The sequence below is a fragment of the Streptomyces sp. NPDC025784 genome, assembly GCF_055558435.1.
On record NZ_JBVHMN010000015.1, the window covers coordinates 56774 to 113466 of the forward strand.

A 56693-nucleotide genomic window follows, 5' to 3' on the forward strand; every position below is an offset into this window, starting at 1 on the left:
GTGAGCGGGAGGCCGATGTAGCGCGAGAGGTTCTCGTACCACTGGACGCCGAGACGGGCCGCGCTCTGCACCGGCAGGAGCGCGCACCTGCACTCCTGCTCGTAGGGGGCGAGGGCGGACTCCAGCACGGGACGCTCGCACAGCGCACGGGCGAGGCTGATGGCGTCCTCCAGGGCGAGGGTGGTCCCGGCGCCGATCGAGTAGCGGGTGGTGTGGGCGGCGTCGCCGATCAGGACGAGGTTGCCGTGGTGCCAGGTCCGGTTGACCGGGGTGCGGAAGGTGAGCCACTGGGCGGTGCCGTCGGCGAACTCGACGCGCACACCGAGGGTCCGGGCCCGTTCGGCGAGCAGGTCGAGGAGCCGACGTCGGCCGATACCGAAGCCTTCGTCGCCGTGGTGCACCGCCGTGCCGCCCCCCACGTGGGCGACCCCGTCGCTCCAGCGGACCGATGCCTCGGCGACGGCGCGCGCCGACTCGGGGGCGCCCTCGCGGAGTTGGTCCAGCGAGGAGGACCAGTAGGTCACCCCCCAGCCCTACGTGGATCCGGCCGGGTTCCGCTCGTGGACGGTGATGTCGTGGGACGGTTCCTGGCGCTTCGTCAGAATCGAGAAGGACAGGCCGGCGGGTCCGCCGCCGACGCGCGCGAGCTCCACGCGCACCCCCCTTTTGTTGCGCAGAGCGGTCGATCGACCACGAAGAGCAGCAGAAGGTGACATTCCGCGAATCGCGGCGGAACGCGGGCGCGGATCACGTCAGTCTGCGCGCGTGAGCCGCACCACTCGCACGGGATCGGCGCCGCAAGATCATCGACAGCGGGCCCGCACACGGGAGGAATTCCTCCTTCCGGCGATCCCCGGACACCCCGCACAACAAGATCATCTTCGTTCAATCCTGCACGGCATGTGCGTGATTGTCCTGATCGCAGCCAACCGACATTCGGCGATTTCTCCCGCTCTTTGACGACCCGATAGGCATAACGGGTCATCCACTGAGCCGATCAACGGAGGAATCCGCATGCCGGAACTCACTCGTCGCCGCGCCCTCGGTGCCGCGGCGGCTCTCACCGCCGTGGCCGGTGCCGCCGCGGTCACCACGACCCCGGCGACCGCAGCACCGGCGCCGGTCCACCAGCACGGCGGACAGCCCGAGTCCTTCGACGAGGTGTACCGGGGCCGCCGCATACAGGGCCGCCCCGCGAGCGGCGGCGGTCACCACCACGGCGCCGGATACGCCGTGTTCATCGACGGCGTGGAACTGCACGTGATGCAGAACGCCGACGGCAGCTGGATCAGCGTCGTCAGCCACTACGACCCGGTCGCCACCCCGCGCGCCGCCGCACGCGCCGCGGTCGTCGAGCTCCAAGGCGCTCCGCTGGTCCCCTTCAACGGCAACTGAACCACCCGCAAGCAGATCGTGGAGTCCCGCACATGACCGTACGCAAGAACCAGGCGAACCTGACCGCCGACGAGAAGCGGCGCTTCGTCGACGCGCTGGTGCAGCTCAAGCGCAGTGGCCGCTACGACGCCTTCGTGACGACGCACAACGCCTTCATCCTCGGTGACACCGACAACGGCGAACGGACGGGCCACCGTTCGCCGTCGTTCCTGCCCTGGCATCGCAGATTCCTCATCGAGTTCGAACGCGCGCTGCAGTCCGTGGACGCCTCCGTCGCGCTGCCGTACTGGGACTGGAGCACCGACCGCACGACGCGCTCCTCGCTGTGGGCGCCCGACTTCCTCGGCGGCACCGGGCGCAGCCTCGACGGGCGGGTGACGGACGGCGCGTTCGCGGCCTCCTCGGGCAACTGGCCGATCAACGTGCGTGTCGACAGCCGCACCTATCTGCGCCGCTCGCTCGGCGCCGGTGTGCGGGAACTGCCCACGCGCGCCGAGGTGGAGTCGGTGCTCGCCATGACGACGTACGACATGGCGCCCTGGAACAGCTCCTCGGACGGCTTCCGCAACCACCTCGAAGGCTGGCGCGGCGTCAACCTCCACAACCGGGTGCATGTGTGGGTGGGCGGCCAGATGGCCACCGGGGTCTCCCCCAACGACCCGGTCTTCTGGCTCCACCACGCCTACATAGACAAGCTGTGGGCGGAGTGGCAGCGCCGGCACCCGGACTCCGGCTATCTGCCGCTCGCCGGCACCCCGAACGTAGTGGACATCGGGGAGACGATGAAGCCGTGGAACGACGTGCGGCCGTCGGACCTGCTGGACCACACCGAGTTCTACACGTTCGACACGGCCTGACCGGGCCCGCTCGGGCCCGGTGGGCCACTCCTGCGCTCGCGCGGGACACGCGGCCCCGGCCGGCACCGTCGCGACGGCCGGTCCGTACTGCCGGGCCTCAGGCCGCGCCCGTCCGGCACTCCGGGTGCCCCCAGCCCTCCGCGTTCTTGGCGATGGACTCGCCCGCCGCGTAGGAACGGCCGCAGACACAGCGGCCGGGGAACTTGGCCTTGATGGTGCGGGTCGACGTGCCCTGCCGGGCGGGCCTGGCGGAGGCGCGGCGCCGGGCCGCCGGGGCGGGGGCGTCCGGGGAGGGCGGCGGCTCCGGGGACCCCAGGTCGCTGCCCGCGGCCTGCTGCACCACCGCGGCCTGGCTCGCGGCCCGGTCGGCGAAGTCGTTGAGCCGGTCGCCGTCCACCTGGTGCGCCGGGACGTAGCGGAACTCCACGGTGCGGCCGTCGAGGAGCTCGTCGATACGGGCGACGAGCTCCTGATTGGCGACGGGCTTCCCGGCGGCCGTCTTCCAGCCCTTGCGCTTCCAGCCCGGCAGCCAGGTGGTGACGGCCTTCATCGCGTACTGGGAGTCCATCCGGATCTCCAGCGGAACGTCGGGCGCGACGGCCGTCAACAGGCGCTCCAGCGCGGTCAGTTCGGCGACATTGTTGGTCGCCGTGCCCAGCGGGCCGGCCTCCCAGCGGGTGGGGCTCTCGTCTCCGTCGGCGACGACCCAGGCCCATCCGGCAGGTCCCGGGTTTCCCTTCGAGGCCCCGTCACAGGCGGCCACAACACGTTCAGGCATGGCCTCGATCATGCCACGCGCCGACCGGTGCCGGGGCCGGGGCGGGAGTCCCGTGCCGGGGCGGGAGCCGCGTGCCGATGGCGGTGCCGGGGCCGGAGCCCGGTGCCCGTGCGGGAGCCCGGTGCCCGTGCCCGCGCCGGTGCCGGTGCCGATGCCAGGGGCAAGCGCCGGGGCGAGGGCTCACCCGGCTCCGGAGGAGCTTCCGGTGCCCAGCAGCCGCAGTCCCAGGAGGGTGGCCGTGTGCAGGACGTACTTGCCGTCGCGGTGGCTCGCCAGGAGACCGCCGTCGCGCAGGACGCCGATCTGGTAGCTGGCGCTGGGCAGCGCGATCCCCACCGCCCGCGCCACCTCCGACGTGGAGCGCGGGCCACCGTCCGCGACCTCGGCGAGTACGGCGGTGCGGGTGCGGCCCAGCAGGCGTTCCAGCCCGTCGTCCGTGTTCCTGGCGACGGTGAGCGGGGCCTTCGCCACCGGGTAGACGAGCACCGGGTCCAGGCCCGGATCGGCCAGCGCGGTCGGCCGGCGCCAGCAGAAGTACGAAGGGACGAGCAGCAGGCCACGCCCCTCCAGGTGCAGATCGCGCTCGGTGGGATAGTCCACCTCGAGCACCGGGGCCCGCCAGCGCGCCAGCGGCCCCATGCCGGCGAGAAGGGCCTGCGTACCGCCGTCGAGCAGGGCCCGGGAGCGCACGTCGACATCGTTGCCGACGGCCGTGCGGATGTGCGGCCAGTACGGCTCCAGCAGGGTCCGGAAGTAGGTGCCGAGAGCGACGGTCAGGGACCTGAGCCCGTCGCCGCCGGGCCCGCCCAGCGAGGTCGTCCACGCGGGCAGCGGACGCGCCTCGGCCAGTCGCGTCAGCTCACGGGTCAGCCGCGTACGAGGCGTGCCCCGTAACTCCTCCAGGCCCGCGGCGAGGCCACCACCGGTGACCGGCGGCGTGAGGAAGTCCGGGATGTAGCCGGCCGCCGGGATCAGCGCGCGCAGCGGGCCCAGCGCGCGGCCCGCGGCGGCGTCCTGGGAGAGACGTTCACGGGCCGCGCGCCGCCAGTGGCCGAAGTCCAGGGGACCCTGCCCCGTCTCCAACCGGCAGACGCTGCAGACCAGTTCCCACAGCGGATCGGGTTGCCGGGCCACGCGGATGTTCTGAAGATCGGTCGACGTGAAGTGAATGCGGAGCATGCGGTCTCTTCCACTCGCCCTTCCTCGTGCCGGCTCGGCCCCTGAGCGCCGTCGCCACAAGGAGGGACGAATACCGCATCCGCGCGGTTGCCCTCGTGAGGCGGCGCCTCAGGACACCTCGTTCATCGCCGGCATCTCCCCTTGCGTGGTGCTCACGTCGATGACGGAGAAGGACGCGCCCTGCGGGTCGCTGAGCGCCGCGAACCGGCCGAACGGGCTGTCCATGGGCCCGAACCGCAGGACGGCGCCGCGCTCGGTCGCCTTCGTCACGGCCGCGTCGCAGTCCTCGACGGTGAAGTACACGTTGACGTACGGCGGCACCTCGGGCGGGAACTCGTCCGTCATCTTCATCCGGCCCAGAACGGGGTTCTCCCCCACGCTGAAGATCCGGTAGTCGGTGGTGTCGTCCTCCATCTGCCGCGCGCCGAGCGGGAAGACGGCCGGGAAGAAGGCGTCGGACTTCTCCGGTTCGCGGGTGAACAGCTCGGCCCACGCGTACGCGCCCGGTTCGGCAACCGCCTCGAAGCCCTCGTGGGTGCCGCCCTGCCACACGCCGAACACGGCGCCGCTCGGGTCGCGGGCCAGCGCCATCGTGCCGAACTCGCCGACCTGCATCGGCTCCATCAGCACCTCGCCGCCGTTGTCCCTGATCTTGGTGGCGGTGGCGGCGGCGTCGGGTGAGGAGAAGTACAGGCACCAGGCCGACTGGCCCTCCTGCCCGGGCATCGGCGGCACGACCGCGGCCACCGCCTTGCCGTTCGCGTACGCCTGCGTGTAGTTGCCGTACTCCGACGACGACTCTCCGAACGTCCAGCCCAGCACGTCACCGTAGAAGCTCTTCGCTCCCTCGACATCGCTGAACATCGCGTCCGCCCAACAGGGCGTTCCTTCGGGCTGTACGGCCATGACGTCGACCTTCTCGTGCTCGGTGAACGGGTGTGCGCCTTTCACGCTAGCCAGGCTCCGCGCGGGCCGCGCGCCGAGCGGCAGCGACCGCAGGACACTGGTGAACGGGCACAGTGTCGTCGACGGAACGAGGCACGTGATGATGCACGCGTGGGAGGTGGCCCGGCCCGGGCCCATCGAACAGGGGCCGCTGCGCTTCGTCGAGAAGCCGGTTCCGTCACCGGAGCCCGACGAGATCCTGGTGCATGTCCGCGCCTGCGGCGTGTGCCGCACGGACCTGCACGTCAGCGAGGGCGATCTGCCCGTACGCAGGCCGGGGGTGACTCCGGGGCACGAGGTGGTCGGCGTGGTCGCGGGCACGGGCGACGCGGTCGACGGCTTCGCCCTCGGCGACCGGGTCGGCGTCGCGTGGCTGCGCCGTACCGACGGCACCTGTGCCTACTGCGCGCGGGGCGCGGAGAACCTCTGCCCGGCATCCGAGTACACCGGCTGGGACGCCGACGGCGGCTACGCCGAGTACACGACCGTCCCGGCGGCCTTCGCGTACCGGCTGCCCGCGGACCTGGACGACGTCGCCGCGGCGCCCCTGCTGTGCGCGGGCATCATCGGCTATCGCGCGCTACTGCGGGCCGGGCTGACACCCGGCGGGCGGCTCGGGCTGTACGGCTTCGGGGGCAGCGCCCACCTGTGCGCGCAGCTGGCGCTCGCGCAGGGCGCCACCGTGCACGTCCTGACCCGCGACGCGGCCTCGCGACGGCTGGCGCTCGACCTGGGGGCCGCGTCCGCCCGGGGGGCGTACGACGAGCCGCCCGAGCCGCTCGACAGCGCGATCCTGTTCGCGCCGGTCGGCGACCTGGTCCCGGTCGCCCTGCGCGCACTCGACCGGGGCGGGATCCTGGCGGTCGCGGGGATCCATCTGAGCGACGTCCCCGTGCTGCACTACCAGCGAGAGCTGTTCTACGAGAAGGAGCTGCGCAGCGTCACCTCGAACACGCGACGGGACGGGCGTGACTTCCTGGCCCTCGCGGCCCGGCACGGTGTCCGGGCGACGACGCACCCCTACCCCCTGTCGCGGGCGCAGGACGCCCTGCGGGACCTCAAGGCGGGCCGGTTCGACGGAGCGGCGGTACTGGTGAACGATCTTCCGCCGTCGGCCTGACCGTGCGGGTCCGCCGCGCCCGTGCGTGGATGGTGCCAGAGGCCTGGTGCGGAGGGAGGAGGCATGACGGACCGGGGCGGTGACTCCACCGCGGGCACGGGGGCGCCGGCCGACGCGCCGGACTCCACCGCGAGTGCGTGGCCGCCGCCCGACGCACCGGGCACCTCCGGGCCGGCGGGGGCGTCGTCCGAAGCTCCGGACGACGCCGCGAGTACGGGGCCCTCTCCCGACGCACCGGGCACCTCCGGGCCGGCGGGGACCTCGTCCGAAGCTCCGGACACCACCCCGAGTACGGGGCCATCTCCCGCCCCTCCGGGCACCACCCCGAATACGGGGCCATCCCCCGCCCCGCCGGACACCACCCCGAATACGGGGCCGCCGCCCGACCCGCTCGTCGACGCCGTCGAGTCGATCGGGACCACGCTGCAGGAGCCGGCCACCTGCGCCGAGCTCGTCGCGTTCGTGTGCCGTCACTTCTGCGACGCGGCAGCCGTCGATCTGCTGCCGGCGGACATCCCGGCCGCCCCGAGCCCGTCCGACCCGAGCCCGTCCGCCCCGGGCCTGTCGCGCGTCGCCACGGCGGGCCGCGTCGAGCTGCTCCCCCCGGCACACGGACCCCGCCCGCTGTCCGTCCGGGCGCTGGAGGAAGGGCACCCGATCGCCGCCTCGCTCGATCTGTCGGGACGCGTTCCCCGGCAGGTCATGACCGTGCCCCTGCTCGCCCGCGGCCGGCGGTACGGGGTGCTCGTCGCCGTCCGCCGGGGGCCCGCCTTCAGCGACGCGGAGGCGTCGCGCACGCACGACGCGACCCGTCTCGCGGCCGTCCACCTGGGCCATGCGCGACGGCACGGCGCCATGCGCAGTACGGTCCTGTCGCTCCAGCGGGCGCTGCTCGCCGAGCCCGGCCGCCCGCATCCGAACCTGGAGCTGGCCACGCGCTATCTGCCGGCCGGGGGCAGCACCCTGGTGGGCGGGGACTGGTTCGAGACCGTGCGGCTGCACTTCGGGCGCACCCTGCTGGTCGTGGGCGACGTCATGGGGCACGGACTGGACGCGGCGGTGGACATGAACGCGTACCGCTCGATGCTGCGCTACGTCGCGGCCACGGACCTGCCGCCGCACCGGGTGCTGCGCCGGCTCGACGCGGCCGTAGCCGAGGACGGCACCCGACGGCCCGCCACCAGTCTGCTCGTGCGGGTGGACCCCGCGCGCGGCGTGGCTTCGCTCGCGAGCGCCGGGCACCTGCCCCCGGTGGTGTTCTGCGGCGACGGCACCGGCGAGCTGGTGGACCTGCCCGTCGGCCCTCCGCTCGGCACGGGCGTCGGCGGCTACGAACAGGCCCGCCGCAGGCTGGCGCCCGACGACACCCTGGTGATGTTCACCGACGGTCTCGTGGAGCACCGCGGGGAGGACATCGACGAGTCGCTCGCCCGCCTGGCCGGACTGCGTCTGCCGCGGGGGGCGAACGTCGACGACCTGCTCGACGGGATCCTCGCCGAGCTCGACACGCGGCACGCGGAGGACGACGTGGCGGTACTCGCGGCCCGCATCCGCCACCGGCCGACGACGTGACACCGCCCCGGCCCACTGCGCCGGGGTCGCGACGGGCACGGGGTTCTCATCGACGTGCGGCGAGCGTGGACTCCTCGACGGCCCGCGGCGGGCCCGGCCGCGGCATGGTGGACGGGGCCGCGCACGGGCGACCCTCCTGCCGACCGTGCGGCAGCGGGACACCGGTCACGGCCTCGGCCCCGCGTGACACCCGCCGGCCGCCCGACGGACACGGACGGTGCGCCGGCCACCATGCCGTGCGCCGCGCGGGATACATCGGGCGGGCCCGCGCACTCGCACGGTGCCCGTCACGCGGTCATGCCAGGACGTGGGCGTGCGCCGGCGCGGGTTCGTGCGGCGGTGCTTCGCTCCCCGCACCGCACGAGCCCGCGCCGAACTCCCCCCGATTGGTTCCCCCTTGAACCGTGGGCGGTTCCTGTTCTACCTTCACCACATGGTCGGGGCATCAACGCCCGCTCACCCGTGCAACAACACGGGGCGGGCGGCAGCTGGACCGGGGGTGGGATGCGACCTCGCCTCGCGTTGATCGAGGACGACACCGACTTCGCACTGATGTGCACCTCCTATCTGGAGCGTGCGGGATTCACGGTCCGCTGGGCGGGCGACGCGCGCGCCGGGAAGGCCGCCATGTACGACGGTGGCATCGACCTGGTCGTCCTCGATCTCGGGCTGCCCGACGGCAGTGGGCTGGAGCTGCTGCGTGCCCTGCGTTCCACCAGCCGTCTCCCGGTGATCGTCGTCTCCGGGCGCGGTGAGGAGGCGGACCGGGTGGCGGGGCTGGAGATCGGCGCCGACGACTACCTGGTCAAGCCCTTCTCGCAGCGTGAACTCGTCGCCAGGATCCGTGCGGTGCTGCGCCGTTCCGAGCCGCCCGACGTGCCGGTCGTCCTGGAGGCCGGGGCACTGCGCGTGGACACGGCGGCCCACCGGGCGACCGTCGCGGGCGTCCCGCTGGCGCTACGTCCCAAGGAGTACGCCCTGTTGGAGCTGCTGGCCCGCTCCCCCGGCCGGGTCTTCTCGGCGGAACAGCTGCTGGAGCAGGTCTGGGGCGGGTCCTGGCAACCCTCGGCGACCGTCGTCGAGCACGTCTACCGGCTGCGCGGCAAGCTCGCCGGAGTCTCCACGTCCGCACCGCGGATCACCACGGTGCGCGGCTTCGGTTACCGACTCGATCCCTGAGGGCCGCCATGTCCGCGAACACCCCTTATCCCGTGCCCGACTTCAGGAACCTGTTCGACACGACGCTCTCGCCCCTCCTCGTCCTGGCGCCCGACTTCACGATCGTGGAGGTCAACCGGGCCTACCTGAACGCCACCCGCACCGAGCGGAGCATCGTCGGGCGTCCCATTTTCGAGGTGTTCCCCGACAATCCGGACGACCCGTCGGCGGACGGCGTCGCCAATCTGCGCCGCTCGCTGCGGTCCGTGCTGGAAACACGCCGGACGGACACGATGGCCCTCCAGCGCTACGACATCCCGACGGGTGAGGCGGGCGGGTTCGCCGAGCGGTACTGGAGCCCGGTCAACACGCCGGTGATCGACGCGGACGGCACGGTCACCCACATCATCCACCGTGTCGAGGACGTCACCGAGTTCGTCCGGCTGCGCCGGGCCGGGCAGGAACGGGAGCGCGCCGAGGCGGCGGCACGGACACGCGCCGAGGACATGGAGATCGATCTCTTCGTGCGGGCCAGGGAGATCCGTGAGGTCAACGAGCAGCTAAGTCGCGCCAATGCCGAACTCGACGCGGCGGGGCGGACATTGCGGGAGGAGCAGCAGGCCAAGGACCGGTTCATCGCCACCCTCTCGCACGAACTGCGCAATCCGCTCGCCGCCGCCACCGCGGCCACCGAACTGCTCGCCCTGGACCTGCCCGAGGGCCATCCGGCGCTGTCCGTCCTGGAACGCCAGCTCGGCACGCTGGTGCGGATGAGCAACGACCTCCTCGACGGGACGCGGGCGGTGACCGGGCGGCTGGAGCTGGTGCGGGGGCGGACGGACCTGCGCCCCGTGGTCGCGGGCGCCTGCGCGGACATCCGCGGCCTGTTCGACCACGACGGCCGCACGCTCGACGTCGACCTGCCCGCCGAGCCGGTACTCGTGGACGGGGACCGGCTGAGGCTGGCTCAAGTGCTGACGAATCTGCTGTCCAACGCGCTCAAGTACACACCCGCGGGAGGGAGTACGCGGGTGAGCCTGTCGGTGGCGCAGGACCGGGCACGTCTGAGCGTCGTGGACGACGGGATCGGCTTCGCGCCCGGACAGGCCGAGGAACTGTTCGGCGTCTTCATGCGCGCCGCCCCGGCGGGACCGAGCACACCCGAGGGACTCGGCCTGGGTCTCTCGGTGGCCCGCACGATCGTCGAACTCCACGGCGGCCGGATCTCCGCGCACAGCGAAGGCCCGGGTACCGGTGCCACGTTCACGGCGGTGCTCCCGCTCGCGACCGCGACGGTGCCGGAACCGCGCCGCGCGCCGCGGTCCCGTATCGTGCCGAAGCAGCTGGCCGTCCTGATCGTCGAGGACAACACCGACCTCGCCACGACCTATCGCACCCTGCTGGAGCGGCAGGGCCACCATGTCACCGCCGTGCACACCGGCGAGGACGCGATCACGGCCACCCGGGCCCACCTGTTCGACGTCGTCCTGTGCGACCTGGGCCTGCCGGACATCGACGGTTACGCGGTCGCGCGAGCGGTGCGGTCGCGGCCGCACGGCGGGAAGGTCCGGCTGATCGCGATCTCCGGGTTCAGCCGGGGTTCCGACCAGGGCGAGTCACGGAGCGCCGGTTTCGACGCCCATCTGGCCAAGCCGCTTCCGCTGGTGGACCTGCTGGAACTGCTGGGCGGCACGCTCCCCGAGCGGTGACGTACGCCGTCGCCGCCCCCGGCAGCCCGCCCTCTCTGCGGACTCCGCCCCGGTGCCTGCTGCCAACCGTGCCCGTCCCGGGCGCGTCGCATGGCCGAGGTGTGTCTTCCGCCTTGCACCCGCCTGTGCTTGCCTGGGGAACCCTTTCGGTGGACGGGGCGGGAGTTGCCGTATGCGGAAACCGTGGATCGTGGGGGTGCTGTTGGCCGGGCTGCTGCTCGGCGCGTGCGGCGACCCCGCGTCGAGCCCGGAGGCGGCCCCGCCCGTTCCCGCCGTGCCCGAGGGCACGGGGCCCTCGGCCCGGACCACCCATCAGGGTGCGGCGGCGTCCCCGGGGGCGGGCACCCCCGCGGAGGCACCGAAGGTGCTGTACCTCGGTGACTCGCTCGCCATGGAGAACCAGAAGGTCCTCGGCGGGCTGCTCCGGGACCGGCTGCACGCGCGCTACACGAGTGCCCCGCGCTCGGGCACCACCTTGTGCGACTACCTGGAAGGCACCGGCGCGAAGTCGCTCGTGCCGGCCGGCGACAAGGCGGCCGCCCTGGTGCGCTCGCTGCGGCCGGACTTCGTCGTGCTGCAGTTCTGGGGCAACTCCTGGGGCTACACCCCTTGCATGGACGGCATCACCTACGACAAGCAGCGCGGCCCGTACTTCCAGCGGTACGAGGCGGACATGAAGCGGCTGACGGACCAGATAGCCGGGGCGGCGGACGGCGCCTCACGCCCCCGGATCGTGTGGGTGCTCCAGGGGCCCGACCCGATCACCCCCACCCGGGTCCAGAAGGTGAACGAGCTGTACGAGGCCCGGGCCCGCGCCTCCGGCGATCTCGTGGCGGACGCAGGCAGGACGGTGAGCGCGACATCGGCCCGCTACACCTGGACGCAGTACCTGCCCTGCACGTCGTACGAGCGCACCCATCCGAGGTACTGCACCCAGCCGGGCAGTGACCGCACGGCCCTCCACCGCGACGACGACTACCTGCACTTCTGCCTGGCCCCCACGACGACCACCCCGAAGCCCTGCCCGGTCGGCTCCCCCGGGATCCAGCGCATCACACGGGAGATCACCCGCGTGGTCGCCGATCACACCGGCTGATCCGGTCCGGGCCGGCAGGGTTCACCGGCCGGCGAGGCCGTCCGGTGGCCGGCTCAGGCCCCCTGCGCCGTGCCGTCCCCGGATGCGGACGTGGCCCCCTGGGCCGGATCCGCCGAGGCCGGCGGGGGCGCGACCTGGCGGGCGAGGAAGGCGTCGATCAGGGCCTGTTGGCCGTCCGAGGAGACCCCCCGGAGTTCGAGACGGTCCTCGCCCATCGTGATGCTGGCGGTGCGGACGGGCCGGTTGCCGAGCCATGACGCCACCGCCTGCACCACGCTCCGCAGCACGACCGGCGCGGCGATCACCGCGAGCGCTCCGACGACGATCACCTCGCCCGGCTTGGCACGATCGGGAACCGCGCCCGATCGGTTCAACTCGGCTCGCTCGATCTCGAGTTCGAGCAGCCGTTCCCGCAACTGCCGGGTGAGCGCGTCCAGTTCCTCCTGGTCACTGTCCGCGTCGCCCTCCAGCAGGAGGTCCATCCGACGCGTCGGGTCGTCGCCCACCGTGTCCCCCGATTCCCCCGGTGCGGCCGAATCCGGAGCAGTCTAGCCGCCGGCGCACGTCGGCGGCCGGTCGCGCAGGAAGAGCGTCCCTGCCGGACGTCCAGGTCCACCCTCCGGGATGTCGGGGTCGTCCGTGGTGCCCGCGGGGTGTACGCGCCCGCCGTTCGGGCAGTAAGCGCTTGCCCTCTACTCGGCCACTGGGGAGGACCATCGCCGATGGCGTCGTCCGAGAGACCGCTCGACCACCGTTACCGGGGCGAGCACCCGATCCGCACCCTCGCCTACCTGTTCCGCGCCGACCGCCGCCGACTGGCCGGCGCCTTCGTGCTCTTCACCGTGAAACACAGTCCGGTGTGGCTCCTGCCGCTGATCACCGCGGCCATCATCGACACCGTCGTCCAGCACCGGCCGATCGGCCGGATGTGGCTGAGCGCCGGGATCATCCTGTTCATCCTGCTGGTCAACATCCCGCTGCACCTGCTGTACGTACGTCTGCTGTACGGCAGCGTGCGCCGCATGGGCACCGACCTGCGGTCGGCGCTGTGCACCCGCATGCAGCAGCTGTCCATCGGCTACCACTCGCGGGTCAGCGCCGGCGTGCTCCAGGCGAAGGTCGTCCGTGACGTGGAGACGGTCGAGCAGATGGTGCAGCAGACCGCCGAGACCGGACTCGGCGCGCTCACCGTGCTCACCGGCGGCCTCGTCGTGATCGCCGTCCGCACACCCGAGTTCGTGCCCGTGTTCGTGTGCGTCGTGCCGGTCGCGGCGCTGCTCGTCGCCCGGCTGCGGACCCGGCTGCGCTCGCAGAACGAGCACTTCCGCCACGAGGTCGAGCATCTGTCGTCGCGGGTCACGGAGATGACCCGGCTCATCCCGGTGACGCGGGCGCACGGGCTGGAGGGCAAGGCGCTGCGCCGTATGGACGGCACGCTGCGGCAGGTGCTCCACTCCGGGCTCCGCCTCGACCTGCTCAACGGCCGGTTCGCCTCGCTGGCCTGGGTGTTCCTCAATGTCGTCGGCGTGGTCTTCCTCACCTGCGCGGCACTGGTGTCCTACTACGGCGTGTGGGGTGTCACGCCGGGCGACGTCGTGATGCTCAGCGCCTTCCTGACCACCCTCACCAACTCCACGACGACGCTCGCGGGACTGGCTCCGGTCATCACCAAGGGTCTGGAGTCGGTGCGTTCGGTCGGCGAGGTCCTCCAGGCACCCGAACTGGAGGACAACGAGGGCAAGTCGGAGGTGACGTCCGTGCGAGGCGCCGTCGCCTTCGAGGGCGTCGGGCACGCCTACGAGGAAGGCAGGCCCGCCGTACGGGACTTCACCCTCTCCGTCGCGCCGGGCGAGACCGTGGCCCTGGTGGGCGCCTCGGGGGCGGGCAAGTCCACGGTGCTGAACCTCGTCATCGGTTTCATCCGCCCCGGTTCGGGCCGCCTGCTGCTCGACGGCACCGACATGAGCACCCTGGACCTGCGCACGTACCGGCGGTTCGTCTCGGTCGTCCCTCAGGAGTCGATCCTCTTCGACGGCACCGTCCGGGAGAACGTGGCGTACGGCATGGACGACGCCGGGGACACGGTGGTGCGGCAGGCCCTGCGCGACGCGAACGCGCTGGAGTTCGTCGACCGGCTGTCCCAGGGCCTCGACACCGTGGTGGGCGAGCACGGGGCGCGGCTGTCCGGCGGGCAGCGCCAGCGGCTGGCCATCGCGCGGGCGCTGATCCGCGACCCCCGGGTCCTCATCCTCGACGAGGCCACCTCGGCGCTGGACACGCATTCCGAGGCCCTCGTCCAGCAGGCGCTGGCCCGGCTGCTGCGCGGCCGCACCACGTTCGTCGTGGCGCACCGGCTGTCGACCGTCCGGGGCGCCGACCGCATCGTCGTGATGGGGGACGGCGTCATCCGGGAGATCGGCTCGCACGAGGAACTGCTGCGGCGCGGCGGCGCCTACGCGGCTCTGTACAGCGGTCAGCCCGCCTGAGGGCGCCCGGCCCGCCCGGACGCCGGAACGCTTCGGGCTCGGGCGGGCCGCAGGGACCGCGCGGCTGCGGGCGTGCGGCCCGTCGGGGCCGGGCCGGCCGGCTACTCGCCCGCGTACACCTTCTCCAGGGCCGCGATGTCCAGCTTGGACATCTGATACATCGCCTGGACCGTGCGGGTCGCCTTCTGCGGGTCCGGGTCACTGATCAGGTCGATGAGCCGGCTGGGCACGACCTGCCAGGACAGGCCGTACTTGTCCTTGATCCAGCCGCACGGGCCCGCTTCGCCGCCGTCCTCGACGAACTTGTTCCAGTAGTGATCCACTTCTTCCTGGTCCGCGCAGTGGATCTGGAACGAGATGGCCTCGTCGAACGTGAACTCCGGGCCGCCGTTGATCGCGACGAACTTCTGTCCGTTGGCCACGAACTCGGCGGCCAGGACGGATCCGGCAGGGCCGGGCCCCGCCTCGGTGTAGCGGCCGATCCTGCCGAGCTTGGAGTTCTTGAAGATCGAGACGTAGTAGTGGGCGGCCTCCTCGGCCTGGCCGTCGAACCACAGGCACGTGGTGAATCCGTCGGCGGGCATGTGTACCTCCTCGGGCGGGAAAACATCCTTACCCGTATCGACCGGTCGTCGCCCGCAAACTCATCGGTGGCCCGCGGACCGTTCGGGTGACGATCGCCCGGCGCCACGCCCGGCGGCGGTGCGCCGGTCACCGTCTGCCGCCCGGCCCGGACGTCGGGGCCGGTTCTGCCTCATGGCCGCGGCGCAGCAGATCGGCGGGCCGGCCGGGTCGTGCCGGCCTCTGCCCGTGGCAGATCTGCCGCGGGCAGAGAAATCGGACACGGCCGCGAGGCCGGGCGGAGAGTGGAGGGCGCGGCCACCCACGTAGGCCGCCTCACCACAAGGAGGACCGATGTCTTCACTCGTCACGGGCCGCCACCCGGCCCACACGCCGCGGGCCGAGGAGGGCGACACCCCGCCGTCCCGCTTCGACGACCACCTGGCCGCGCAACTGCTCGGACAGCGGATCGTCTTCCTCGGCACACAGGTCGACGAGGTCTCCGCGAACCGGGTCTGCGCCCAGTTGCTCCTGCTGTCCGCGGAGGACCCGCGCACCGACATCAGTCTGTACGTCAACAGCCCCGGCGGTTCCGTGACCGCCGGCCTGGCGATCTACGACACGATGCGGCTGATCCCCAACGACGTGTCCACGCTCGTCATGGGCTTCGCGGCGAGCATGGGGCAGTTCCTGCTCACCGTCGGCACGCGCGGCAAGCGCTACGCGCTGCCGAACGCGCGGATCATGATGCACCAGCCGTCGGCCGGCATCGGCGGCACCACGGCCGACATCGAGATCCAGGCGCAGAACCTGGAGTTCACGAAGAAGGCGATCGAGCGGATCACCGCCGAGCACACCGGGCAGAGCGAGGAGACCATCTCCCGGGACGGCGACCGCGACCGCTGGTTCACGGCCGAACAGGCACGGGAGTACGGCATGGTGGACCGGGTCGTGGAGTCGCTCGACGACGTCCGCCCGGCCGCCGCACGGCGAAGGATGGGGCTCTGACATGGGTACGTACACGATCCCGAACGTCGTCGAGCGCACCCCGCAGGGCGAGCGGTCGTACGACGTCTTCAGCCGTCTGCTGTCCGAGCGGATCATCTTCCTCGGCACGGAGATCGACGACGGGGTCGCGAACGTCGTCATCGCGCAGCTCCTCCATCTGGAGTCGTCGAGCCCGGAGAGCGAGATCGCGATCTACATCAACTCGCCCGGGGGTTCGTTCACTTCGCTCATGGCCATCTACGACACGATGACCTTCGTCCAGGCCCCCATCTCCACCTTCTGCGTCGGGCAGGCAGCCTCGACGGCGGCGGTGCTCCTGGCCGGGGGCGACCCGGGCCGACGGTTCGTGCTGGAGCACGCCCGCGTCCTGCTCGGTCAGCCGGCCAGCGGCGGACGCCAGGGCACGGTCTCGGACCTGAGCCTGCAGGCCAAGGAGATGATCCGCATCCGCTCGCAGGTCGAGGAGGTCCTCGCCCGGCACACCCACCACGACATCACGACCCTGCGCGCGGACATGGACCGGGACAAGATCTTCACCGCGGACGAGGCGGTCGCCTACGGACTCGCGGACGAGGTGCTGAGCCGACGGCTCGCGGTGCACTGACGGCGCGGTTTCGCGGTGCTCCTACGGCGCGGCTCGCGGTGCTCCGACCGTGCCGGCCGCGTCAGGCGGCCAGACACATGCCGTCGTACCCGGACGTCGAAGGCCTCGCGCCCGGCGTCACCGAGGTGCCGCGGCCGCGGCCCGGCACGAGTCCGGCGAGCCGGTCCAGCCGGACGAGTTCGTCCTGGGCCAGCGACAGCAGGTCGGTGAGACCGAGGCCGAGGGCGCGCGCGGCCGCCGCGAGCACTTCGGAGGATGCCTCCTTGCGCCCGCGCTCCAGCTCCGACAGGTACGGCATGGAGATCCGGGCCTCTTCGGCCACATCCTTCAGCGTGCGCTCCTGGGCGAGCCGTTCGCGCCGCAGAACGTCGCCCACGAGGTCGCGCCACAGGGGCTCCTTGCCCCCCAACGGCTCGCGTCCCGGGGGCTCCTGGGGCACCGCGCGCGGTGCGAGGACCGGTCGGGATCGTCGCGGTGCCGTGGCGGGGGCGACGGGCACCGCCCGGGCCGGACCGGACCCGGCCGCCGGGCGCAGGGGAATGACTCGGGCTTCGTCGGTCGCGTCGTTGCTCACCCCTTCAGCCTAGAAGGGGTGAGCCGGACGGGAAGGGATCGGCGTTCCGCTCTCGGTGAATCCGAGAACCCGTGAATCCGCAGGGCCATGGGTCCGGGTCGCGGGCGGCGTGGGTGGCCAGCGAGGGGGGGCCACTCAGGCCCCGCCACCCGTTTCGGCGGGCTCCTGCTCGGTCTCGGCCGGCTCCTGCGCGGTTTCACCGGGCTCCTCGCCGGTCCGACCCGGCTCCTGGGCCGTCTGGGCGGGCTCCGACGGGGCCGGTTCCTGCGAGAAGGGAGCGGACGTGACGGGCCCGGAGGAGAGCGTCGGCGTCTCGGCGGCCGGGGCCGACTGCGTGGCGGTCGGAGCAGGCTGCGTGGCGGTCGGAGCGGGTGCCGACGACTTCGGCTCGGAAGGCGACTCGGCCTTCGAGGACTCGGGCTTCGGCGACTCGGACTTCGACGGAGAGGGCGACTCCGACTTCGAGGACTCGGGCTTCGAGGACTCGGATTCGGGCGATTCCGACTTCGACGGCTCGGACTTCGAGGACTCGGGCTTCGACGGAGAGGGCGACTCGGACTTGGACGGCTCCGACTTCGACGACGAGGGCGACTCCGACTTCGAGGACTCGGGCTTGGAGGACTCGGACTTGGACGGCTCCGACTTCGACGACGAGGGCGACTCCGACTTCGAGGACTCGGGCTTCGAGGACTCGGACTTGGAGGGTTCGGACTTCGACGGCGAGGCCGAGGACTCGGAGGGGGAGGTCGACGAGCCGGACTTGGAGGGCCCGGACGACGACGAGGAGGGCGAGGACGGCGTCGACGACGTGGGGGTCGGGGCGCACCCACCGCCGGTCAGGGTGGCGCACGGCGTCGGTGGCGGCGTCGTCGGCGTGGGGGTCACGACCACCGTCGGGAAGGGCCGTGGCGGACGGTGCGTCCGACGGTCGCGGTGCGTGTTGTCACCCCGGTACCTGGCTATCCACTTGTCGTCGTGCGAGTCGACGATGACGAACACGTTGATGATCGTCACGGAGGGCGCTATCACCACGACGTTCTGCGGCTGGAAGGACGCCCAGCGTTGGCCCGTCTGCTTGGGTGTGGTCTTCTGCTGGACGGGCTCCTTCAGCGGGTTGCCGCATCCGCAGCGCGTACGGGGCACTCCGTGGGAGTCGACGAGGACCGAGGTGCCCGACTGGAGGATCGCCTGGTAGCTGGTGGGGCCGCCGGAACGGTAGCCGTGGTTGGTCACACGCGTGTCGGCGCTCAGTTGCACCGGCGTGAGCGACCGCAGGTACGAGGGAATCTGCCCCGCCGTGATGCCCTCCACCGAGGCGAAGGCCTTGGCTTTGGACGGGTCCGCCTGCAGCGCCTTGATCTGCTTCTCCACATTGCACGGGGAGACGTTCTTCTGACCCGCGTACAGCCCCGGCGCCGAACCCACCACGCCACGCGTCACGTTGCCGGGCACCTCGGTGGTGCCCCCGCCCTGCGTACGTGTCTCGACCGGCGCACCGGTGGTCTTCGGCGTCGTGCCTCCCGGCTCCGTCGTCCTCGGCGGCGTGGTCTTCGGCGTCGTGCCCCCCGGCTCCGTCGTCTTCGGTGCCGTCGTCCCGGGCTTCGTGGTCTTCGGCGCCGGTGTCCCGGGCTCCGTGGTCTTCGGCGCCGAGGTGCCGGTCGTCGAAGTCCCCGGCGCGGTGGCAGTGTCGATCGCCGTCGACTCCGTGAAGGGGTCGGGCCCGGCCGCGGCCGCCGGCTGGAGGAACACCTCACCGGCGGTGTTCTTGCCACCGCCGGAGTTGTTGCTGAACAGGAGACCGACGACCACGGCCAGCGCCACGACGCCGGTCAGCAGCGCGACTCGGGGTGCCGACCTCCACCAGGGATGCTCGGGCCCCTGCCCCGGACCACCGCGCCCGGACGGCCCGCCCCCGCCGCCTCCGCGGCCCCCTGGACCGGACCCGCCCGGCGGTGGCTCCGAGGGAACACGGCTGTCGGGCTGAGTGGGAGTGGGACTTGGACCGGGCTGGCTCGGCTGTGACGGACGCGCCAGCGGGCCGGAGGGCGGTCCTGTGGGTTGGCCGCCTGTGGGTTGGCCGGAAGTCGGCGGGTCGACGCTCACGAGCTACTCCCGTTGTAGGGATTCCGCGGCACCTGATGCATCTCGTGCCGCTTTCTTCCACAACTGAACCATTGTGTGCTCCGGCCCCGTGCCCCCCGCAAGCCGACGCGGTCGGCCCCCTCCGAGGGGCGGCCCGCGCCGGCCCTGCCTAACGTGGCAGCGTGAGTCCCGAAACCCCGTCCGACCAGGCAAGAGCCCTCCGCGGTGAGCGGACGGCAGCTCACCACGGCTGGGGTCAGGCCGTAATGGCCGTACTGGCGGGAACGGTCACGATGATGGTCGTCGCGGCGCTGGGACTGTGGGCGGCGGGAGCGGCGGACCTCCCCGACGGCGCGTTCGCGCGTGTCGTGGCGGCGACCGTGGTGACGGCGGTCGGCGGCACCGTCGAATTCGCGGGCGGCGCAGGCGTCGTCGCCGACACCGAGGCCGGCCTGACGGTGATTCCCCTGTCGGTGACGCTCGCCGGAACCCTGGTCGTCGCGGCCGGCTTCCTGCGGCCGCTGCGCCACCGGGCCGTCACCGGTGCCCGTGAACTGGCCGGGTGGGCGGCCCGGATCGCCGTCGTATGGCTCGTGGTCCTCATCGCGCTCGCGCTGCCGGCCCGCCACACGTTCACGATCCCCGTCGGCGACGACACCATCGGCGACATCGGCGACCTGTTCGGCATCACGCCCGAGGTGGGGTTCGAGGCGAACGTGCCGCAGACCCTGGGCTTCGGGATGCTGTGGCTGCTCGGTGTGTTCGTGCTCGCCCTGCTGGTGTCGCCCGGGGCACCGCTGCCCGCCCGGCTGCTGCGCTTCCAGGAGTCGGTCCGTCCGGCCGCGTTCGCCATGGTGGCCCTGCTGCTCGCGTACGTGGCCCTCGGTGTGGTCGTCGGGCTGGTCGTGGCGGCGACCCGCGGTCATGCGGCAGACACGTTCGCGGCGATCCTGCTCGGCCTCCCGAACCTCGTATGGCTCGCCTTCACCATCGGGCTGGGCGCCACCTGGCACGGGCGCGTGGACGGGCCCTTCGGGCTGCCCATGCCGCCCTTGCTCGAAGAGGTGCTCCGCACACCGGACGTCTCCACCCTCGACCTCGGCTCCCTCGCCGCCCACGACGGCCGGGTGTGGTGGCTGCCGGTCGTCGACGCGGTGCTGCTGCTCGCCGCCGCGTTCCTGATGGCGGCCCGGTCACCGGCTCGGATGCGGAGCCGGCAGCACGCGGTGCACATGGCGGTGGCACTCGTGCTCACCGTGCTCATGATCTGTCTCGTCGGCCGTGTCTCGGCACACCTCGGTCTGTCGGTCCTCGGCATCGGCGACCTCGGTGGCGGCCTGGGGGGCGAGCTGCTGCTGCGGCCCGACGTGTGGTCCGCGCTCGGCTGGGCAGCGCTGTGGGGCCTCGTCACCGGCTTCGTGGGCGGTCTGCCGGCGAGGCGTGTCCACCGCGGAGGCCAGGCAGAGGTGGCGCCCGGCCCCTCCGGCAGCGCACCGTCCGCCTGACGCCGCGCAGCCGCGGGTCCGCCGCGATCCGGCCCATCAGGTCTCTCCCAGCTCGTCCCCGTCGTAGGACACCAGGCGCGTGGGTTCCCGGTCGTCCCGGGCCGGTGCCTGGACGACCTCGGTCTGCTCCCGCGGGTACGGGTCCGCGGGGGGCTCCGGTGCCGCGGCCGACGGATCGTGCTCGGCCGCGAAGGTGCTCAGCCGTGTCCCGTCGCAGTACACCCACCGTTCGTGCTCACCGTCGTAGATCCAGACCGATTCGCCGTCCACGATCACCCCGATCCGCTGGCCCCTCGTGCGATCGCGGAAGCTCTCCCCGTCGATACGTCCGGTCGCGAGTTCCTCGGCGGCTCTCCGGTAGCGGATGAGCGCGTCCTCCACACGCGTCAGCAGCGGGCGCGGGTCCGCGGTGCGGGCGAGCGGACTGCCCGCCTCGGGGGGCGCCTGCGGCACCGGTACCAGGAGGCGGCCGTCGACCCAGGCCGACCAGCCGTTGGAGCAGACGACGCGGCCCCAGTCGCCGAGCCGGTCGACCAACTGCACGGGCAGCAGCGGGTCGAGCGGCACGGTCGGCCGGGACGGGTCCGGTTCCTCCCAGGCCGGAAGACCGTCCTGCGGCACGACATGCGTGGGGTGGAAGCCGGGAGTCGTCATCGGCACCTACTTCCGCAGGACGGCGGGCTCGTGCCGCTGGAGCAGCCGGTCGACCAGCCGCCCGAAGACGACGCAGAGCACCACGAGCATCCCCATGTTGAACAGCCAGACGTCCACCGAGTGCCGGAACAGCGGATCGGCGGTCAGGTCCCAGGGGACGATCCGCGCCAGCCCGATGGTCCCTGCCATCGCGCCCAGGGCCCAGCGCGCGGGCACCAGCCAGGACAGCTGCTCGATGCCGGGCACGCCGTTCAGTTTCAACAGTGCTCCGCAGAAGACCACTTGGACGATGGCGAGCAGCACCAGCAGGGGCATGGTGACCTCCTCCTTGGTCACCAGGGCGGAGACGAGGAGGCCGAGCATCATCGCGGTGAAGGCGAGCAGGGCCACGGCCACCGTGAGCTCCACGAGAGGCGGCATGAGGACGCCCTTGCCGCCGGGAGCGTCGAGGTCGACGCCGAGGAGGGCGACGAGGGTGAGAACGACGGCCTGGAGCACGGTGATGGTGCCGAGGACGACGATCTTCGACATCAGATACGCCGATCTGGACAGGCCGACGGCGCGTTCGCGCTGGTAGATCACCCGTTCCTTGACCAGTTCGCGCACGGCGTTGGCCGCGCCGGTCAGGACTCCGCCGACGCAGAGGATGAGCAGCGCGTTCATCGCCGTCTCCTGGGTCAGCCGGCTGCCTGCCAGGGCGCGGGCCATCACGCCCATGACGAACGGCAGCACGATCATGACGGCGAGGAAGGTGCGGTCGCTGCTGAGGGCCCGGGCGTAGCGGCGGACGAGTGTGACGAGCTGGACGATCCAGCTCTGCGGCTTGTGGGGCGGCGCGACGGGACCCGTCGCACCGCGTGCCAGATGGGGCTGTCTGCTGGCGTTCTCGATGTACTGGCGGTGGAAGGGCGACTCCCGGTACTCCTCCGCCCAGTTCCGGCCGTGGTCCCGTTCGAAGGCCTCGAAGGCCTCCGGCCACTGCCGGTAGCCGAAGAAGGCGAGGGTGTCCTCCGGCGGCCCGTAGTAGGCGACCCTGCCGCCGGGGGCGAGCACGAGCAGCCGGTCGCAGACGTCGAGGCTGAGCACACTGTGGGTGACCACGATGACCGTGTGGCCGTCGTCGGCGAGGCCCCGCAGCATGTGCATCACCGAGCGGTCCATGCCGGGGTCGAGGCCCGACGTCGGCTCGTCGAGGAAGAGCAGGGACGGCTTGGTCAGTAGTTCCAGGGCCACGCTGACCCGTTTGCGCTGGCCGCCCGACAGGCTGTGGATGGACTGGTCGACGCGCTGTTCGAGGCCCAGCTCGCGGATCACCTCGTCGACCCGCGCCCGGCGCTCGGCCTTCGCGGTGTCCTGCGGGAAGCGCAGCTGGGCGGCGTAGCCGAGGGCCCTGCGCACGGTCAGCTGGGTGTGCAGGATGTCGTCCTGCGGGACCAGTCCGATGCGCTGGCGCAGCTCGGCGTAGTCGCGGTAGAGGTCGCGGCCGTCGTACAGGACGGTGCCTTCGTCGGCGGGGCGCTGCCCGGTCAGGGCGTTGAGGAGAGTGGACTTCCCCGAGCCGCTCGGGCCGACGACGGCCAGCAGGCTTTTCGCGCCGACGGGGAAGGACACCTCGTCCAGGAGCCGCTTGCGTCCGCGGTCGGTGTCGACGGTGAGGTCCTGGACGTCGAGCGAGATCTCGCCGGTGTCGACGTACTCCTGGAGCTCGTCGCCCACCAGACAGTAGGCGGCGTGGCCGATGCCGACGATGTCACCCGGTGTGACCGCGGCACGGTCCACGGGCCGGCCGTTGAGGAACGTGCCGTTGTGGCTGTCGAGGTCGACGATCTCGTACGTGCCGTCCGCGTGGGCCCGCAGCTCCGCGTGCTCCCGGGAGACGATCAGGTCCTCGATGACCAGGTCGTTGGACGCGTCGCGGCCTATGCGGACGGTGCGGGTGGGCAGCGGCCGGACGGCGCTCGGCCGCCGGAACGTGCCGGTGGCGCCCGGCGCGGAGACGCCCGAGGGGCGCTCGGAGGCGGGGGGCGGGCGGTCCACGAGAACCACGCGGGGGCCGTCCGCGGGGTTGCCGAAGCGGATGACACTGCCGGGGCCGACGCCCCACTCGTGGATGCGTCGGCCGTCGGCGTACGTGCCGTTCGTGCTGTGCTCGTCCTCCAGCGTCCAGTGGTCGGCCTCCGGGCGGATCACCGCGTGGTGCCACGAGACCCGCTCGTCCTCGAGGACGACATCGCTCAGGGGGTCGCGCCCCACGCGGTAGTCGCGGCTCGGGCTCATCACCGTGGAGCCGGTCTCGGTCTCGAGGACGAGTTCCGGCGCAGTGGGCATGACCGGCCGCTCTCGCATGCCAAAATTCTAACGATTCGCCCACATGTGCGCCTGATCGGCAGGGTCTCTCGGCCCGCCGGACGCGGGCGCCGTCGCACCGCGGGGGCGGGGCGCTCAGGCGGCGGAGATTCCCAGCACCGCGGCGGTCCGCTGCATCCGCAGCGCGTCGACGGACTCCGCGAGCAGCTCGTACTCGGTGGTGTCGTCACTGGTGGCGACCCGGACGAGCTTTCCCGCGGCCAATTCCTGCGCGACCAGCTCCTGTTGGGCGGTGTCCCCGCACCAGGCGCGCAGCATGCTCGGCACGTCCGGAACGGTGTCCGGCACCGGCGCGATCGAGTTCGGCGGGAATGCGGGGTCCTCGGGCTGCGGGTCGAGCCGCTCCGCCATCCACGCGGCGCGGTCGCGCATCCACCACAGGGCCAGTGCCAGAGTCGGCGCGCGATAGGCCCCGAGGGGTACGCCGACACGCCGACCACCGCATATTCCGTACGCGGTGACGTGGCACAGGAATTCGTCGTGCACGATCGTTCCCCCATTGGCGTCGCTCGCTGCCGGCCGGGCCTCTCTTTCCCCGCGGCTCGTCTGCTGTGCACGATGGTGCTGATCGGGCGGTGGTGCTCACAGAGCGTGGCTGAATTGCCCTGGTATCGAGTATCGCCACTCCTGACCCTCTGTCACCATGCCATTCCAGCCAGTCTCTTGGCATATTCACTGCCGCGGTTGGCCGAAATCTCCACACGGGGCCGGGCAGCGCGCCCTTCGGCCGTCCCGCCCGTCCGTGCGGGCGGTGAATTCCCGTGGCGGCACGGCGGAGCCCGGGCATTACCCGAGGGGTAATCGACGCCCGCGGGCCGCGCCCGGCATGGTGGTCGTACCGCATCCCAACGGGGCGCGACAGCCCGGGATTCGGACTCTGACCAGCAGTGACGACCTCGATGGAGGCTGATTCACCATGTCCGCGAACACCGACCGCTACGAGACCGCCGTCGCCCGCTACTTCGAGGCCTGGAACGCGAGCGGGCAGGACGCGCTGACGAAGTCGGTCGCCGCCGCCTGGGCCGCCGACGGCACTTACACCGACCCGCTGGCCGACGTGCGCGGCCACGATCAGATCGCTTCGGTGATCGCCGCGGCGCACGAGCAGTTCCCCGGGTTCTCCTTCCGGCTGCTGGGCGGTGTCGACGGCCATCACGACACCGCGCGTTTCGGCTGGGAACTGGTCGACGAGTCGGACGGCTCGGCGCCCGTCGCCGGGTCCGACGTCATCATCCTGGACGGCGAGGACCGTATCCGGAGCGTGTACGGGTTCCTGGACCGCGTCCCGGGCTAGCCCGGGACCTGGGGCGTGCGCGGAGCCGCGGGCAGGGCCACGGGGGTGAGCTCGGCCGGCGTCCACCGCCGGCCGAGCTCCCGGTCCTGTCTCACTCCTGAGGCTGCGGCTCCACCTCCGACGGCGTTGCGGCTTCCCCCGCGCCCTCCCCGGCGGCCCGCTCCTTCAGGCTCAGCGACAGCTTGTCGTCCTTGACGTCGGCGAGCACCGTGTCGCCCGGGTCGAGCGTGCCGTCGAGCAGCATGGTGGACAGCCGGTTGTCGAGTTCGGTCTGAATGGTGCGACGCAGCGGCCGGGCGCCGAACTCCGGTTGGTAGCCCCGGTCGGCCAGCCATTCCTTCGCGGCCTCGGTGACCTCCAGGTCGATCTTCTGGGCCCGCAGCCGACGCCGGCTGTGCTCCAGCAGGAGGTCGACGATCCGCACCAGGTCGGAGCGGGTCAGGGCATGGAAGACGATGATCTCGTCGATCCGGTTGAGGAACTCCGGGCGGAAGTGCGCCTGGAGTTCGGCCATCAGATCGTCCTTGATCTCGTCGAGGTCGCCCTGGTGGTCGAGGATGTGCTTCGAGGCGATGTTGCTGGTCATGATGACGACGGTGTTGCGGAAGTCGACCGTGCGTCCTTGCGCGTCGGTCAGGCGTCCGTCGTCGAGGACCTGGAGGAGCAGGTTGAAGACGTCGCGGTGCGCCTTCTCGACCTCGTCGAAGAGCACCACGCTGTACGGCTTGCGGCGCACCGCCTCGGTGAGCTGTCCGGCCTCCTCGTACCCGACGTATCCGGGCGGGGAGCCGACGAGCCGGGAGACCGTGTGCTTCTCCTGGAACTCGCTCATGTCGAAGCGGATCATGCGCTCGGGGTCGCCGAAGAGGAGTTCCGCGAGCGCCTTGGCGAGTTCGGTCTTGCCGACGCCGGTAGGGCCGAGGAAGAGGAAGCTGCCGGTCGGCCGGTTCGGGTCCCCCATGCCGGCCCGGCCGCGGCGCACCGCCTGGGCGACGGCGGTGACCGCCTGGTCCTGGCCGATGATCCGCTCGTGCAGGACGTCCTCGAGTTTCATCAGCCGGTCGCGCTCGGTCTCGGTCAACTGCGAGACCGGGATGCCGGTGCGCACGGAGAGCACTTCGGCGATGTCGTCCGCGGTGACGCTGGGCGCGGGGGTCCGGCCCTCGCCCACACCGGCGAGCTCTTCCTCCAACTCGCTGATCTGCACCTTGAGTTCGCCGGCACGCTCGAAGTCCTCGGTGCTGACGGCCTCGTCCTTCTCGCGGCGCAGCCGGGTGAGCCGGGCCTCCATGTCGACGGTCTCGGTGGAGTCGTCGACGCTGCGCAGACTCACCCGCGCGCCCGCCTGGTCCATCAGGTCGATGGCCTTGTCGGGCAGGAAGCGGTCGCTGATGTAGCGGTCGGAGAGCGCCGCGGCGGCGTCCAGCGCCTCGTCCGTGAAGCGGACCTGGTGATGTGCCTCGTAGGAGTCGCGCAGCCCGCGCAGGATCTCGATGGTCTCCTCGACGCTGGGCTCGGGGACCATGACCGGCTGGAACCGGCGTTCGAGTGCGGCGTCCTTCTCGATGTACCTGCGGTACTCGTCGATCGTGGTGGCACCGACGACACTCAGTTCTCCGCGGGCCAGTGCGGGCTTGAGGATGTTGCCTGCGTCCATGGCGCCCTCGCCGCCGGCTCCCGCGCCGACGACCGTGTGGAGTTCGTCGATGAACAGGATGACGTTCTTCTCGGCGTCGGTGACCTCGTCGATCACCTTCTTCAGCCGTTCCTCGAACTCGCCCCGGTACTTGGCCCCGGCGACGAGCCCGGAGAGGTCGAGTCCGACCACCCGGCGGTCGCGCAGCGCCTTGGGCACCTCACCGGCGACGATGCGCTGGGCGAGGCCCTCGACGATGGCGGTCTTCCCGACGCCCGGATCGCCGATCAGGACGGGATTGTTCTTGGTCCTGCGGGAGAGGACCTCGACGGTCTGCTCGATCTCCTCGGAGCGCCCGACGACGGGGTCGAGCTTGCCGCCGCGCGCCTCCTCGGTGAGATCCCGCCCGTATTCGTCGAGGGTGGGTGTGTCTCCGTGCCCTCCGGCCGACGCCGCGCGGCCCCCGCCGGGCGCGGCCCCCTCGGCCCGCATCGCCTGGCCCGCGCCGGAACCCGGTTCGGACAGGAGTGCGGCAAGGATGTGTTCCGGGCCTATGTAGGAGGCTCCGGCCGCCTGGGACCGCGCGTGCGCCGCGAGCAGGGCGCGCTTCGCCGCCGGCGTGAGCGCGGGCTCACCGGTGCCCGGGCCGGAGGGCAGCGTGTCCCGCAGGTCCCGCTCCAGCTGGTCGATGTCCACGCCGGCCTGTTCCAGTGCCTGGCGCGCGGCGGGCACCTGGGTGGCGGCCCACAGCAGGTGCACGGTGTCGAGGTCCGAGCCGTCCTCGGCCGCGCGGGCGCCTGCCGCGGCCAACAGCTCGTGCGCGGAGTCGCTGAGCAGGCGCCCGATGGGGACGCGCTGCATCGCCGGCGGGGACGTCGCCGGGCTCATGCCGAAGAAGCGGTTGAAGAGATCGGAGAACGGGTCGTTCGACCCGAAGGGCGAGATCGTCACGGGGGGCCACCTGTCCGGCGACGGCACCTCGGCCGTGTGCCGCCCGCCATCTGTGTCGATTTCCGATGCTCATCCAGTGTTGGCCCGCTGCTCCGGTCGCACAAATGCACTCGCGTCCCACATGCCGCACTCTGCGGTCGCAGGAGCCGTCGCCCCTCGGGGCACGGCGATGAGGTTCCCGGCCGGGCACCGGGGCGCCCGGCCGGTCCGTGTCACGGCTCGATGATCGCGTCGATGCGGGCGAGCTCGTCCGCGTCGAAGTCGAGGTTCCCGATGGCCGCGACGCTGTCCTCGAGCTGCTGCGGGCTGCTCGCGCCGATCAGCGCGGACGTCACGCGACCGCCGCGCAGCACCCACGCCAGCGCGGTCTGGGCGAGGGACTGACCGCGCTGCTTGGCGATCTCGTCGAGGGCCCGCAGCTTGCGTACCAGGTCCTCGGTGACCGTCTCGGCGCTCAGGAACGGGCTGTCGCTCGCGGCGCGGGACCCCTCCGGGATGCCGTCGAGGTAGCGGCCGGTGAGCAGACCCTGCTCCAGCGGCGAGTAGGCGATGGAACCGACCTGGAGCTCGTCCAGCGTGTCCAGGAGCCCCTCCGCCTCCGGGCGGCGGTCGAGCATGGAGTAGCGGGGCTGGTGGATGAGCAGCGGGGTGCCCAGCTCGCCCAGGATGCGGGCGGCCTCACGGGTCTGCTCCGCCGAGTAGTTGGAGACGCCGACGTACAGCGCCTTGCCCTGCTGCACGGCGGAGTGCAGGGCGCCCATCGTCTCCTCCAGCGGAGTCTCCGGGTCGAAGCGGTGCGAGTAGAAGATGTCGACGTGGTCGAGGCCCATCCGGACCAGGCTCTGGTCCAGTGACGACAGCAGGTACTTGCGGGAGCCCCATTCGCCGTAGGGTCCGGGCCACATCAGATACCCGGCCTTGGTCGAGACGACCAGCTCGTCGCGGTAGGGCGCGAAGTCGGCCTTCAGCGCGTCGCCGAGGGCCGACTCGGCCGCGCCGGGCGGCGGCCCGTAGTTGTTCGCGAGGTCGAAATGGGTGACACCGAGGTCGAAGGCGCGGCGGAGGATCGCCCGCTGCGTCTCCACGGGCCGGTCGGGGCCGAAGTTGTGCCACAGGCCGAGCGACAGCGCGGGGAGCTTCAGGCCGCTGCGTCCGGTGCGCCGGTAGGGCATGTCCGCGTAACGGTCGGGGTGTGCGGTGTACAACGCGTACTCCTGGAAGGCCGGGAAGTCAGGTCTCCACTCTCGCCCGCGCCCGCGGCAGCGGTCCAACGGGAGAATCGGATGGCATTGAGCGACGAGGGCTCTCAATCGGCGGCTAGGCTTCCACGTCATGGAACTGCGCCACCTTCAGCATTTCGTCGCCGTCGCCGAGGACCAGCACTTCACCCGGGCCGCCGAACGGCTCATGGTGTCGCAGTCGGGGCTGTCGTCGTCGATCCGCGCCCTGGAGCGGGAGCTTCAGGCCGCGCTGTTCGTGCGCACCACCCGCCGCGTGACGCTCACCGAGGCCGGCCGGGCCCTGCTGGGCGAGGCGGAGCGGATCCTCGCGCAGGTCCGGTCGGCCCAGGACGCGGTGGCCGCCGTGCAGGGCGTGCTGCGCGGCACTCTCTCGCTCGGCACCGAACAGTGCATCGCCGGGGTCCAGGTGGCCCGGCTGCTCGCCCGGTTCCGCAGGCGTCACCCCGACGTGGAGATCCGGCTGCGGCAGGCTGGCGCGGAAGCACTGGCCGAGGAGGTCGCGGCGGGTGGGCTCGACCTGGCCTTCGGGGTGCGGACCCGGGCGGACACCGACCAGCTGCGTTCGGTCCCGCTGACCGGTGAGCCGATGACCGTGCTCTGCCATCCGGCACACCGCCTCGCGGGTGCCGCGGTGGTCACGCCCGAGGAGCTGGGCGGGGAGGCGTTCGTCGACTTCCACCACGACTGGGGACCGCGTCGCACCACGGACGCGGCCTTCGCCGCGGCGGACGTACGGCGGACCGTGGCGCTGGAGGTCAACGACGTGCACAGCCTGCTGGAGCTGGTCCACGAAGGTCTCGGCATCGCCGTCGTGCCGCGGCACTTCGGCCTGAAGCGCGAGGCGGGCGATCTCGTCTCCCTCCCGTTCAAGGGGGCACGTGAGACGTCGTACGAGACCGTCGCCATGCTTCCGCCGCCGGAGGCGACCAGTCCGGCGGCGCGCGCGTTGATGGCGCTCCTGGAGACCGCCGAAGAGGGGGTCTGACACCACCCCGAGAGGGGTTCTGGCACTCCTGGCATCGCCGCTCCACCGCCGCAGACTCGTGGACGTCCGCACGGGAACACGAGTCGGGAGCACGCGCGTGAGGGATCACACACGACGCACGGTGCTGCGGGGGGCGGCCGTCACGGCGGCGGCCGGACTGGCCGGCACGGCGGGCGGCCTCCGGACGACGGCGGCCACCACGCCTCCCCCGCCTGCCGGGACGCGGGAGGCACGCCGCTTTCCTTTCCTGGAGGGGGCGTTCAAGCCCGTCACCGAGGAACTGACCGCCTTCGACCTGCCGGTCACGGGGCGGATCCCCCGCGAACTGAACGGCCGCTTCCTGCGCAACGGGCCCAACGTGCTGGGACTCGAGGACCCGAGGGCCCATCACTGGATGCTCGGCGAGGGCATGGTCCACGGCGTACGGCTGCGGGACGGCCGCGCCGAGTGGTACCGCAACCGGTGGATCCGGTCGTCCACCGTGGCACGCAAGCTCGGCGAGTCCTACCCGGGCCCCGTGCCCCCGGACGACTTTCCGTGCAACACCCATGTGATCGGGCACAGGGGACGCGTCCTGGCGCTCCAGGAGAGCGGACCGCTGCCGTACGAACTCGACCACGAGCTCGGCACTGTGGGCACGTACGACTTCCGCGGCACCCTGAAGGGAGCCTTCGCCGCGCACACCAAGTTCGACGCGACGGCCGGGGAACTGCACGCGATCGCCTACTACCCGGCCTGGGACCACGTCCGCCACCAGGTGGTCGACCACACCGGCCGCGTCGTCCGCACCACGCGGATCCCGGTGGCCGGCGCGCCGATGATGCACGACTTCGCCCTCACCGAGAAGTACGTCGTGGTCTTCGACCTGCCCATCACCTTCGACCCCGCGGGCGCGGAACGCGGCGACCCGGTGCCGTACGTCTGGAACACGGGGCATCCGATGCGCGTCGGACTGCTGCCGCGCGCGGGCGGGCCGGGGGTCCGCTGGTTCGAGGTGGATCCGGTGTACTTCTCGCACACGGTGAACGCCTACGACGAGGGTTCCACCGTGGTGGTCGACATGACGACCTATCCCGCGCCCTTCCAGGTGGCGGGCCGCGGGTCGGGCGGCCCCTACGGGGCGGGCACCTCGTCGGTCGAACGCTGGACGGTGGACCTGGCCCGCGGGCGTGTGCGCACGAGGACGCTCGACGACCGCCCGCAGGAGTTCCCGCGCGTCAACGAGGCCCTGGTGTCACGGCGGCACCGGTACGCGTACACGGCCGCGGCCGCCGACCTGACGCTCGCGTACCTCACCGCCGACGGCGATCCGCCCGATCGCGCCTTCGGCGACGCTCTCATCAAGCACGACCTGTTCCGCGGCACCACCCAGGTCCATCGTCTGCCGCGAGGCGCCGCCGCCGGGGAGGCGGTGTTCGTCCCCGGGCAGGGGGCGAGGGCCGAGGACGACGGATACGCGCTCGCCTACGTGCACAACCCCGACCGCGGCGCCGCGGACCTGGTCGTCCTCGCCGCCCAGGACTTCACCGGCGAGCCGCTCGCCCGCATCCACCTGCCGGGACGGGTGCCGCTCGGCTTCCACGGGAGCTGGATTGCGGACGCGTGAGCAGCGGTGATGCGCGATGGTGGACGCATGCATGCAAAGGACGTCCTCATCGACGCGTTCAGCCGCATCCAGGAAGAAGTCCATGCCGCCGTCGGGGGGCTCTCCCCCGAGGATCTCGGCGCCCGTCCCTCCGCCGACGCGAACTCCGTCGCGTGGCTGGTCTGGCACCTCACCCGCGTCCAGGACGACCACGTCGCCGACGCGGCCGGCCTCGAGCAGGTGTGGCTCGCGCAGGACTGGGAGAAGCGCTTCGGGCTCGGACTGCCCCGCCACGACACGGGGTACGGGCACAGCTCGCAGCAGGTGGCCAAGGTCCGCGTGGATTCGGGCGACCTGCTGACGGGGTACTACGACGCCGTCCACGAGCAGACCCTCGGAGTCCTGCGCGAGGTGACCGCCAAGGACCTGGAGCGCGTCGTGGACGAGCGCTGGACCCCGGCGGTCACCTTCGGCGTCCGGCTGGTGAGCGTCCTGGCCGACGATCTGCAGCACGTCGGCCAGGCCGCCTACGTACGGGGGCTGCTCGGCGCCGGCTAGGGGGCTTGGCGGCGGAGCACGGCCCCGGGGTTCCTCAGAGCGCGGCCGCGTAGCCGGGCAGCACCACGTCGTGCAGGAGGGCGTTGCGCTCGTCGAACGGGATGAACGCGCTCTTGACCGCGTTGACCGTCACGGTGCGCAGGTCCTCCACGGTCCAGCCCGCCTCCTCGACCAGCAGCGACATCTCGCGGGTCATCGTCGTGCCGGAGACGAGGCGGTTGTCGGTGTTGAGGGTGACCCGGAAGCCGAGGTCGCGCAGTGCGGTGATGGGGTGCTCGGCGATCGAGGTGGCCGCACCCGTCTGGAGGTTGGACGTGGGGCACATCTCCAGGGCGATGCGACGGTCGCGCACCCAGCCGGCGAGCCGGCCGAGCTTGCCGTCCACGATGTCCTCGGTGATCCGCACGCCGTGCCCGATGCGCTGGGCGCCGCACACCTGGAGGGCCTGGTGGATGCTCGGCAGACCGTGGGCCTCACCGGCGTGGATGGTGAACGGGACGCTCTCGCCGCGCAGGTGCTCGAAGGCGGCCAGGTGGTCGGCGGGCGGGAAGCCGTCCTCGGCGCCGGCGATGTCGAAGCCGACGACGCCGGCGTCACGGAAGGCGACCGCGAGATCGGCGATCTCGCGGGTGCGGTCGAACATCCGCATGCCGCAGAGCAGGGTGCCGACGCGCACGGGGGTACCCGCGGCGGCGGCCTTGGCCATGCCGGCGGCCAGGCCCTCCTGCACGGTCTCGACGACCTCGGGCAGGGTCAGCCCGCCGTTCACCATCAGCTCGGGCGCGTAGCGGACCTCGCCGTAGACGACGCCGTCCTCGGCCAGGTCGAGGACGTACTCCTCGGCGGTGCGCAGCAGTCCCTCGCGGCTCTGCATGACGGCGAGCGTGTGCTCGAAGGTCGCTATGTAGCGCACCAGGTCACCGGAGTTGGCGGCCTCGTAGTACCAGTCGGCCAGTGCCTGCGGGTCGGTGGTCGGCAGGGTGTGGCCGACCGTCCCGGCGAGCTCCACCAGGGTGGCGGGGCGCAGACCGCCGTCGAGGTGGTCGTGCAGCACGGCCTTGGGGAGGCGGCGGATGGCGTCGATGTCGATGCGGGGCGCGGTCATGCGTGTCTTTCCTCGGGGTTCTCGGCAGGCTCGGCGGAGCTCCGGTGACACTCGGGGCTCGGCGGGTGGGACGTCGGGGGCGGGCCGGGCGGGTGCGCCGCCGGGCCGCGCGGAGGGGGTGGCGGGCCGCTCAGGGGGCGGGGGCCGGCTGGAGCAGGTCCCAGCGGTTTCCGTACAGGTCCTGGAAGACCACGACCGAGCCGTACGGCTCGTGCCGCGGCTCCTCCAGGAAGATCACGCCGGCCGCCCGCATCCGCTCGTGGTCGCGGGCGAAGTCGTCGGTGTGCAGGAAGAAGCCCACGCGCCCGCCGGTCTGGTCGCCGACCCGGCCGCGCTGCGCGTCGTCCTTGGCCCTGGCCAGCAGCAGCCCGCTGCCGTCACGCCCGGCGCCCGGTACGACGACGACCCAGCGTGAGCCGTCGGGCCGCGGCGTGTCCTCGGCCAACCGGAAGCCGAGGGCTTGGGTGTAGTGGCGGATCGCCTCGTCGTAGTCGTCGACGACGAGGGTGACCAGGGCGATGCGTCTCATCGGAGCCCCTCCAGGGTTATACGTAACACGTAGAGTACGGCATCCTGCTGGACGGTCGGGCGACCAGCGGAGGCGGCGTGCGTCACGGAGATCCGCGAGCCGCGGAGCCGCCGGATTCGAGCGGTCGCGTACGTGGCGGAACCGAGCGGGTCCGCACAGACGGCGGAATCTGCCGGGCCGCCCCGGGAACGCACGCGTCGCGCCGATCGTCTACCGTTCTGTAGACCGTCTACAGAATTGTAGTCATCGGGTGCGCGGTGTCCCGCGCACCCGTGGTGGAAGCGTGGTGGAAGGGGTCCCGATGTCCGCAGCGGCCCGGTGCGTGGCGTCGTCAGCAGCCCGGTGCGCGCCGTCGTCACGCGCCGCCGGCAGTCTCCGGTCGCTGTCGTGAAGCGCGAGGACACCACGGAGCTCGCCGGTTCGACGGCGCTGGGCAGCGCGGTCGCGTTCGTGTTGCTGACACTGGTCGTCGCCGGCCGCGGCGGGACCGCGCTGTTCGGCGACGAGGACCTGACCGCGTGGTCGGTGGGGCACCGTCCGGACGTGGCGCTCACCCTGGCACGCGGCGTCACGGACACGGGCACCGGAGTCGTTCCCTACGTCCTGGCCGCCCTGGCGGGCCTCGTGGTGGCCCGGACGGCACGGCAGCGGCTCACCGCCGTCACCGCCTGCCTCTTCTGCCTGGCCGCCGCGCAGGCGGTCCGGTACGGGGTGATGTCGCTCGTCGCCCGCCCCCGCCCCGCGGCCGCCGACTGGGCCACCCACGCCTCGGGCTGGTCCTTCCCCTCGGGCCACACCACCACGTCGGCCGTCGCCGCCGGACTGCTCGCGCTCGCCGTGCTCGCCAGGGCTCCGCGCGGCCGTCTGCCGATCGCCCTGGCCATCGGCTGCTGGGCCGTTCTGGTCGGGCTGTCCCGGGTCTATCTGGGCGTCCACTGGTTCTCGGACGTCCTGGGCGGCTGGCTGTTCGCCACCTGCTGGCTCGGCCTCTGCACCTATGGCCTCGCACGGTTCGCACCCCGTGCCCACTCCGCGATCTCGGCGCCCTCTCCTCGCCCCGGCCCGGCGACGGGAGAGCGCCGCCGTGCATCGCGCACCGAGCGGGAAGTCCGCCCCCCATCTGCTCCGTAGCCACCTCGGCCGGGCCGTGGGCGCGGACGCGGCTGTCGGCGCCTCCGTCACTCTGGCCCGCGGCATGACCAACAGCGGTGCCGGCGCCGTGCCGGTCGCGACGGCACTGCCGGACCGGCCGCACGTCCTGCTCCCGGTCCTCGCGTACGGCCTGCTCCAGAAGGTGGCGGCGGACCGGGTGGTGCGAGGCGGGCGAGGATGCCGGGCGCGCACATGGCATGGTGGAGATCGATCGCGAAGATCGCCAAGGGCCCGCCTCCCCCAGCGGGTCCCCGTTCCGACTCTGCCCCACAGGAGTGGACGATGTCCGAGCTGCCGAAGTCGACGGGCGCCCCGGCCCGTCAGAACGTGACCTTCCCGAGCGCCGGAGGCACCGCGCACGGCTATCTCGCGCTGCCCCCGTCGGGATCGGGCCCGGGAGTGATCGTCATCCAGGAGTGGTGGGGCCTGACCGATCACATCGCGAACGTCGCCGACCGGCTCGCGGCGGAGGGCTTCGTGGCCCTCGCCCCGGACCTGTACGGCGGCAACGTCGCCCACGACAGCGGCGAGGCCCTGCGGATGATGCGTGAACTGCCCGTGGCGCGCGGCGTCGAGCTGCTCTCCGGCGCCGTCGGCCATCTGCTGGCACTGCCCGAGGTCACCTCGGAGTCGGTGGCCTCGGTCGGCTTCTGCATGGGCGGCGGCTTCGTCATCGAGCAGGCCGCGGCAGACCCTCGCGTCGCCGCCGCGGTGCCCTTCTACGGAGTGGTCCAGGGCGAGCTGCCCGACTTCTCCCGTCTGAAGGCCCAGATCCTGGGGCACTACGGCGAACAGGACACGAGCATCACGAAGGAGAGCCGCGAGCGGCTGGTCGAGGCGATCGAGCGGCAGTCGGGCATCACACCGGAGATCCGCCTCTACCCCGCCGGCCACGCCTTCTTCAACGACGGACGCCCGGAGGCGTACGACCCCGCGTCCGCGGCGTCCGCGTGGCAGAGCACGCTGGCCTTCCTCCGGGAGCAGCTGGGCTGAACGCGGCACCAGCGCGCCCGCCAGGGACGGCACTTGGCGTCGCACGGGAGGCACTCGGCCTCGTAGGGAGGCACTTCTCGTCGCACGGGAGGTACTTCTTGCGGACATCATTTTCCCGCACGGTAGTTACCTGACGGTAATTCCCGGTGATTTGATGTGCGGCGCCACTCAACCCCCCTCACCCACAGGGAGATCCAGTGCCGCTCTCCTCAGCGCGCCGCACCCGGGGCGCAGCCGCCCTCGCCCTGGCGCTCACCGCCGCGGGCCTCGCCGGAACCGCGCCCGCGTCGGCCTCCGCCCCCTCGGCCGACGCCGCGCCGACACCCGCGATGCGGGTTCTGACGTACAACGTCTTCCTCATGAGCAAGTCCCTGTACCCGAACTGGGGCCAGGACCACCGCGCCGCGGAGATCCCGAAGACCTCGTTCTTCCGCGGCAACGACGTCGTCGTGCTGCAGGAGGCGTTCGACAACGGCGCCTCCGACGCGCTCAAGAGCGCCGCGGCGGGCGGTTACCCGTACCAGACGCCGGTCGTCGGGCGGAGCAGGAGCGGCTGGGACGCGACGGGCGGGGCGTACTCGTCGATCACCCCGGAGGACGGCGGGGTGACCGTACTGAGCAAGTGGCCGATCGTGCACAAGGAGCAGTACGTCTACAAGGACGCCTGCGGCGCGGACTGGTGGTCCAACAAGGGCTTCGCCTATGTGGTGCTGAACGTGAACGGCGCGAAGGTGCACGTCGTCGGAACCCATGCGCAGTCGACGGACCCGGGCTGCGGCGCGGGTGAGGCCGCGGCCACGCGCAGCCGCCAGTTCAAGGCGATCGACACGTTCCTGGACGCCAAGAACATCCCCGCGGACGAACAGGTCCTGGTCGCAGGTGACATGAACGTCGACTCCCGCACCGCGGAGTACGCCTCCATGCTCGCCGACGCGGACCTGGTGGGAGCGGACGCGCGCACCGGGCACCCGTACTCCTTCGACACGCAGGAGAACTCCATCGCGCACGACCGTTACCCGACGGACCCGCGTGAGGACCTCGACCACGTCCTGCACCGGGCCGGCCACGCGCGCCCCGCGGCCTGGCGGAACGAGGTGGTCAAGGAGTCCTGCGCGCCGTGGACGGTGTCCAGTTGGGGCACCGACTACACGTACACGAACCTCTCCGACCACTACCCGCTGAGCGCGTACGCGGGCTGACGGGCGAGGGCCCCTGTCACGGCCGGCAGGGGCCCTCGGTCTCACTCAGAGCCCTGCGGTGGCACCGGCCCCGGCGCGGACCGCGTCGAGGCGGGCCGTCTGCTCGTCGGTGAGGCGCAGCGCGCCGGCCGCCACGTTCTGTGCGAGGTGGTCCGGGTTGCCGGTGCCGGGGATGGCGAGCACGTGCGGGCCCTGCCGGAGCGTCCACGCCAGGCGGACCTGGGCCGGCGTCACGCCGTGTGCCTCCGCGACGGCGGTCACCTCGGGCTCGTCGGCCTCCCCCGGGCCCATGGCACCGCCCTGCCCGGCGATGGCGAAGAACGGCACGAACGCGATGCCCAGTTCGCCGCAGGCGCGCAGGACGGCGTCGGCCTGCGGATCCGGGGTGCCGAGCCCGAACTCGTTCTGCACGGACACCACCGGCGCGATCGCCCGAGCCTCCTCCAGGTGCCTGACCTCGACGTCGGAGACACCCAGGTTCCGGACCAGGCCCGCCTCGCGCAGCTCGGCCAGCGCCCCGAAGTGCTCGGCGATCGAGTCCTGCCGCATGCGCCGCAGATACACCAGGTCGAGGTGGTCGCGGCCGAGCTGGCGCAGGTTCTCCTCCACATGGGCGCGCAGTTCGTCGGGCCTGGCCGAGGTGCCCCAGTCCCCCGCATAGTCGCGGTACGGGCCGACCTTGGTGGCGATCACCAGGTCGTCCGCGTACGGCGCCAGCGCGCTGTTGATCAACTCGTTCGCGGACCGCAGCGACGAGAAGTAGAAAGCGGCCGTGTCGATGTGATTGACGCCCAGCTCGACGGCTCGCCGCAGCACGGCGATCGAACGCCCCCGGTCGCTCGGCGTTCCGTGGTGGAACGCGGCGCTGCCCGTCAGCCGCATGGCCCCGAAACCGATCCGATTGACGCCGAGTTCGCCCAGCTTCCACGTTCCCGCGGCGTCCGCGGTGATCATCTCTGAGGTCATCGGGGCAGTTTGACACATGCCGTCATGCACGGCGGGACCGACGGACATCCGGCCCGCACGGCCGCCCCGCCGGCGACCCGGGCCGGGGAGCCCGGCTCCGGCTCATGTCACTGGCCGACCCTTCCGTCGACGCACTCCCGCAACAGGTCGGCGTGCCCGCAGTGACGGGCGTACTCCTCGACTCTGTGGACCATCAGCTCCCGCACCGCGATCCCGTCCTTGCCCAGACGCTCACCCAGATCCGGGTGCTCGGCCAACGCGGCGTCGGTCGCGGCCTGTTCGCGCTCCAGGTCGGCGTAGGCGGCGTCGACCACGGCCTGCTCGGCGACGGCGCCGTCGAAGTCCGCGTCACGCTCGCCGTACAGCTTCGGCAGCGGGTCACCGTCGCTGATCCAGTTCCGCCAGTCCCGTTCCACCTCGGCGAGGTGGCGGAGCAGTCCGAGCAGCGACATCGTCGAGGGCGGAACGGACCGGCGGGCCAGTTGCTCCGCGTCCAGGCCCTCGCACTTCATCCGCAGGGTCAGGCGGTAGTTCGTCAGGTAGTCCTGGAGTGTGGCGAGCTCGCCCTCCGGTCCGGGTCCTTCGCTGTCGCGCGGGTCGTCGTCCGGGTCGGTCCACATGTCGGGGTAGACGGTGGCCCGGGTCCAGCGTGCGGGATCGTCGCTCATGCACCCATGATCATGCGTGAGGTCCCGAGACCGCCAGGCCCTGTCCGCCCCTCCCGGCGAGCCCCCACGCACGACGGCCCCCTGCTGTCGCAGGAGGCCGTCTGTGGGTGAAGCCGGCATCCCACGAGAGGATCCGTCTCCGTGCAGCATGCTAGTGCGCACCGCGCCGCGCGCCCGCGCGAGCAGTTCTCAACACGCCGGGCACAGCGCTCGACCGGCGTCCAGGAGGTGTCGTTCGGATCAGCCCGGGTCCGCGACGCCCGGCACGGCGTGATCCGAGCTGAGCCGAACGACGCCCTCTAGAGTTCCCGGTCGCCCTGCCAGGTGACCGCGGTCATGGCAGCCAGGCCGCCGTTGGCCAGGCCCCTGTAGGTGACCTTCCTCGTGGGGCCGAGCTCGTACGCGACCTGTCGCGCCAGGTCCTTCCCCTCTCGGAACAGCCGATCGAAGTCGGCGTCGTACTTGCCGTCCTCCAGGTCCCGGACGTACAGGTTCATCGTGGTGTCGATGCCGGCGGCCCACGTGTTCAGGGCCGCGACGAGCCCGTCGGACAGGTGCAGGGCGGCAGCCGGGTCGTCGGGGGCGAAGTCCCCGAACCCGTCGGCGCGCAGCGGGCCGAAACCGAACTCGCCTTCCACGGTGACGTCCACCGGATGCGGTGGCGTGCCATGGCTGTCGCGCTCCCAGTGCAGCCGGTCGCAGCCCCAGCACACCCACTTGGACGTGCTGTGGCGCTCGTCCCGGTAGCGAACGGCCCATGACGGCCCGAGATGCCCGGCCAGCCGCCGGGTGACCGCCAGACCGAGTCCGACATGCTTGCGCAGGGCCGGGCGGGAGACGAAACCCTCCGGCGGGCGGGCCAGCGACCACGAGCGCAGCCGACCGGCCAGGTCGTCCGGCAGACCGAGCCCGGGCGCGTCCAGCGCGATGCCGCGGGTGAACGTCTCCACGTCCTCGGGCGCTCCTCCCTCGTACGGCTCGTACAACGGAGAGGGCTCGCCCCGGGCGTGCACCAGCACGTGACGGAGTTCCTCCAGCGGCATACGAACTCCCCTGTTCCTGGTCCGGCTTCGATCCGGCGGCCCGCCAGGACGAAGCCGGTCGCCCTGACGATCCGACGGAAGGGCGCTGCCGGCCGGCGTACTCGTCCGTCGTCGCCGCGCCCTGTTCGGCCACTCACGCGCAAGCGGTCAGGCGGTCCACTCGTCGACGAGCAGTCCGAGGACCAGCACGTCCTTGAACCCGCCGTACACCCAGGCCGAACGCCGCAGCGTGCCCTCGATCGTGAAGCCGCACCTCCGCGCGGCCGCGATCATCGGCGCGTTGTCCGCCAGGGTCTCCAACTGCAGGCGCTGCATTCCGCGCACCGCGAAGCCGTACTCGCACAGCACCCGGACGATGTCCGAGCCCAGTCCCCGCCCTCGGAAGGCGGGCAGGACGGAAATGCCCAGGTGCGCGGTCCTGTTGTGGCTGTCGATGGACCACAGCATGGCCGCGCCGACCAGTTCCTGCGAGTCGAGGGCGACCACGGAGAACGGCGCGACCTTCTCCGACGGTTCGGACACCGCGAAGGGGGAGGCTCCCGAGTCCTGCCCGATCGGCTGCCAGGGCCGGGTGTCGCTCTGCGAGCGGACGGCCACGTCCTCGTGGAGCCCCGTGTGCAGCACAGGCACGTCCGCTTCGCGCCGGGCCCTGAGCCCGACCTTTTCGCCTTTCATCATCCGGCATGACTACCTCACGGCACCGGGTCGATCAATCGAATAGGAACCCTGGTTGCCGCCCCCCCTTCCGGAGGAGCCTCACGCACGTCATCGATCAGGGACGCGGTGCTGTTGGCTCATGGTGGTGACGAGGGTGGAGGAGACGTGGGCCAGGGCGGGGTCCGCAGCGATGAAGAACGTCTCGACTCCGGCCAGTTCGTGGTTCATGCGGGCCATCGGCATCTCGTGGTCCAGGTCGGGAACGCCGCGGACTCCGCGAATGACGACGTCGATTCCGACTCGGCCGCAGTAGTCGACCAGCAGACCGCCGGTGTGGGAGTCGACCGTGACGTTGCTCAAGTCAGTTGCTGCCGCGCGGAGCCGGTCCAGCCGTTCCGGGATGGAGAAGCGGCCGGTCTTGTTCGCATTGGACATCACGCACACGACGACCTCGTCGAACAGGCGGGCAGCGCGCCGGAGTACGTCCTGGTGCCCTTGAGTGACCGGGTCGAAGGATCCTGGGAAGAGGGCTCGCATGATCGGAAAGAGTAACAAGCGGCCGCCCTCGGTACCGGGGTGCCGGGATAGCCGAACCACCGAGACCGGGCGTGCCGGGGAGAACGTCAGCGGGACGGGACAACCCCGACGTCACACGTGGATCGCAGCCACATGGGACACGCTCTGAAGACCACCCCGCACCGGACGGCACCCCCTCACGACCTGGCCGGACGGCCCCGGCGCTACCGACCCTCCGGCTCAGCAGCCGGCCGCCCCGTGCTGTCGCGCACCACCAGTTGCGTGGGCACCAGCGTGGTGCCGTGCTCCACCCCCTCCTGCCGCATCCTCCGGAGCACTCCCTCGACGCACAGCCGTCCGATCTCGGCGAAGTCCTGGTGCACCGTGGTCAGGGGAGGCAGGAAGGAGCCCGCCTCGGGGATGTCGTCGAAGCCGATGACGCTGACGTCCTCGGGGATCCTCCGGCCCCGCTCGTGCAGGGCCCGGAGCAGGCCCAGTGCCATCTGGTCGTTGGCTGCGAAGACCGCAGTGCATTCCGGCCGGTCGGCGAGGTGCAGCCCGGCACGGTAGCCGGACTCCGCCGACCAGTCGCCGCGCACCACGGGGGGCACGGTCCGGCCCGCCCCGGCGAGTTCGGCGCGCCAGGCGTCGGCTCGGCGCTGGGCCGCGAACGACTCCTCGGGACCGGCCAGGTGCCAGACCGTGCGGTGGCCGAGGTCCAGCAGATGACGGACCGCGGAGCGCGCTCCTCCGACCTGGTCGGTGTCCACCACGGTGTACCGGTCACCGGCGTCGGAGTCGGCCACGACGACCTGGACGTGCGGCGGCAGGGAGATCGTCGCGGTGTCGAGGAGATGGACCTCCATGATGACGATGACCGCGTCCACGGCGAGCTCGCCGAGCCGGGAGAACGCTCCGCGCACCTCGTCCTGGGTCGGGACCGCGACGGGGAGCAGCGTGACGGCGTACCCCTCCTGTGCCGCGGACGTGGCGATCGCCTCCAGGGTGCGCATGTTGCCCGTCGTGGAGAGGTTGAAGGTGATGACGCCGATGGTCCGGAACTCACCGCGCTTGAGGGCGCGGGCCGCGCTGTTGGGCCGGTAGCCCAGTTCCTTCATCGCGGCGAGCACCTGCCGTCGCGTCTCCTCGTTGACGCCCGCGTAGCCGTTGGACACGCGTGACACCGTCTGGGACGAGACGCCTGCCAGGCGGGCGACGTCCGCCATCGACGCGGTCTGCGCGCGGCGTCGGCCCCGCCGCCCGGTGAGCGTTCGTGCCCGGTCCTCGCTCGTCGAGGCACCGTCCGCTGTGTCCACCCGTCTCCCCTACCGCGCGAGTCTCAGATTCATCAGGTGACCCTTGACCACCGAGATGGGGGCAGTGTAGACATGCCGCCATCAGATGTTTACGTAAACATAACAGCCCGGAGCGAACTCGCGGCATCGATGTTTGCGTAAACATCGCGACGGCGCCCGGCGCCGGTTCCGAGATGGACGAGCGAGGAACGACATGACGACGCTTCAGCCACCGGCCGCGACACGGCCGCCGACCCGGCCACCGGCGAGACGGGACCGCCGCTCCTGGACGGGGTGGGGATTCATCGGCCCCTTCGCGGTGGTCTTCGCCTTCGTCTTCCTGGCACCCATCGCGTATTCGATCTACCTCAGCCTCTTCCGCGACCAGCTCATCGGCGGCACCACCTTCGTGGGGCTGGACAACTACCAACAGGCCCTTCAGGACGATCAGTTCTGGTCCTCACTCGCCCGCGTTTCACTGTTCCTGCTGGTCCAGGTGCCGATCATGCTGGGCATCGCGCTGCTCGTCGCCCTGGCCCTGGACAGCGGACGGCTCTACGGCCGGGACTTCTTCCGGATCTCGATCTTCCTGCCCTACGCGGTGCCCGCCGTGGTCGCGACGCTCATGTGGGGCTTCATGTACGGCACCCGGTTCGGCCTGGTGAGCGACATCAACGACGCCCTCGGTGTCTCGCTGCCCAACCCACTGGGGCCCGACCTGATCCTGGCGTCCATCGGCAACATCGTGACCTGGGAGTTCGTCGGCTACAACATGCTGATCTTCTACTCGGCACTCCGCGTCATCCCGCACTCCCTCTACGAGGCCGCACAGATCGACGGCGCCGGGCAGATACGCGTGATCACCGCCATCAAGCTCCCGGCCATCCGCGGCGCCCTGGTGATCGCGACGATCTTCTCGATCATCGGCACCTTCCAGCTCTTCAACGAGCCGAGCATCCTCCAGAAGCTGGCGCCCAACGCCATCACCACCGACTACACCCCGAACTACTACACCTACTCGCTGTCCTTCTCGGGCCAGCAACACAACTACTCCGCCACGGTCGCCATCGTCATGGGCCTGATCACCATGGTCATCGCCTACGTCGTCCAGCTGCGCGGCATGCGCAAGGGAGCGTGAAGCGATGAGCAACCCCGTCAGCACCGTCTCCCGGACCGCTCCTGCGCCGGCCGGTACCGCCACCCCGGTGCCCCGGCTGCGCGCCGCACGCCGGCACAGCCCCGGCCGCCCCCGGCGCAGCATGCTCCTCACCGCACTGACCGGACTTGTCCTGCTGTACTCCCTGGTGCCGCTGGTCTGGCTCGTCATCAGCGCCACCAAGACCCAGGAGGGGCTGGCCAGTTCGTTCGGACTGTGGTTCAACGGCGACTTCGCCCTCTGGGACAACATCAAGGAGACGTTCACCTACAACGACGGTGTCTTCTCCCGCTGGCTGCTGAACACCGTCCTGTACGTGGTGGCCGGCGCGGGCGGTGCCACCCTGCTGGCCGTCCTCGGCGGTTACGCCCTCGCGAAGTTCGCCTTCCCCGGCAAGCGCGCCGTCTTCGCCGTCGTCATCGGCGCCGTCGCGGTACCCGGCACCGCGCTGGCCGTACCCACCTTCCTGATGTTCAGCAAGATGGGACTGACCGACACTCCCTGGGCCGTGATCATTCCGTCCCTCATCTCGCCGTTCGGTCTGTATCTGATGTGGGTCTTCGCGACCGAGGCCGTCCCCGGCGAACTGCTGGAGGCCGCCCGCATCGACGGCGCGGGTGAAGTGCGCACCTTCTTCCAGGTCGTTCTGCCCCTGCTCGCACCCGGCATCGTGACCGTCTCGCTGTTCACGATGGTCGCCACCTGGAACAACTACTTCCTGCCGCTGATCATGCTCAAGGACCCCGACTGGTACCCGCTGACCCTGGGCCTGAACAGCTGGAACGCCCAGGCCGCCACCGCCGGCGGACAACCCGTGTTCCACCTGGTCATCACCGGCTCGCTGATCACCATCCTGCCGCTGATCGCCGCCTTCCTCCTGCTCCAGAAGTACTGGCAGTCCGGACTCGCCGCCGGAAGCGTCAAGGAGTAGGCCCGCGCCCCGGCTCGCGCCTCCGCGCCACGGCGCACCCGCTCCCCCTCCGACTCCCCCACAGTTCCTCAACCCTCATCAGGCACGGTTTCGGCCACGACGAAGTGGAAGCACCTCCATGCACATGAACCCCCGCCGCCTGCTGCGCGGCCTCGCCCTGGTCTCCGCCCTCGCCCTGGGCGCGACCGCCTGCGGCGGCTCCGACGACGGCGACGCCGCGCAGAAGGCGGTGTCCGCGAAGGACATCGACGCGGCCCTGAAGAAGGGCGGCAACCTCACGGTCTGGGCCTGGGAGCCCACGCTGAAGCAGGTCGTCGCCGACTTCGAGAAGGAACACCCCGCCGTCCACGTCAAGCTCGTCAACGCGGGCACCGGCAACGACCAGTACAAGGCTCTGCAGAACGCGATCTCCGCGAAGAAGGGCGTCCCCGACGTCGCGCAGATCGAGTACTACGCGCTGGGCCAGTACGCGCTGACCAAGGGGCTCGACGACCTGAACCCGTACGGGGCGGACAAGCTCGCGGACAAGTACTCGCCCGGCCCGCTGAACGCCGTGAAGGCCGGGACCGACAACATCTACGCCCTGCCCATGGACTCCGGGCCGATGGCGCTGTTCTACAACAAGAAGGTCTTCGACAAGTACAAGATCAAGGTGCCGACCACCTGGGACGAGTACCTGACGGCCGCCCGCGACCTGCACAAGGCCGACCCCAAGGCGTACATCGCCAACGACACCGGCGACGCGGGCGAGACCACGAGCCTGCTGTGGCAGGCCGGTTCGCGGCCCTACAAGGTCGACGGCACCACCGTGAAGATCGACTTCTCGGACGCGGGCGCCAAGAAGTACACCGAGGTCTGGCAGAAGCTCATCGACGAGAAGCTGCTCGCGCCGATCACCGGCTGGAGCGACGACTGGTACAAGGGGCTGGGTGACGGCACCATCGCCACCCTGGCCACCGGTGCCTGGATGCCCGCCAACTTCGTCTCCGGCGTGAAGGCCGCCTCCGGCGACTGGCGCGCGGCGCCGCTGCCCGCCTGGACCGCCGGCGACAAGGCCAGCGCGGAGAACGGCGGAAGCTCGCTCGCGCTGCCCGCGCTGGGCAAGAACAAGGAACTCGCCTACGCCTTCGTCGAGTACGCGAACGCCGGCAAGGGTGTGCAGACCCGCCTGTCCGCGGGCGCCTTCCCCGCGACCACCGCGGACCTCCAGTCCAGCTCGTTCCAGAACACCGAATTCCCGTACTTCGGCGGGCAGAAGGCCAACAAGGTCTTCGCCGACTCGGCCGCGAACGTCGCCGCGGACTGGTCGTACCTGCCCTACCAGGTCTACGCCAACTCGATCTTCAACGACACCGTCGGCAAGGCCTACGTCTCCGGCACCAAGCTGACCGCCGGTCTGCAGAGCTGGCAGGACGCCTCCGTCAAGTACGGAAACGAGCAGGGCTTCACCGTTCAGAAGTAGCCGGCCCGGAAGCGACCGACCGGAAGCGTCCCCCGTGGGCGCTACCGGTCGGACGCGGCCACGCACCCCGTGCCGCACCGTGCGGAACACCGGAAGGACCACCATGATCTCCACCCTCCTGTCCCAGCACCCCCATGGGCCGGACGGTGACCCCACCCCGCGTCTCGCGTACGGCGCCGACTACAACCCCGAGCAGTGGCCGCGCGAGGTGTGGCAGGACGACATCCGGCTGATGCAGGAGGCCGGCGTCAACATCGTCTCCGTGGGGATCTTCTCCTGGGCACGCATCCAGCCGGCGGAGGACGAGTGGGACTTCGCCTGGCTGGACGAGGTGATGGACCTGCTGCACGCGGGCGGCATAGGCGTCGACCTGGCCACCGCCACGGCGTCCCCGCCGCCCTGGCTCACCGCGGCGCACCCGGAGATCCTCCCGGTGACCGCGTCCGGTGAGACGGTGTGGCCGGGCGCGCGGCAGCACTGGCGGCCCACCTCACCCGTCTTCCGCGAACACGCGCTGCGCCTGGTGCGGAAGATGGCCGAGCGGTACGCGCACCACCCCGCGCTGGTGGCCTGGCACGTCTCCAACGAGCTGGGCTGCCACAACGTCTACGACTTCTCGGACGACGCCGCCCGCGCCTTCCGCGACTGGCTGCGCGTCCGCTACAGCACCCTCGACGGGCTCAACCACGCCTGGGGCACGGCGTTCTGGTCGCAGCGGTACAGCGACTGGGAGCAGATCCTGCCGCCCCGGCTGGCCGCCTCCCACCCCAACCCCACGCAGCAGCTGGACTTCAAGCGGTTCTCGTCCGACGCATTGAAGGACTACCTGCGCGCGGAGCGGGACGTGCTGCGGGAGATCACCCCGGACGTCCCCGTGACCACGAACTTCATGGTCATGGGCGGCACCAAGGGCATGAACTACGCCGACTGGGCCGACGAGATCGACTTCGTCTCCAACGACCACTACGTGGTGCCCGATCCGCAGGACCGGGACGAACTGTCCTTCTCCGCCAACCTCGTCAGCGGCATCTCCGGCGGACGCCCGTGGTTCCTGATGGAACACTCCACGAGCGCCGTCAACTGGCAGCCCGTCAACGTGGCCAAGCGCCCCGGCGAGCTCGCCCGCGACTCGCTCCTGCACGTCGCGCACGGCGCCGACGCGGTCTGCTTCTTCCAGTGGCGCCAGTCGGCCGCGGGCGCCGAGAAGTACCACTCGGCGATGGTGCCGCACGCAGGGCCCGACAGCGACGTGTTCCGTGCGGTGACCGGGCTCGGCCGTACCCTGCGGGAGCTCGCCCCGGTCGCCGGGACCACGCGGGAGCCGGCCCGGGTCGGGATCGTCTTCGACTGGGAGTCGTGGTGGGCGAGCGAGCAGGACTCGCACCCCACCTCGCTGCTCGACTACCGGCGGGAGGCCCTCGACTGGTACTCCGCCCTGCTCGCGCTCGGCGTCCGGGCGGACGTCGTCACCCCGCGCGCCGACCTCGACACGTACCAGGTCCTGATCGCCCCGGTGCTGCACGTGGTCCCCGCGGCGCTCGCCAAGCAGCTCACCCGGTACACCGAGAACGGCGGCCACCTGGTCACCACGTACTTCTCCGGAGTCGTGGACGAGAACGACCATGTGTGGCTCGGCGGTTATCCGGGCGCCCTGCGCGAGCTGCTGGGCATCCGCGTCGAGGAGTTCGGGCCGCTGCTCGACGGCGGCACGGCCGACGTCCGGCTGGGCGACGGCACCCCGGACGGGGCCTCGGGGCCCGTCACGACGGGCACCCTGTGGACCGACCGGATCTCGGTGGTCGACCCCGAGGTGGAGGTACTGGCGCGGTACCTCACCGGCCCCTCCGCCGACCGCCCCGCCGTCACCCGCCGCACGCTGGGCCGGGGTTCGGCCTCGTACGTCTCCACCAGGCTCGGCCCGGACGGCCTCACCGGCCTGCTGCCGACGCTGCTCGCCCACGCCGGGGTCGGCAGTGAACTGCCCGACGGCGCACGGGGCAAGGTCGAGCTGGCCGTGCGCCGCGACGCCGGCAACCGCTACCTCTTCCTCGTCAACCGCACCGACGAGCCGGTGCCGGTGACCGGGCTCACCGGAGAACCGCTGACCGGCGGCGTCGAGGGTGACGGAGCGCTCGTCCTGTCCCCCAGGGGCGCCGCCGTGCTGCGGCAGCCGGCGACCTGACGACCAGGGGGTTTCGTTCGGATCGGATCGGGCCGCGGCGTCCGGTGCGGTGCAGCGCAAGGCGGAGGATCACCCGCGTACGGGGCGTACTCGGGTGGTCCGACGACGCGGCGAGGCGCCGTCCCGGGCGCTGCGGACCCGAGCTGATCCGAACGAAGCTCCCTGGGTCCGTCGCGCGGTCGCCCTCCCCTGACACCCCCGGACGGTCAGGCGCCCGTCCGGGGGTCGTTCCGCCGTGCCCCGCGAGGGCCACGGCGGTGCACCGAAACGTCGATCGACGAGTTGGGAGCACACATTGGCACGCCGTACCCGCACAAGACGGCTTCTGGGAACCATCTCCGTCACCGCCCTGGCCACCGGGGCAGCCCTGCTCACCGCACCGCCGACACAGGCGGAGACCCCCGCGGTGGCCCAGGCGGCCGTCACCGTCCGGCCCGACCCCTCCTACAAGGAGCAGAGCTTCGAGGGCTGGGGCACCAGCCTGGTCTGGTTCGCCAACGCCACCGGCGACTACCCGCCGGAGATCCGCGAGAAGCTGGCGAAGCTGCTCTTCGACGACGACGGCCTCGCGCTCAACATCGCCCGCTACAACATAGGCGGCGGCAACGCCCCCGACGTCCAGGACTACCTGCGTGCAGGCGAAGCCGTCGACGGCTGGTGGAAGGCACCGGAGGGCACCACCCGCACGGACACCGACTGGTGGAGCGCCGACGACGCGGCCGACTGGAAGCCGAACGCCGACGCCACACAGCGCTGGTGGGTGGACCGGATCAAGAAGGACATCGACCACTGGGAGACGTTCAGCAACTCCCCGCCCTGGTTCATGACCAGGAGCGGCTACGTCTCGGGCGGGTTCGACGCCGACGCGGACCAGCTCAAGGAGGAGTCCGTCGACGACTTCGCCGCCTACCTGGCGGGGGCGACCGCACGACTGGAGAAGGCGCACCACATCAAGGTCGACACCGTCGACCCGTTCAACGAGCCCAACACCGGTTACTGGAGCACACGACTGGGCGCGGACGGCAAACCGGTCGGCGGCCGTCAGGAAGGCGCCCACATCGGGCCGGAGCTCCAGCAGAAGGTGATCCGGGCACTGGCCCCGGCCCTGAAGGCCGCGAAAACGGGCACGAAGATCTCGGCGATGGACGAGACCAACCCGGGCCTGTTCACGCAGAACTGGAACACCTACCCGCAGGACGTCCGCTCGCTCGTCGGCCGGATGAACGTGCACACCTACGGCACGGGCGGGCGTACCAGTGTCCGCGACCTGGCCAAGGCGGCGGACAAGCCCCTGTGGATGAGCGAGGTCGAGGGCGACTGGGGCGACGGACAGAGCTTCACGGACATGCGGCCCGGTCTCGGGCTGGCCCAGCAGATGGTCGACGACCTGCGCGAACTCGAGCCGCGCGCCTGGGTGTTCTGGCAGCCCGTCGAGGACTACGACAACATGAAGCCGGGCGGGGAGTCGGCCAAGGGCGGCAACTGGGGCAGTATCCAAGTCCCGTTCAGCTGCACCTCGGCCGACACCCTGGAGACGTGCCCGGTCCGCACGAACACCAAGTTCGACACGGCCCGCAACTTCACCCACTACATCAAGCCGGGCGACCGGCTCGTCAAGACCGACGACAGGTCCAGCGCCGCCGCCGTGTCCAGGAGCGGCAACGCGGCGACCGTCGTCCACGTCAACAGCTCCACCGACTCCCGTACGGTGACGATCGACCTGTCCGGATTCGGTCACGTCGCGGGCGACGCGGCGATCACTCCCGTCGTGACGAGCTCCGGGGGCAAGCTGGTCCGCGGGACGCCGGTCCGGGTCACCGGGCGGCAGGCGACCTTCACCGTGCCCGCCCAGTCGGTGACGTCCTTCCTCGTCAAGGGCGTGTCCGGGGTGGCCGAGGACGCGGCTCTGCTGCGCGAGGGCCACGCCTACGAGCTGACGGGCGTGCAGAGCGGCAAGGACCTGACCGTCGCGGACGACGGCACCAGGCTCGTCATCAGGTCCGCGGCCACGGGGCCGGGCGACGCGGGACAGCGGTGGCGGCTGCTCCAGGTCACCGGTGACACCGGCAGCCGGCAGCGGTACGTGTTCGCCGACGCGGTCGGGGGCAAGCGGCTGGCCGTGCGGGACGGAGCCCCGGTGGTGGAGGCGGACAGCGGTCCGCGCGACAGGGCCACGCAGTGGATCATGTCGACCACCGGCGACGGCACGTGGACGCTGGTGAACGCGGCCACCGGCGGGCTGCTGGAGGTGGGCGGCCAGGCCACCGCCGAAGGGTCGGCGGTCACGATGTGGACGCCGAACTCCGGCGCCAACCAGCGTTGGCGGATCACGGATGTGACGGACGGTCAGACTTCGTAGCTCTTGCTGTCTCGTCCCCTTGCGCCCGTGCGTGTGCCCGCCCTGCCGGGGCGGGCACATCCGCGTCCGCGGGATGCCGGGACCGCGGATCCTCACGGCGTCGCGGAGGTACCGGGGTGTTCGATGCCCGCGACGAAGGCGGCGATGTCGGCGACCACGCGCTCTGGCTGTTCCCAGTGGACGGCATGGCCCGTCCCCTCGTAGGCGAGCAGGCGTGATCCGTGGATGGCGTCGAGGATGGTCTGCTGGTCCTCGCGGGGCGCGATGCCGTCCTGCTCTCCCCAGATCACGAGAGTGGGCACCAGGATGCCCGCGAGGGTGGCGCGGAGATCGGCCTGCAGCAGACCGTCCAGGGTCTCCTGCCAGACGTGCGCGGGAACTTTGAGGTTTTCCTCGACCATGGTCTCGACGAGTCCCCGGGCGACCGGGCGATCCCCCACGGCGGCGACCATGAAGGCCTCGACGACATCACGTGGCACGGGATCCGACAGCTCCCGCACGCTCTCCCGCATCGCGTCGACCGCCGGCTTGTCCGCGAGCGTCGCCGGCACGCCGAGCAGCACCAGTCCGGAGATCCGGTCGGGGTGGCTGCCCGCGACGATCCGGGCCGGCACGCCGCCGGCGGCGGCGCCGACGAGGACGGCGCGCGGGATGTCCGCGGCGTCGAGGAAGGCCACCAGGTCGGCGGCGAAGTCCTCGGGCGCGTACCCGGTGGCAGGGCGGTCGGCGTCGCCGTGCCCGCGCTGGGTGGGCGCGTAGCCGTACAGGGACGCCGGCAGACGCCGCAGCAGCGGCTCGAAGGACCACCAGGAGTCGGCCAGCCCGTGGACGAAGACGACCGGCGTGCCCCCGGGATACCCGGCCTCGGCGTACGGAAGGGTGAGTCCGTCGCGCAGCCGCGCGGACTTCAGGGAGATCACGGTCACGGCGTGCTGCCTCCTTCCGTCCGTCCGCCCGGGGCCGGCGGCCGGGAGATGAAGCGGGTGAGCGCCTCGACGTACTGCTCCGGGTGGGTGATGTGGGGGATGTGCCCCGCCCCTTCGAGGACCTGGTACCGCGCCTGTGGCACGGCCGCCGCCAGCCGGTCGAGGACCTTCGCCGTCCACGCCGGGCTCTCGGAACCCCGGCTCAGCAGCAGCGGTACGGGGCAGCGGGCGAGGCCGTCGAGATCCAGGACCGCCCAGCCGGGGTCGGACTGTTCGTCCAGCCACGTGGGCGCGTTGTGCACGAACGTCTCACGCACCTCGGCCGGCAGCCGGTCCCACATGCCCGGCCCGAGGGCGACCTCCTCCACGAACAGCCAAGCGGCCTGCTCGTACTCGCCGTTGCGCAGGTGGTCGAGGGTCGCGTCGATCGAGGCCCGCGTCGGGCCGAGCTCTGCCATGGCGTCCTCGTCGTCGGCGACGATCGCGAAGAGCGGGGGTTCGTGGGCCGTGACGCTCCGGAACAGCCCGGGGCTGCGTGTGGCCAGGCCCAGCGTGATCGAGGCCCCGAAGGAGTTCCCCGCCACGTGCGCGGACGCCCCCGCCACCTGCTCGATCACGGCCGCGAGGTCGTCCTCGTCCTCCCGCCGGGTGCCCTGACCCGGTGCCGCCTCGCTGCGGCCGTGGCCCCGCCGGTCGTAGGTGATCACCCGGAACGACGCCCGGGCGTCGGCGTCGATGACCGGGCGCCACGACATGTGGTCGTTCCAGGAGCCGTGGACCAGGACGAGCGGGTCGCCCTCCCCCACGACCTGGTAGTGGATGCCCAGGTCGCCCGAGTGAAGAAGCGGCATGCCGTGACTCCTCAGCGCGTCCGGGGATGACAGGGCTGCGGGCCGGCCCGCCATACGGTTGCCCCCAGTGTCCGCCGGGACGTGTGCGGCGTCGCCCCCGCGTCGGACATACGGGCTAACACCTGGGCTCACCCGCCGGTCACGACGTCCGTTAGGGTGTGCGTCGTACCGGACACGGGGTGCCCCGATCGAGGGCTGAGATCACACCCGTCGAACCTGAACCAGTTCGTACTGGCGGAGGGATGTCTTCATGCCATTGGCGCATGTTTCCGGCGGGGTGCCCGCCGACGGCCGGCCGGCCGTCTTCGACGGCAGGATGCCGGCCGCTCCCGGTGACCTGAGGGTCGAGGGACACGGAATCGAGCCGGTCCCGGAGGGGAACCGGTACGGCGGGGCCGGACGGCTGTTCACGGTGTGGTTCGCCCCCAATCTGACCATGACGGGTGTGTTCACCGGGACCATCGGCGTCGCGCTCGGCCTGGACTTCGGCACCGCGCTCGCCGCGGTCGTCCTGGGCACCGTGCTCGGCGCCCTGCCCACCGCCTATCTGAGCACCTGGGGCGGCCTCACCGGCACCGGCCAACTCCCCCTGGCCCGGCTGGCCTTCGGCCGCGCCGTGGCGCTGCCCGGCATCCTGCAGTGGGTGTCGTCGGTGGCCTGGGACGCGCTGATCGGGCTGTTCGGCGGGGACGCGCTGGCCCGGCTGTGCGGCTGGCCGTTCTGGGTCGGAGTGCTGGTCATGATGGCCGCGCAGGGCGCCCTGGGTGTCCTGGGGTACGAGGCGATCCACCGCCTCCAGATCGTCATGACCTTCGTGCTCGCCGTCTCGTTCGCGGCCATCGCCTGGCGGATGCTGGACGGCGTCCACCCGGCCTCGGCGGGTGCGGCGGCGGGCGCCGACCGTGCGGGCGCGTTCGTGCTGACCAGCACCATCGCGCTGAGCCTCGCCCTGTCCTGGGCGCCGTACGCGACGGACTTCAGCCGGTATCTGCCGCGGGGCACCTCCCGCCCGCGCATGTTCTGGTGCACGCTGCTGGGTCTCGTGGTGTCGTTCGTGGCCGTGCAGGCCCTCGGACTGTGGGGCGCGTCCGTGCTCACGGACCAGACCGCCGCGGGTGTCGACGAGTTGCTGGGCGGCGGGGCCGCCGGCGCGTTCGGACTGCTGGCGGTGGCGCTGGCGGCGGTGTGCAGCAACGCGATGAACGACTACAGCGGTTCGCTGGCCCTGCAGACCGTGGGGGTGCGTGTGCCCCGCCCGGTGGCCGCCGCGCTCGCCGCCGTGCTCGGCTTCCCGCTGGTGCTGTGGATGCACGCGGCCGACACCACCACGCGTTTCCAGAACGTGCTGCTGTTCGTCGGCTACTGGATCCCCGGGTTCGTCGCGATCGTCGTCGTGGACTGGGTCGTACGGGCCCGCGCCCGCGGCGGTGCCGCGTTCGACGTCACCGCCGAGGCGTCGCTTCCGCGGCCGGCCTGGCCCGCGATGCCGGCGTTCGTCGCCGCGTTCGCCGCGGCCGTCCCGTTCATGAACACCGGTCTGTACGTGGGTCCGGTCGCCGAGGCGCTGCACGGCGCCGACCTCTCCTACTACGTGGCGTTCCTCGTCGCGCTCGCCGTGTACGCCCCGCTGCGGTCGCGCGGCCGCAGCGCCGTTCCCGATCACTGACGGCCCCGCAGGCCGTCCGCACGCAGCACCGCTGAGAGGAGCACCCCCATGCCCCGGCCACCTCTGGTCCTGACGATCGCCGGTTCCGACTCCGGCGGTGGCGCCGGGATCCAGGCCGACCTGAAGACGATGCTGGCGCTCGGCGCGCACGGCATGAGCGTGATCACCGCGGTCACGGCACAGAACTCGGTGGGTGTGCAGGGTGCTTGGGAACTGCCCGTGGAGGCGGTGCGCGCCCAGTACCGCAGCGTCGTCGACGACATCGGCGTACAGGCCGTGAAGACGGGAATGCTGGCATCGCCCGGTCTGGTCACGGCGGTGGCCGAACTGCTGGCGGACGTGCCCGCGCCCGTCGTCGTCGATCCGGTGAGCGTCTCCAAGCACGGGGACCGACTGCTGGCCGACGACGCGCTGGACGCGGTGCGCGGCCGTCTGCTGCCGGTGGCGACGGTGGTGACGCCCAATCTCGACGAGGTCGCCGAACTCACGGGCGTGACCGTGGAAGACGAGGCGGGCATGCGCCGGGCGGCCGGGCGACTGCTGGACTTCGGCCCCCGCTGGGCCCTGGTGAAGGGCGGTCATCTTCCGGGACAGGCCGTCGATCTGCTCACCGACGGGACCCAGGAGCACTGGCTGCGCGCGCCGCGGCACGACAACCGGCACACCCACGGCACGGGGTGCACCCTCGCCTCGGCGATCGCGGTGGGGCTGGCCGAGGGCCGTTCGGTGCCCGACGCCGTGCGGCAGGCCAAGGAGTACGTCACGTCGGCCATCGCGGCGGGCTTCGCGCTCGGTGCCGGCATCGGCCCCGTCGACCACGGATGGCGGCTGCGGGAGCGGCCGTAGGAACTCACCGCGCGGACAACGCCTTCACGCTGAACGCCGCGGCCCCCGCCGTCCGTACTTGACCAGGAGAGCGACAGTCGACTGCTCGCCCGTCAGGTACGCGGGGACGCAGATCCGGATCCAAGGAGCACACCATGAAGGCGACCGCGCAGATCGGTGTCACAGGGCTCGCGGTGATGGGCCGCAATCTGGCCCGGAACTTCGCCCGGCACGGGTACACCGTCGCCGTCCACAACCGCACCCCCGCCCGGACCAAGGCGCTGATCGAGGAGTTCGGGCACGAGGGCGCCTTCGTGGCGGCCGGAACGGCGGAGGAGTTCGTGGCCGCGCTGGAACGCCCGCGCCGTCTCATGATCATGGTGCAGGCGGGCGCGGCGACCGACGCCGTCATCGAGGAGTTCGCCCCGCTGCTCGAATCGGGCGACATGATCATCGACGGTGGCAACGCCCACTTCGCCGACACCCGCCGCCGCGAGCAGTCACTGCGCGAGCGTGGCATCCATTTCGTGGGGGCGGGCGTCTCGGGCGGCGAGGAGGGCGCGTTGAACGGCCCGAGCATCATGCCCGGCGGGTCACCGGAGTCGTACGCGTCGCTCGGCCCGATGTTCGAGTCGATCAGCGCCAAGGTCGACGGTGAGCCGTGTGCCACCCACATCGGCACGGACGGCGCCGGGCACTTCGTGAAGATGGTCCACAACGGCATCGAGTACGCCGACATGCAGCTGATCGGCGAGGCCTACGACCTGCTCCGGCGCGTCGGAGGGTACACACCCGCGCAGATCGCGGAGATCTTCCGCCGCTGGAACAAGGGCCGCCTCGACTCGTATCTGATCGAGATCACCGCCGAGGTACTGGCGCACACGGACCCCGCGAGCGGCGCGCCGTTCGTGGACGTCGTGGTCGACGCCGCCGGGCAGAAGGGCACCGGCCGCTGGACCGTGCAGACCGCGCTCGACCTGGGCTCCCCGGTGACGGCGATCTCGCAGGCGACGTTCGCCCGTGCCGCCTCCAGCCAGTCCGGGCTGCGCGCCGCGTACCGGGACCTGCCCGGCGGCACCCACTGGGAGCTGTCCGCCACCGAGGCGGAACGCTTCACCAGCCAGGTCGAGCACGCCCTGTACGCGTCCAAGCTGATCGCCTACGACCAGGGCTGGAAGATGATCCTGGACGCCGCCGACGAGTACGGCTGGGACATCGACCTCGGCGAGGTCGCGAAGATCTGGCGCGGCGGCTGCATCATCCGGGCCGCCTTCCTGGACCGCATCCGCGCCGCCTACGCCGTCGACCCCGCTCTGGTCAGCCTGCTCTCGGACGCGGGCTTCGCCGCCGAGATCAAGGATGCACAGGTCCCCTGGCGCGAGGTGATCGCGACGGCCGCGCGCCGGGGTGTGCCGGTGCCGGCGTTCTCGGCCGCCCTGTCGTACTACGACACGCTGCGCGCCGACCGCCTCCCCGCCGCCCTCACCCAGGGGCAGCGGGACTACTTCGGCGCCCACACCTACCGGCGCACCGACCGCGACGGCAGCTTCCACACGCTGTGGGGCGAGGCGGGCCGGGCGGAGACCGAGGTGCTGTGACGGGCCCCGAAGTACCGTGGCCCGCGCCGGTGTTCACGGGCGCGGGCCGTCGTCTCGGCTCAGCCGAGCGGCTTCTCCAGCACCGCCTTGCGGTGGCTGAACGTCTCGATGGACCAGCGGCCGTGGTAGCTGCCCATGCCGCTCTCCCCGACTCCGCCGAACGGCAGGTCGGAGACGGTCAGATGGGCGAGGGGCAACCCGAAGCCGAGGCCTCCGGACGAGGTCTCCGCGGCGATCCGCCGCCGGGTGGTGTCGGAGTCGGTGAAGACGTACAGGGCGAGGGGTTTGTCGCGGTCGTTGATGAAGCCGATGGCCTCGTCGAGGTCGGCCACGGTGACGATCGGGAGGATCGGGCCGAAGATCTCCTCCTGCATCACGGGTGACTTGGGGTCGACGTCGGCGAGCACGGTCGGCGCGATGTACTTGGTCTCCCGGTCGCTGTCGCCGCCGACGACGGTGCGGCCGGAACCGAGCAGCGCGGTGAGCCGGTCGAAGTGCCGTTCGTTGACGATCCGCCCGTACTCGGCGGACGTCCGCGGCTCGGTGCCGAAGAGCGCCTCGGTGGCCCGGATGAGTTCGGCCTCCAGGGCGCGGGCGGTCTCCGGGTCGGTGAGGACGTAGTCGGGCGCGACGCAGGTCTGCCCGGCGTTGAGGAACTTGCCGCGGGCCAACCGGCCCGCGACGGTGCCGAGGTCGGCGTCGCGGTCGACGAAC

The 56693-nt window shown here is 71.7% G+C and carries 49 protein-coding genes, 1 pseudogene and 1 riboswitch (2 of these 51 running past the window's edge); of the genes and pseudogenes, 26 read left to right on the forward strand and 24 right to left on the reverse strand.

The window, feature by feature from the left end:
* Window positions 1–653 (reverse strand): annotated as a pseudogene (locus ACZ4IF_RS29760) (FAD-dependent monooxygenase); it reaches 172 nt to the left of the window's first position.
* A gap of 361 nt (window positions 654–1014) precedes the next feature.
* Here ACZ4IF_RS29760 and melC1 point away from each other — a divergent pair.
* Window positions 1015–1395, forward strand: coding sequence for an apotyrosinase chaperone MelC1 (gene melC1 / locus ACZ4IF_RS29765; RefSeq protein ID WP_467568244.1), 381 nt, complete (start codon window positions 1015–1017; stop codon window positions 1393–1395).
* A 32-nt stretch (window positions 1396–1427) separates the two neighbouring features.
* Window positions 1428–2252, forward strand: a complete 825-nt coding sequence (gene melC2, locus ACZ4IF_RS29770) for a tyrosinase MelC2 (protein ID WP_467568246.1) — start codon at window positions 1428–1430, stop codon at window positions 2250–2252.
* 97 nt (window positions 2253–2349) lie between these two features.
* On the opposite strand, the gene ACZ4IF_RS29775 is transcribed toward melC2, so the two are convergent.
* From ACZ4IF_RS29775 to ACZ4IF_RS29785, 3 genes are all read right to left on the reverse strand, one after another.
* Window positions 2350–3042: a ribonuclease H family protein gene (locus ACZ4IF_RS29775; protein ID WP_467568249.1), complete on the reverse strand. Its 693-nt coding sequence runs from the start codon at window positions 3040–3042 to the stop codon at window positions 2350–2352.
* Window positions 3043–3210: 168 nt separating this feature from the next.
* Window positions 3211–4209: an ArsR/SmtB family transcription factor gene (locus tag ACZ4IF_RS29780; RefSeq protein WP_467568251.1), complete on the reverse strand. Its 999-nt coding sequence runs from the start codon at window positions 4207–4209 to the stop codon at window positions 3211–3213.
* A gap of 108 nt (window positions 4210–4317) precedes the next feature.
* On the reverse strand, window positions 4318–5115 hold the full coding sequence (locus ACZ4IF_RS29785) for a VOC family protein (protein ID WP_467568567.1): 798 nt from the start codon (window positions 5113–5115) through the stop codon (window positions 4318–4320).
* A gap of 142 nt (window positions 5116–5257) precedes the next feature.
* Between ACZ4IF_RS29785 and ACZ4IF_RS29790 the strand changes: the two genes are divergently transcribed.
* The 5 genes from ACZ4IF_RS29790 to ACZ4IF_RS29810 all read left to right on the forward strand — a co-directional run bounded on the left by ACZ4IF_RS29790 (window position 5258) and on the right by ACZ4IF_RS29810 (window position 11809).
* Complete coding sequence (locus tag ACZ4IF_RS29790; protein ID WP_467568569.1) at window positions 5258–6274, forward strand: zinc-binding alcohol dehydrogenase family protein; 1017 nt, start codon at window positions 5258–5260, stop codon at window positions 6272–6274.
* 63 nt (window positions 6275–6337) lie between these two features.
* On the forward strand, window positions 6338–7846 hold the full coding sequence (locus ACZ4IF_RS29795; RefSeq protein WP_467568253.1) for a PP2C family protein-serine/threonine phosphatase: 1509 nt from the start codon (window positions 6338–6340) through the stop codon (window positions 7844–7846).
* A gap of 504 nt (window positions 7847–8350) precedes the next feature.
* Window positions 8351–9025 carry a response regulator transcription factor gene (locus tag ACZ4IF_RS29800; RefSeq protein ID WP_467568255.1) on the forward strand — a complete coding sequence of 225 codons (675 nt, stop codon included), beginning with the start codon at window positions 8351–8353 and terminating at the stop codon, window positions 9023–9025.
* An 8-nt stretch (window positions 9026–9033) separates the two neighbouring features.
* Window positions 9034–10713 (forward strand): hybrid sensor histidine kinase/response regulator, encoded by a 1680-nt coding sequence (locus tag ACZ4IF_RS29805; RefSeq protein WP_467568257.1) that lies wholly within the window; start codon window positions 9034–9036, stop codon window positions 10711–10713.
* A 172-nt stretch (window positions 10714–10885) separates the two neighbouring features.
* Window positions 10886–11809 carry an SGNH/GDSL hydrolase family protein gene (locus tag ACZ4IF_RS29810; RefSeq protein WP_467568259.1) on the forward strand — a complete coding sequence of 308 codons (924 nt, stop codon included), beginning with the start codon at window positions 10886–10888 and terminating at the stop codon, window positions 11807–11809.
* A 53-nt stretch (window positions 11810–11862) separates the two neighbouring features.
* On the opposite strand, the gene ACZ4IF_RS29815 is transcribed toward ACZ4IF_RS29810, so the two are convergent.
* Window positions 11863–12315, reverse strand: coding sequence for a hypothetical protein (locus tag ACZ4IF_RS29815; RefSeq protein ID WP_467568261.1), 453 nt, complete (start codon window positions 12313–12315; stop codon window positions 11863–11865).
* 216 nt (window positions 12316–12531) lie between these two features.
* Here ACZ4IF_RS29815 and ACZ4IF_RS29820 point away from each other — a divergent pair, with 216 nt between their 5' ends.
* A complete protein-coding gene (locus tag ACZ4IF_RS29820) occupies window positions 12532–14295 on the forward strand; it encodes an ABC transporter ATP-binding protein (protein ID WP_467568263.1) in 1764 nt (587 codons plus the stop codon).
* Between the two features lie 101 nt (window positions 14296–14396).
* Here the strand turns inward: ACZ4IF_RS29820 and ACZ4IF_RS29825 are convergent, their stop codons facing one another.
* Window positions 14397–14879: a VOC family protein gene (locus tag ACZ4IF_RS29825; RefSeq protein WP_359490300.1), complete on the reverse strand. Its 483-nt coding sequence runs from the start codon at window positions 14877–14879 to the stop codon at window positions 14397–14399.
* 331 nt (window positions 14880–15210) lie between these two features.
* Between ACZ4IF_RS29825 and ACZ4IF_RS29830 the strand changes: the two genes are divergently transcribed.
* Together ACZ4IF_RS29830 and ACZ4IF_RS29835 are read left to right on the forward strand one after the other, a co-directional pair.
* Window positions 15211–15864 (forward strand): ATP-dependent Clp protease proteolytic subunit, encoded by a 654-nt coding sequence (locus ACZ4IF_RS29830; RefSeq protein WP_467568266.1) that lies wholly within the window; start codon window positions 15211–15213, stop codon window positions 15862–15864.
* Between the two features lies 1 nt (window position 15865).
* Window positions 15866–16468, forward strand: a complete 603-nt coding sequence (locus tag ACZ4IF_RS29835) for a ClpP family protease (RefSeq protein WP_467568267.1) — start codon at window positions 15866–15868, stop codon at window positions 16466–16468.
* Between the two features lie 61 nt (window positions 16469–16529).
* Here the strand turns inward: ACZ4IF_RS29835 and ACZ4IF_RS29840 are convergent, their stop codons facing one another.
* A complete protein-coding gene (locus ACZ4IF_RS29840; protein ID WP_467568268.1) occupies window positions 16530–17042 on the reverse strand; it encodes a helix-turn-helix domain-containing protein in 513 nt (170 codons plus the stop codon).
* A gap of 135 nt (window positions 17043–17177) precedes the next feature.
* A complete protein-coding gene (locus ACZ4IF_RS29845) occupies window positions 17178–18863 on the reverse strand; it encodes a DUF6777 domain-containing protein (protein ID WP_467568269.1) in 1686 nt (561 codons plus the stop codon).
* Between the two features lie 443 nt (window positions 18864–19306).
* On the opposite strand from ACZ4IF_RS29845, the gene ACZ4IF_RS29850 reads away from it, so the two are divergent.
* Window positions 19307–20629, forward strand: coding sequence for a streptophobe family protein (locus ACZ4IF_RS29850; RefSeq protein ID WP_467568271.1), 1323 nt, complete (start codon window positions 19307–19309; stop codon window positions 20627–20629).
* A 36-nt stretch (window positions 20630–20665) separates the two neighbouring features.
* On the opposite strand, the gene ACZ4IF_RS29855 is transcribed toward ACZ4IF_RS29850, so the two are convergent.
* The 3 genes from ACZ4IF_RS29855 to ACZ4IF_RS29865 form a co-directional block, all read right to left on the reverse strand.
* Entirely contained in the window at window positions 20666–21283 is a 618-nt protein-coding gene (locus ACZ4IF_RS29855; RefSeq protein WP_467568274.1) for an SH3 domain-containing protein, read from the reverse strand.
* Window positions 21284–21289: 6 nt separating this feature from the next.
* Window positions 21290–23629 (reverse strand): ABC transporter ATP-binding protein/permease, encoded by a 2340-nt coding sequence (locus tag ACZ4IF_RS29860; RefSeq protein WP_467568276.1) that lies wholly within the window; start codon window positions 23627–23629, stop codon window positions 21290–21292.
* Between the two features lie 96 nt (window positions 23630–23725).
* The gene (locus ACZ4IF_RS29865) at window positions 23726–24136 is read right to left on the reverse strand and encodes a hypothetical protein (RefSeq protein ID WP_467568278.1); all 411 of its coding nucleotides are present in this window, start codon (window positions 24134–24136) and stop codon (window positions 23726–23728) included.
* A 430-nt stretch (window positions 24137–24566) separates the two neighbouring features.
* On the opposite strand from ACZ4IF_RS29865, the gene ACZ4IF_RS29870 reads away from it, so the two are divergent.
* Window positions 24567–24944, forward strand: coding sequence for a nuclear transport factor 2 family protein (locus ACZ4IF_RS29870; RefSeq protein ID WP_467568281.1), 378 nt, complete (start codon window positions 24567–24569; stop codon window positions 24942–24944).
* A gap of 91 nt (window positions 24945–25035) precedes the next feature.
* Here the strand turns inward: ACZ4IF_RS29870 and ACZ4IF_RS29875 are convergent, their stop codons facing one another.
* Window positions 25036–27531, reverse strand: coding sequence for an ATP-dependent Clp protease ATP-binding subunit (locus ACZ4IF_RS29875; RefSeq protein WP_467568283.1), 2496 nt, complete (start codon window positions 27529–27531; stop codon window positions 25036–25038).
* Window positions 27532–27743: 212 nt separating this feature from the next.
* Complete coding sequence (gene mgrA / locus ACZ4IF_RS29880) at window positions 27744–28736, reverse strand: L-glyceraldehyde 3-phosphate reductase (RefSeq protein WP_467568285.1); 993 nt, start codon at window positions 28734–28736, stop codon at window positions 27744–27746.
* Window positions 28737–28863: 127 nt separating this feature from the next.
* Between mgrA and ACZ4IF_RS29885 the strand changes: the two genes are divergently transcribed.
* From ACZ4IF_RS29885 to ACZ4IF_RS29895, 3 genes are all read left to right on the forward strand, one after another.
* Window positions 28864–29757, forward strand: a complete 894-nt coding sequence (locus tag ACZ4IF_RS29885; RefSeq protein ID WP_345658356.1) for a LysR family transcriptional regulator — start codon at window positions 28864–28866, stop codon at window positions 29755–29757.
* Between the two features lie 97 nt (window positions 29758–29854).
* The gene (locus tag ACZ4IF_RS29890; RefSeq protein WP_467568287.1) at window positions 29855–31363 is read left to right on the forward strand and encodes a carotenoid oxygenase family protein; all 1509 of its coding nucleotides are present in this window, start codon (window positions 29855–29857) and stop codon (window positions 31361–31363) included.
* A 27-nt stretch (window positions 31364–31390) separates the two neighbouring features.
* Window positions 31391–31900: a mycothiol transferase gene (locus ACZ4IF_RS29895; RefSeq protein ID WP_467568289.1), complete on the forward strand. Its 510-nt coding sequence runs from the start codon at window positions 31391–31393 to the stop codon at window positions 31898–31900.
* A gap of 34 nt (window positions 31901–31934) precedes the next feature.
* On the opposite strand, the gene ACZ4IF_RS29900 is transcribed toward ACZ4IF_RS29895, so the two are convergent.
* Together ACZ4IF_RS29900 and ACZ4IF_RS29905 are read right to left on the reverse strand one after the other, a co-directional pair.
* Window positions 31935–33005: an adenosine deaminase gene (locus ACZ4IF_RS29900; RefSeq protein WP_467568291.1), complete on the reverse strand. Its 1071-nt coding sequence runs from the start codon at window positions 33003–33005 to the stop codon at window positions 31935–31937.
* A 130-nt stretch (window positions 33006–33135) separates the two neighbouring features.
* Window positions 33136–33534, reverse strand: coding sequence for a VOC family protein (locus tag ACZ4IF_RS29905; protein ID WP_467568293.1), 399 nt, complete (start codon window positions 33532–33534; stop codon window positions 33136–33138).
* 387 nt (window positions 33535–33921) lie between these two features.
* Here ACZ4IF_RS29905 and ACZ4IF_RS29910 point away from each other — a divergent pair, with 387 nt between their 5' ends.
* The 3 genes from ACZ4IF_RS29910 (at window position 33922) to sph (ending at window position 36878) form a co-directional block, all read left to right on the forward strand.
* Window positions 33922–34665, forward strand: a complete 744-nt coding sequence (locus ACZ4IF_RS29910; RefSeq protein WP_467568295.1) for a phosphatase PAP2 family protein — start codon at window positions 33922–33924, stop codon at window positions 34663–34665.
* A 303-nt stretch (window positions 34666–34968) separates the two neighbouring features.
* A complete protein-coding gene (locus ACZ4IF_RS29915; protein ID WP_467568297.1) occupies window positions 34969–35679 on the forward strand; it encodes a dienelactone hydrolase family protein in 711 nt (236 codons plus the stop codon).
* Window positions 35680–35876: 197 nt separating this feature from the next.
* The gene (sph, locus tag ACZ4IF_RS29920) at window positions 35877–36878 is read left to right on the forward strand and encodes a sphingomyelin phosphodiesterase (protein ID WP_467568299.1); all 1002 of its coding nucleotides are present in this window, start codon (window positions 35877–35879) and stop codon (window positions 36876–36878) included.
* A 45-nt stretch (window positions 36879–36923) separates the two neighbouring features.
* Here the strand turns inward: sph and ACZ4IF_RS29925 are convergent, their stop codons facing one another.
* The 6 genes from ACZ4IF_RS29925 to ACZ4IF_RS29950 form a co-directional block, all read right to left on the reverse strand.
* Complete coding sequence (locus tag ACZ4IF_RS29925; RefSeq protein ID WP_467568301.1) at window positions 36924–37862, reverse strand: aldo/keto reductase; 939 nt, start codon at window positions 37860–37862, stop codon at window positions 36924–36926.
* Window positions 37863–37951: 89 nt separating this feature from the next.
* Entirely contained in the window at window positions 37952–38512 is a 561-nt protein-coding gene (locus ACZ4IF_RS29930; protein ID WP_467568303.1) for a DinB family protein, read from the reverse strand.
* Between the two features lie 299 nt (window positions 38513–38811).
* The gene (locus ACZ4IF_RS29935) at window positions 38812–39555 is read right to left on the reverse strand and encodes a hypothetical protein (RefSeq protein WP_467568305.1); all 744 of its coding nucleotides are present in this window, start codon (window positions 39553–39555) and stop codon (window positions 38812–38814) included.
* Window positions 39556–39702: 147 nt separating this feature from the next.
* Window positions 39703–40233 (reverse strand): GNAT family N-acetyltransferase, encoded by a 531-nt coding sequence (locus ACZ4IF_RS29940; protein WP_467568307.1) that lies wholly within the window; start codon window positions 40231–40233, stop codon window positions 39703–39705.
* Window positions 40234–40320: 87 nt separating this feature from the next.
* On the reverse strand, window positions 40321–40749 hold the full coding sequence (gene coaD, locus ACZ4IF_RS29945; RefSeq protein WP_467568309.1) for a pantetheine-phosphate adenylyltransferase: 429 nt from the start codon (window positions 40747–40749) through the stop codon (window positions 40321–40323).
* Between the two features lie 203 nt (window positions 40750–40952).
* Window positions 40953–42044 (reverse strand): LacI family DNA-binding transcriptional regulator, encoded by a 1092-nt coding sequence (locus tag ACZ4IF_RS29950; RefSeq protein ID WP_467568311.1) that lies wholly within the window; start codon window positions 42042–42044, stop codon window positions 40953–40955.
* A gap of 193 nt (window positions 42045–42237) precedes the next feature.
* Between ACZ4IF_RS29950 and ACZ4IF_RS29955 the strand changes: the two genes are divergently transcribed.
* The 5 genes from ACZ4IF_RS29955 (at window position 42238) to ACZ4IF_RS29975 (ending at window position 50113) form a co-directional block, all read left to right on the forward strand.
* Window positions 42238–43161 (forward strand): carbohydrate ABC transporter permease, encoded by a 924-nt coding sequence (locus ACZ4IF_RS29955; RefSeq protein ID WP_345658369.1) that lies wholly within the window; start codon window positions 42238–42240, stop codon window positions 43159–43161.
* Between the two features lie 4 nt (window positions 43162–43165).
* The gene (locus tag ACZ4IF_RS29960) at window positions 43166–44110 is read left to right on the forward strand and encodes a carbohydrate ABC transporter permease (protein ID WP_467568314.1); all 945 of its coding nucleotides are present in this window, start codon (window positions 43166–43168) and stop codon (window positions 44108–44110) included.
* Between the two features lie 118 nt (window positions 44111–44228).
* Window positions 44229–45572, forward strand: a complete 1344-nt coding sequence (locus tag ACZ4IF_RS29965) for an ABC transporter substrate-binding protein (RefSeq protein WP_467568316.1) — start codon at window positions 44229–44231, stop codon at window positions 45570–45572.
* Window positions 45573–45675: 103 nt separating this feature from the next.
* Window positions 45676–47754, forward strand: coding sequence for a beta-galactosidase (locus ACZ4IF_RS29970; RefSeq protein ID WP_467568318.1), 2079 nt, complete (start codon window positions 45676–45678; stop codon window positions 47752–47754).
* A gap of 295 nt (window positions 47755–48049) precedes the next feature.
* Window positions 48050–50113, forward strand: a complete 2064-nt coding sequence (locus tag ACZ4IF_RS29975; RefSeq protein WP_467568320.1) for an RICIN domain-containing protein — start codon at window positions 48050–48052, stop codon at window positions 50111–50113.
* A 92-nt stretch (window positions 50114–50205) separates the two neighbouring features.
* Here the strand turns inward: ACZ4IF_RS29975 and ACZ4IF_RS29980 are convergent, their stop codons facing one another.
* Together ACZ4IF_RS29980 and ACZ4IF_RS29985 are read right to left on the reverse strand one after the other, a co-directional pair.
* Window positions 50206–51039, reverse strand: a complete 834-nt coding sequence (locus ACZ4IF_RS29980; protein ID WP_467568322.1) for an alpha/beta fold hydrolase — start codon at window positions 51037–51039, stop codon at window positions 50206–50208.
* Window positions 51036–51890 carry an alpha/beta fold hydrolase gene (locus tag ACZ4IF_RS29985; RefSeq protein ID WP_467568324.1) on the reverse strand — a complete coding sequence of 285 codons (855 nt, stop codon included), beginning with the start codon at window positions 51888–51890 and terminating at the stop codon, window positions 51036–51038. The genes ACZ4IF_RS29980 and ACZ4IF_RS29985 overlap by 4 nt, the downstream gene beginning before the upstream one ends.
* Window positions 51891–52055: 165 nt before the next feature.
* A riboswitch (TPP riboswitch) is annotated at window positions 52056–52150 on the forward strand.
* On the opposite strand from ACZ4IF_RS29985, the gene ACZ4IF_RS29990 reads away from it, so the two are divergent.
* The 3 genes from ACZ4IF_RS29990 (at window position 52141) to gndA (ending at window position 55979) form a co-directional block, all read left to right on the forward strand.
* Window positions 52141–53556 carry a purine-cytosine permease family protein gene (locus ACZ4IF_RS29990; protein ID WP_467568326.1) on the forward strand — a complete coding sequence of 472 codons (1416 nt, stop codon included), beginning with the start codon at window positions 52141–52143 and terminating at the stop codon, window positions 53554–53556. Its footprint overlaps the riboswitch before it by 10 nt.
* 48 nt (window positions 53557–53604) lie before the next feature.
* Window positions 53605–54402 carry a bifunctional hydroxymethylpyrimidine kinase/phosphomethylpyrimidine kinase gene (thiD, locus tag ACZ4IF_RS29995; RefSeq protein ID WP_467568328.1) on the forward strand — a complete coding sequence of 266 codons (798 nt, stop codon included), beginning with the start codon at window positions 53605–53607 and terminating at the stop codon, window positions 54400–54402.
* Between the two features lie 134 nt (window positions 54403–54536).
* Window positions 54537–55979, forward strand: coding sequence for an NADP-dependent phosphogluconate dehydrogenase (gene gndA / locus ACZ4IF_RS30000; protein WP_359490362.1), 1443 nt, complete (start codon window positions 54537–54539; stop codon window positions 55977–55979).
* Window positions 55980–56038: 59 nt separating this feature from the next.
* Here the strand turns inward: gndA and ACZ4IF_RS30005 are convergent, their stop codons facing one another.
* On the reverse strand, window positions 56039–56693 hold the 3' portion of the coding sequence (locus tag ACZ4IF_RS30005; protein WP_467568330.1) for an aldehyde dehydrogenase family protein. The gene runs 668 nt beyond the window's last position; the window shows 655 of its 1323 coding nt (coding positions 669–1323); its start codon lies off the right edge, out of view; its stop codon occupies window positions 56039–56041.

Excerpts from the sequence above, each read along its gene's own strand:
- melC1 (WP_467568244.1), top strand. The coding sequence starts at position 1,015 with ATGCCGGAACTCACTCGTCGCCGCGCCCTCGGTGCCGCGGCGGCTCTC.
- melC2 (WP_467568246.1), top strand. The coding sequence starts at position 1,428 with ATGACCGTACGCAAGAACCAGGCGAACCTGACCGCCGACGAGAAGCGG.
- ACZ4IF_RS29775 (WP_467568249.1), bottom strand. The coding sequence starts at position 3,042 with ATGATCGAGGCCATGCCTGAACGTGTTGTGGCCGCCTGTGACGGGGCC.
- ACZ4IF_RS29780 (WP_467568251.1), bottom strand. The coding sequence starts at position 4,209 with ATGCTCCGCATTCACTTCACGTCGACCGATCTTCAGAACATCCGCGTG.
- ACZ4IF_RS29785 (WP_467568567.1), bottom strand. The coding sequence starts at position 5,115 with ATGGCCGTACAGCCCGAAGGAACGCCCTGTTGGGCGGACGCGATGTTC.
- ACZ4IF_RS29790 (WP_467568569.1), top strand. The coding sequence starts at position 5,258 with ATGCACGCGTGGGAGGTGGCCCGGCCCGGGCCCATCGAACAGGGGCCG.
- ACZ4IF_RS29795 (WP_467568253.1), top strand. The coding sequence starts at position 6,338 with ATGACGGACCGGGGCGGTGACTCCACCGCGGGCACGGGGGCGCCGGCC.
- ACZ4IF_RS29800 (WP_467568255.1), top strand. The coding sequence starts at position 8,351 with ATGCGACCTCGCCTCGCGTTGATCGAGGACGACACCGACTTCGCACTG.
- ACZ4IF_RS29805 (WP_467568257.1), top strand. The coding sequence starts at position 9,034 with ATGTCCGCGAACACCCCTTATCCCGTGCCCGACTTCAGGAACCTGTTC.
- ACZ4IF_RS29810 (WP_467568259.1), top strand. The coding sequence starts at position 10,886 with ATGCGGAAACCGTGGATCGTGGGGGTGCTGTTGGCCGGGCTGCTGCTC.
- ACZ4IF_RS29820 (WP_467568263.1), top strand. The coding sequence starts at position 12,532 with ATGGCGTCGTCCGAGAGACCGCTCGACCACCGTTACCGGGGCGAGCAC.
- ACZ4IF_RS29825 (WP_359490300.1), bottom strand. The coding sequence starts at position 14,879 with ATGCCCGCCGACGGATTCACCACGTGCCTGTGGTTCGACGGCCAGGCC.
- ACZ4IF_RS29830 (WP_467568266.1), top strand. The coding sequence starts at position 15,211 with ATGTCTTCACTCGTCACGGGCCGCCACCCGGCCCACACGCCGCGGGCC.
- ACZ4IF_RS29835 (WP_467568267.1), top strand. The coding sequence starts at position 15,866 with ATGGGTACGTACACGATCCCGAACGTCGTCGAGCGCACCCCGCAGGGC.
- ACZ4IF_RS29855 (WP_467568274.1), bottom strand. The coding sequence starts at position 21,283 with ATGACGACTCCCGGCTTCCACCCCACGCATGTCGTGCCGCAGGACGGT.
- ACZ4IF_RS29860 (WP_467568276.1), bottom strand. The coding sequence starts at position 23,629 with ATGCGAGAGCGGCCGGTCATGCCCACTGCGCCGGAACTCGTCCTCGAG.
- ACZ4IF_RS29870 (WP_467568281.1), top strand. The coding sequence starts at position 24,567 with ATGTCCGCGAACACCGACCGCTACGAGACCGCCGTCGCCCGCTACTTC.
- ACZ4IF_RS29885 (WP_345658356.1), top strand. The coding sequence starts at position 28,864 with ATGGAACTGCGCCACCTTCAGCATTTCGTCGCCGTCGCCGAGGACCAG.
- ACZ4IF_RS29895 (WP_467568289.1), top strand. The coding sequence starts at position 31,391 with ATGCATGCAAAGGACGTCCTCATCGACGCGTTCAGCCGCATCCAGGAA.
- ACZ4IF_RS29900 (WP_467568291.1), bottom strand. The coding sequence starts at position 33,005 with ATGACCGCGCCCCGCATCGACATCGACGCCATCCGCCGCCTCCCCAAG.
- ACZ4IF_RS29905 (WP_467568293.1), bottom strand. The coding sequence starts at position 33,534 with ATGAGACGCATCGCCCTGGTCACCCTCGTCGTCGACGACTACGACGAG.
- ACZ4IF_RS29915 (WP_467568297.1), top strand. The coding sequence starts at position 34,969 with ATGTCCGAGCTGCCGAAGTCGACGGGCGCCCCGGCCCGTCAGAACGTG.
- ACZ4IF_RS29925 (WP_467568301.1), bottom strand. The coding sequence starts at position 37,862 with ATGTGTCAAACTGCCCCGATGACCTCAGAGATGATCACCGCGGACGCC.
- ACZ4IF_RS29930 (WP_467568303.1), bottom strand. The coding sequence starts at position 38,512 with ATGAGCGACGATCCCGCACGCTGGACCCGGGCCACCGTCTACCCCGAC.
- ACZ4IF_RS29935 (WP_467568305.1), bottom strand. The coding sequence starts at position 39,555 with ATGCCGCTGGAGGAACTCCGTCACGTGCTGGTGCACGCCCGGGGCGAG.
- ACZ4IF_RS29940 (WP_467568307.1), bottom strand. The coding sequence starts at position 40,233 with ATGATGAAAGGCGAAAAGGTCGGGCTCAGGGCCCGGCGCGAAGCGGAC.
- coaD (WP_467568309.1), bottom strand. The coding sequence starts at position 40,749 with ATGCGAGCCCTCTTCCCAGGATCCTTCGACCCGGTCACTCAAGGGCAC.
- ACZ4IF_RS29955 (WP_345658369.1), top strand. The coding sequence starts at position 42,238 with ATGACGACGCTTCAGCCACCGGCCGCGACACGGCCGCCGACCCGGCCA.
- ACZ4IF_RS29960 (WP_467568314.1), top strand. The coding sequence starts at position 43,166 with ATGAGCAACCCCGTCAGCACCGTCTCCCGGACCGCTCCTGCGCCGGCC.
- ACZ4IF_RS29965 (WP_467568316.1), top strand. The coding sequence starts at position 44,229 with ATGCACATGAACCCCCGCCGCCTGCTGCGCGGCCTCGCCCTGGTCTCC.
- ACZ4IF_RS29970 (WP_467568318.1), top strand. The coding sequence starts at position 45,676 with ATGATCTCCACCCTCCTGTCCCAGCACCCCCATGGGCCGGACGGTGAC.
- ACZ4IF_RS29985 (WP_467568324.1), bottom strand. The coding sequence starts at position 51,890 with ATGCCGCTTCTTCACTCGGGCGACCTGGGCATCCACTACCAGGTCGTG.
- ACZ4IF_RS29990 (WP_467568326.1), top strand. The coding sequence starts at position 52,141 with ATGCCATTGGCGCATGTTTCCGGCGGGGTGCCCGCCGACGGCCGGCCG.
- thiD (WP_467568328.1), top strand. The coding sequence starts at position 53,605 with ATGCCCCGGCCACCTCTGGTCCTGACGATCGCCGGTTCCGACTCCGGC.
- gndA (WP_359490362.1), top strand. The coding sequence starts at position 54,537 with ATGAAGGCGACCGCGCAGATCGGTGTCACAGGGCTCGCGGTGATGGGC.